Annotated in this window: 62 protein-coding genes and 1 other RNA gene (1 of these 63 cut by a window edge); 38 read left to right on the top strand and 25 right to left on the bottom strand. The window is 69.9% G+C overall.

Going from position 1 to position 53,869, the window contains the following annotated elements:
* The 6 genes from PKA16_RS04465 to PKA16_RS04440 all read left to right on the top strand — a co-directional run.
* Positions 1 to 456: the 3' end of a TonB-dependent receptor gene (locus PKA16_RS04465; RefSeq protein WP_324400815.1), read on the top strand. Its footprint begins 1,653 nt before the window's first position; 456 of the gene's 2,109 nt are visible here — the last part of the coding sequence; its start codon lies beyond the left edge, outside the window; the stop codon is at positions 454 to 456.
* Positions 457 to 458: 2 nt separating this feature from the next.
* Positions 459 to 1,490 carry an ABC transporter substrate-binding protein gene (locus PKA16_RS04460; protein ID WP_324400813.1) on the top strand — a complete coding sequence of 344 codons (1,032 nt, stop codon included), beginning with the start codon at positions 459 to 461 and terminating at the stop codon, positions 1,488 to 1,490.
* Between the two features lie 15 nt (positions 1,491 to 1,505).
* Positions 1,506 to 2,318, top strand: coding sequence for an ABC transporter permease subunit (locus tag PKA16_RS04455; protein ID WP_324400811.1), 813 nt, complete (start codon positions 1,506 to 1,508; stop codon positions 2,316 to 2,318).
* Positions 2,315 to 3,172, top strand: a complete 858-nt coding sequence (locus tag PKA16_RS04450) for an ATP-binding cassette domain-containing protein (protein ID WP_324400809.1) — start codon at positions 2,315 to 2,317, stop codon at positions 3,170 to 3,172. The genes PKA16_RS04455 and PKA16_RS04450 overlap by 4 nt, the downstream gene beginning before the upstream one ends.
* Positions 3,169 to 4,431 carry an NnrS family protein gene (locus PKA16_RS04445; RefSeq protein ID WP_324400807.1) on the top strand — a complete coding sequence of 421 codons (1,263 nt, stop codon included), beginning with the start codon at positions 3,169 to 3,171 and terminating at the stop codon, positions 4,429 to 4,431. The genes PKA16_RS04450 and PKA16_RS04445 overlap by 4 nt, the downstream gene beginning before the upstream one ends.
* A 77-nt stretch (positions 4,432 to 4,508) precedes the next feature.
* A complete protein-coding gene (locus PKA16_RS04440; RefSeq protein WP_324400805.1) occupies positions 4,509 to 5,144 on the top strand; it encodes a hypothetical protein in 636 nt (211 codons plus the stop codon).
* An 88-nt stretch (positions 5,145 to 5,232) separates the two neighbouring features.
* Here the strand turns inward: PKA16_RS04440 and bktB are convergent, their stop codons facing one another.
* From bktB to PKA16_RS04395, 9 genes are all read right to left on the bottom strand, one after another.
* The gene (gene bktB, locus PKA16_RS04435; protein ID WP_324400803.1) at positions 5,233 to 6,417 is read right to left on the bottom strand and encodes a beta-ketothiolase BktB; all 1,185 of its coding nucleotides are present in this window, start codon (positions 6,415 to 6,417) and stop codon (positions 5,233 to 5,235) included.
* 95 nt (positions 6,418 to 6,512) lie between these two features.
* Positions 6,513 to 7,289 carry an SDR family NAD(P)-dependent oxidoreductase gene (locus tag PKA16_RS04430; RefSeq protein WP_324400801.1) on the bottom strand — a complete coding sequence of 259 codons (777 nt, stop codon included), beginning with the start codon at positions 7,287 to 7,289 and terminating at the stop codon, positions 6,513 to 6,515.
* A 48-nt stretch (positions 7,290 to 7,337) separates the two neighbouring features.
* A complete protein-coding gene (locus PKA16_RS04425) occupies positions 7,338 to 7,946 on the bottom strand; it encodes a YSC84-related protein (protein WP_324400799.1) in 609 nt (202 codons plus the stop codon).
* Between the two features lie 170 nt (positions 7,947 to 8,116).
* The gene (locus PKA16_RS04420) at positions 8,117 to 8,773 is read right to left on the bottom strand and encodes an RluA family pseudouridine synthase (protein WP_324400797.1); all 657 of its coding nucleotides are present in this window, start codon (positions 8,771 to 8,773) and stop codon (positions 8,117 to 8,119) included.
* Positions 8,774 to 8,783: 10 nt separating this feature from the next.
* Positions 8,784 to 9,929, bottom strand: coding sequence for a hypothetical protein (locus PKA16_RS04415; protein WP_324400795.1), 1,146 nt, complete (start codon positions 9,927 to 9,929; stop codon positions 8,784 to 8,786).
* A gap of 397 nt (positions 9,930 to 10,326) precedes the next feature.
* Positions 10,327 to 11,634: a cytochrome c gene (locus PKA16_RS04410; protein ID WP_324400793.1), complete on the bottom strand. Its 1,308-nt coding sequence runs from the start codon at positions 11,632 to 11,634 to the stop codon at positions 10,327 to 10,329.
* Complete coding sequence (locus tag PKA16_RS04405; protein ID WP_324400791.1) at positions 11,631 to 12,383, bottom strand: c-type cytochrome; 753 nt, start codon at positions 12,381 to 12,383, stop codon at positions 11,631 to 11,633. The genes PKA16_RS04410 and PKA16_RS04405 overlap by 4 nt, the downstream gene beginning before the upstream one ends.
* 9 nt (positions 12,384 to 12,392) lie before the next feature.
* Positions 12,393 to 12,977, bottom strand: a complete 585-nt coding sequence (locus PKA16_RS04400; protein WP_324400790.1) for an OmpA family protein — start codon at positions 12,975 to 12,977, stop codon at positions 12,393 to 12,395.
* Positions 12,974 to 13,477, bottom strand: a complete 504-nt coding sequence (locus PKA16_RS04395; RefSeq protein ID WP_324400789.1) for a FecR domain-containing protein — start codon at positions 13,475 to 13,477, stop codon at positions 12,974 to 12,976. Before PKA16_RS04395 ends, PKA16_RS04400 begins: the two co-directional genes overlap by 4 nt.
* A gap of 201 nt (positions 13,478 to 13,678) precedes the next feature.
* On the opposite strand from PKA16_RS04395, the gene PKA16_RS04390 reads away from it, so the two are divergent.
* A complete protein-coding gene (locus tag PKA16_RS04390) occupies positions 13,679 to 14,650 on the top strand; it encodes a DUF808 domain-containing protein (protein WP_324400787.1) in 972 nt (323 codons plus the stop codon).
* A gap of 138 nt (positions 14,651 to 14,788) precedes the next feature.
* On the opposite strand, the gene PKA16_RS04385 is transcribed toward PKA16_RS04390, so the two are convergent.
* On the bottom strand, positions 14,789 to 16,345 hold the full coding sequence (locus PKA16_RS04385; protein ID WP_324400785.1) for an acyl-CoA synthetase: 1,557 nt from the start codon (positions 16,343 to 16,345) through the stop codon (positions 14,789 to 14,791).
* Positions 16,346 to 16,569: 224 nt separating this feature from the next.
* On the bottom strand, positions 16,570 to 17,424 hold the full coding sequence (locus tag PKA16_RS04380) for an NUDIX hydrolase (RefSeq protein ID WP_324400784.1): 855 nt from the start codon (positions 17,422 to 17,424) through the stop codon (positions 16,570 to 16,572).
* A gap of 250 nt (positions 17,425 to 17,674) precedes the next feature.
* On the opposite strand from PKA16_RS04380, the gene PKA16_RS04375 reads away from it, so the two are divergent.
* Positions 17,675 to 18,586, top strand: coding sequence for an SDR family NAD(P)-dependent oxidoreductase (locus tag PKA16_RS04375; RefSeq protein ID WP_324400782.1), 912 nt, complete (start codon positions 17,675 to 17,677; stop codon positions 18,584 to 18,586).
* Between the two features lie 305 nt (positions 18,587 to 18,891).
* Complete coding sequence (gene gshA / locus PKA16_RS04370; RefSeq protein WP_324400780.1) at positions 18,892 to 20,460, top strand: glutamate--cysteine ligase; 1,569 nt, start codon at positions 18,892 to 18,894, stop codon at positions 20,458 to 20,460.
* A gap of 169 nt (positions 20,461 to 20,629) precedes the next feature.
* On the opposite strand, the gene lapB is transcribed toward gshA, so the two are convergent.
* The 9 genes from lapB to gyrA all read right to left on the bottom strand — a co-directional run bounded on the left by lapB (position 20,630) and on the right by gyrA (position 31,658).
* On the bottom strand, positions 20,630 to 21,790 hold the full coding sequence (gene lapB / locus PKA16_RS04365; RefSeq protein ID WP_324400778.1) for a lipopolysaccharide assembly protein LapB: 1,161 nt from the start codon (positions 21,788 to 21,790) through the stop codon (positions 20,630 to 20,632).
* Positions 21,780 to 22,055 carry a LapA family protein gene (locus tag PKA16_RS04360; protein WP_324400776.1) on the bottom strand — a complete coding sequence of 92 codons (276 nt, stop codon included), beginning with the start codon at positions 22,053 to 22,055 and terminating at the stop codon, positions 21,780 to 21,782. The genes lapB and PKA16_RS04360 overlap by 11 nt, the downstream gene beginning before the upstream one ends.
* A 32-nt stretch (positions 22,056 to 22,087) precedes the next feature.
* Positions 22,088 to 22,399, bottom strand: a complete 312-nt coding sequence (locus tag PKA16_RS04355) for an integration host factor subunit beta (RefSeq protein ID WP_324400774.1) — start codon at positions 22,397 to 22,399, stop codon at positions 22,088 to 22,090.
* Positions 22,400 to 22,445: 46 nt separating this feature from the next.
* A complete protein-coding gene (gene rpsA, locus PKA16_RS04350) occupies positions 22,446 to 24,128 on the bottom strand; it encodes a 30S ribosomal protein S1 (protein ID WP_324400772.1) in 1,683 nt (560 codons plus the stop codon).
* A 224-nt stretch (positions 24,129 to 24,352) separates the two neighbouring features.
* A complete protein-coding gene (locus PKA16_RS04345; protein WP_324400770.1) occupies positions 24,353 to 26,356 on the bottom strand; it encodes a bifunctional 3-phosphoshikimate 1-carboxyvinyltransferase/cytidylate kinase in 2,004 nt (667 codons plus the stop codon).
* 33 nt (positions 26,357 to 26,389) lie between these two features.
* On the bottom strand, positions 26,390 to 27,262 hold the full coding sequence (locus PKA16_RS04340) for a prephenate dehydrogenase/arogenate dehydrogenase family protein (RefSeq protein ID WP_324400768.1): 873 nt from the start codon (positions 27,260 to 27,262) through the stop codon (positions 26,390 to 26,392).
* Positions 27,255 to 28,361: a prephenate dehydratase gene (gene pheA, locus PKA16_RS04335; protein ID WP_324400766.1), complete on the bottom strand. Its 1,107-nt coding sequence runs from the start codon at positions 28,359 to 28,361 to the stop codon at positions 27,255 to 27,257. The genes PKA16_RS04340 and pheA overlap by 8 nt, the downstream gene beginning before the upstream one ends.
* A gap of 54 nt (positions 28,362 to 28,415) precedes the next feature.
* Positions 28,416 to 28,979 carry a DUF2059 domain-containing protein gene (locus PKA16_RS04330; RefSeq protein ID WP_324400764.1) on the bottom strand — a complete coding sequence of 188 codons (564 nt, stop codon included), beginning with the start codon at positions 28,977 to 28,979 and terminating at the stop codon, positions 28,416 to 28,418.
* Between the two features lie 21 nt (positions 28,980 to 29,000).
* Complete coding sequence (gyrA, locus tag PKA16_RS04325; RefSeq protein ID WP_324400762.1) at positions 29,001 to 31,658, bottom strand: DNA gyrase subunit A; 2,658 nt, start codon at positions 31,656 to 31,658, stop codon at positions 29,001 to 29,003.
* A gap of 234 nt (positions 31,659 to 31,892) precedes the next feature.
* On the opposite strand from gyrA, the gene ompA reads away from it, so the two are divergent.
* The 7 genes from ompA to PKA16_RS04290 all read left to right on the top strand — a co-directional run bounded on the left by ompA (position 31,893) and on the right by PKA16_RS04290 (position 37,657).
* Positions 31,893 to 32,540 carry an outer membrane protein OmpA gene (gene ompA, locus PKA16_RS04320; protein ID WP_324400760.1) on the top strand — a complete coding sequence of 216 codons (648 nt, stop codon included), beginning with the start codon at positions 31,893 to 31,895 and terminating at the stop codon, positions 32,538 to 32,540.
* A 62-nt stretch (positions 32,541 to 32,602) separates the two neighbouring features.
* On the top strand, positions 32,603 to 33,052 hold the full coding sequence (locus tag PKA16_RS04315) for a hypothetical protein (RefSeq protein WP_324400758.1): 450 nt from the start codon (positions 32,603 to 32,605) through the stop codon (positions 33,050 to 33,052).
* 30 nt (positions 33,053 to 33,082) lie between these two features.
* A complete protein-coding gene (locus PKA16_RS04310; protein ID WP_324400755.1) occupies positions 33,083 to 34,417 on the top strand; it encodes a hypothetical protein in 1,335 nt (444 codons plus the stop codon).
* Entirely contained in the window at positions 34,414 to 35,151 is a 738-nt protein-coding gene (ubiG, locus tag PKA16_RS04305) for a bifunctional 2-polyprenyl-6-hydroxyphenol methylase/3-demethylubiquinol 3-O-methyltransferase UbiG (RefSeq protein WP_324400753.1), read from the top strand. Before PKA16_RS04310 ends, ubiG begins: the two co-directional genes overlap by 4 nt.
* The gene (locus PKA16_RS04300; RefSeq protein ID WP_324400880.1) at positions 35,141 to 35,806 is read left to right on the top strand and encodes an HAD-IA family hydrolase; all 666 of its coding nucleotides are present in this window, start codon (positions 35,141 to 35,143) and stop codon (positions 35,804 to 35,806) included. The genes ubiG and PKA16_RS04300 overlap by 11 nt, the downstream gene beginning before the upstream one ends.
* A gap of 13 nt (positions 35,807 to 35,819) precedes the next feature.
* Positions 35,820 to 36,195, top strand: a transfer-messenger RNA (tmRNA) gene (gene ssrA / locus PKA16_RS04295).
* A gap of 205 nt (positions 36,196 to 36,400) precedes the next feature.
* A complete protein-coding gene (locus PKA16_RS04290) occupies positions 36,401 to 37,657 on the top strand; it encodes an integrase arm-type DNA-binding domain-containing protein (RefSeq protein ID WP_324400751.1) in 1,257 nt (418 codons plus the stop codon).
* A 378-nt stretch (positions 37,658 to 38,035) separates the two neighbouring features.
* Here the strand turns inward: PKA16_RS04290 and PKA16_RS04285 are convergent, their stop codons facing one another.
* Positions 38,036 to 38,644 carry a hypothetical protein gene (locus PKA16_RS04285; RefSeq protein WP_324400749.1) on the bottom strand — a complete coding sequence of 203 codons (609 nt, stop codon included), beginning with the start codon at positions 38,642 to 38,644 and terminating at the stop codon, positions 38,036 to 38,038.
* Positions 38,641 to 38,880: a hypothetical protein gene (locus PKA16_RS04280; RefSeq protein ID WP_324400747.1), complete on the bottom strand. Its 240-nt coding sequence runs from the start codon at positions 38,878 to 38,880 to the stop codon at positions 38,641 to 38,643. Before PKA16_RS04280 ends, PKA16_RS04285 begins: the two co-directional genes overlap by 4 nt.
* 641 nt (positions 38,881 to 39,521) lie before the next feature.
* Here PKA16_RS04280 and PKA16_RS04275 point away from each other — a divergent pair.
* From PKA16_RS04275 to PKA16_RS04180, 20 genes are all read left to right on the top strand, one after another.
* Positions 39,522 to 39,740 carry a hypothetical protein gene (locus PKA16_RS04275; RefSeq protein WP_324400745.1) on the top strand — a complete coding sequence of 73 codons (219 nt, stop codon included), beginning with the start codon at positions 39,522 to 39,524 and terminating at the stop codon, positions 39,738 to 39,740.
* On the top strand, positions 39,737 to 39,994 hold the full coding sequence (locus PKA16_RS04270; RefSeq protein ID WP_324400743.1) for a hypothetical protein: 258 nt from the start codon (positions 39,737 to 39,739) through the stop codon (positions 39,992 to 39,994). Before PKA16_RS04275 ends, PKA16_RS04270 begins: the two co-directional genes overlap by 4 nt.
* Positions 39,991 to 40,287, top strand: a complete 297-nt coding sequence (locus PKA16_RS04265) for a hypothetical protein (RefSeq protein ID WP_324400742.1) — start codon at positions 39,991 to 39,993, stop codon at positions 40,285 to 40,287. Before PKA16_RS04270 ends, PKA16_RS04265 begins: the two co-directional genes overlap by 4 nt.
* Positions 40,284 to 40,598, top strand: a complete 315-nt coding sequence (locus PKA16_RS04260; RefSeq protein ID WP_324400740.1) for a hypothetical protein — start codon at positions 40,284 to 40,286, stop codon at positions 40,596 to 40,598. The genes PKA16_RS04265 and PKA16_RS04260 overlap by 4 nt, the downstream gene beginning before the upstream one ends.
* 14 nt (positions 40,599 to 40,612) lie before the next feature.
* On the top strand, positions 40,613 to 40,936 hold the full coding sequence (locus tag PKA16_RS04255; protein WP_324400738.1) for an AlpA family phage regulatory protein: 324 nt from the start codon (positions 40,613 to 40,615) through the stop codon (positions 40,934 to 40,936).
* A gap of 3 nt (positions 40,937 to 40,939) precedes the next feature.
* A complete protein-coding gene (locus PKA16_RS04250; RefSeq protein ID WP_324400737.1) occupies positions 40,940 to 41,212 on the top strand; it encodes a hypothetical protein in 273 nt (90 codons plus the stop codon).
* Positions 41,199 to 41,468 (top strand): hypothetical protein, encoded by a 270-nt coding sequence (locus tag PKA16_RS04245; protein ID WP_324400734.1) that lies wholly within the window; start codon positions 41,199 to 41,201, stop codon positions 41,466 to 41,468. Before PKA16_RS04250 ends, PKA16_RS04245 begins: the two co-directional genes overlap by 14 nt.
* Positions 41,465 to 41,689 carry a hypothetical protein gene (locus tag PKA16_RS04240; protein WP_324400732.1) on the top strand — a complete coding sequence of 75 codons (225 nt, stop codon included), beginning with the start codon at positions 41,465 to 41,467 and terminating at the stop codon, positions 41,687 to 41,689. Before PKA16_RS04245 ends, PKA16_RS04240 begins: the two co-directional genes overlap by 4 nt.
* On the top strand, positions 41,686 to 42,210 hold the full coding sequence (locus PKA16_RS04235) for a JAB domain-containing protein (RefSeq protein WP_324400731.1): 525 nt from the start codon (positions 41,686 to 41,688) through the stop codon (positions 42,208 to 42,210). The genes PKA16_RS04240 and PKA16_RS04235 overlap by 4 nt, the downstream gene beginning before the upstream one ends.
* A gap of 12 nt (positions 42,211 to 42,222) precedes the next feature.
* Positions 42,223 to 42,933, top strand: coding sequence for a hypothetical protein (locus PKA16_RS04230; RefSeq protein ID WP_324400729.1), 711 nt, complete (start codon positions 42,223 to 42,225; stop codon positions 42,931 to 42,933).
* A 138-nt stretch (positions 42,934 to 43,071) separates the two neighbouring features.
* Positions 43,072 to 43,359, top strand: coding sequence for an AlpA family phage regulatory protein (locus PKA16_RS04225; RefSeq protein ID WP_324400727.1), 288 nt, complete (start codon positions 43,072 to 43,074; stop codon positions 43,357 to 43,359).
* Between the two features lie 26 nt (positions 43,360 to 43,385).
* Positions 43,386 to 43,730: a hypothetical protein gene (locus tag PKA16_RS04220; RefSeq protein WP_324400725.1), complete on the top strand. Its 345-nt coding sequence runs from the start codon at positions 43,386 to 43,388 to the stop codon at positions 43,728 to 43,730.
* Between the two features lie 23 nt (positions 43,731 to 43,753).
* Positions 43,754 to 44,881 (top strand): hypothetical protein, encoded by a 1,128-nt coding sequence (locus PKA16_RS04215; protein ID WP_324400723.1) that lies wholly within the window; start codon positions 43,754 to 43,756, stop codon positions 44,879 to 44,881.
* 424 nt (positions 44,882 to 45,305) lie between these two features.
* Positions 45,306 to 45,551: a hypothetical protein gene (locus tag PKA16_RS04210; RefSeq protein WP_324400721.1), complete on the top strand. Its 246-nt coding sequence runs from the start codon at positions 45,306 to 45,308 to the stop codon at positions 45,549 to 45,551.
* Complete coding sequence (locus PKA16_RS04205; protein WP_324400719.1) at positions 45,541 to 45,999, top strand: hypothetical protein; 459 nt, start codon at positions 45,541 to 45,543, stop codon at positions 45,997 to 45,999. The genes PKA16_RS04210 and PKA16_RS04205 overlap by 11 nt, the downstream gene beginning before the upstream one ends.
* Complete coding sequence (locus PKA16_RS04200; protein ID WP_324400717.1) at positions 45,996 to 47,576, top strand: YfjI family protein; 1,581 nt, start codon at positions 45,996 to 45,998, stop codon at positions 47,574 to 47,576. Before PKA16_RS04205 ends, PKA16_RS04200 begins: the two co-directional genes overlap by 4 nt.
* Positions 47,577 to 47,914: 338 nt before the next feature.
* Complete coding sequence (locus tag PKA16_RS04195; protein ID WP_324400715.1) at positions 47,915 to 48,433, top strand: hypothetical protein; 519 nt, start codon at positions 47,915 to 47,917, stop codon at positions 48,431 to 48,433.
* 418 nt (positions 48,434 to 48,851) lie between these two features.
* Positions 48,852 to 49,487, top strand: a complete 636-nt coding sequence (locus PKA16_RS04190; protein WP_324400713.1) for a hypothetical protein — start codon at positions 48,852 to 48,854, stop codon at positions 49,485 to 49,487.
* Positions 49,488 to 49,558: 71 nt separating this feature from the next.
* A complete protein-coding gene (locus PKA16_RS04185; RefSeq protein WP_324400711.1) occupies positions 49,559 to 50,155 on the top strand; it encodes a DUF4124 domain-containing protein in 597 nt (198 codons plus the stop codon).
* Positions 50,152 to 50,724: a hypothetical protein gene (locus PKA16_RS04180; protein WP_324400709.1), complete on the top strand. Its 573-nt coding sequence runs from the start codon at positions 50,152 to 50,154 to the stop codon at positions 50,722 to 50,724. The genes PKA16_RS04185 and PKA16_RS04180 overlap by 4 nt, the downstream gene beginning before the upstream one ends.
* Positions 50,725 to 50,884: 160 nt before the next feature.
* On the opposite strand, the gene PKA16_RS04175 is transcribed toward PKA16_RS04180, so the two are convergent.
* Entirely contained in the window at positions 50,885 to 51,388 is a 504-nt protein-coding gene (locus PKA16_RS04175) for a hypothetical protein (RefSeq protein ID WP_324400707.1), read from the bottom strand.
* Positions 51,389 to 51,999: 611 nt separating this feature from the next.
* Between PKA16_RS04175 and PKA16_RS04170 the strand changes: the two genes are divergently transcribed.
* Both PKA16_RS04170 and PKA16_RS04165 read left to right on the top strand, forming a co-directional pair.
* Positions 52,000 to 52,278, top strand: coding sequence for a DUF1778 domain-containing protein (locus PKA16_RS04170; protein ID WP_324400705.1), 279 nt, complete (start codon positions 52,000 to 52,002; stop codon positions 52,276 to 52,278).
* Positions 52,275 to 52,778, top strand: coding sequence for a GNAT family N-acetyltransferase (locus PKA16_RS04165; protein ID WP_324400703.1), 504 nt, complete (start codon positions 52,275 to 52,277; stop codon positions 52,776 to 52,778). Before PKA16_RS04170 ends, PKA16_RS04165 begins: the two co-directional genes overlap by 4 nt.
* A gap of 14 nt (positions 52,779 to 52,792) precedes the next feature.
* Here the strand turns inward: PKA16_RS04165 and PKA16_RS04160 are convergent, their stop codons facing one another.
* Both PKA16_RS04160 and PKA16_RS04155 read right to left on the bottom strand, forming a co-directional pair.
* Positions 52,793 to 53,224, bottom strand: coding sequence for a LacI family transcriptional regulator (locus PKA16_RS04160; protein ID WP_324400701.1), 432 nt, complete (start codon positions 53,222 to 53,224; stop codon positions 52,793 to 52,795).
* Positions 53,221 to 53,472 carry a hypothetical protein gene (locus PKA16_RS04155; RefSeq protein WP_324400699.1) on the bottom strand — a complete coding sequence of 84 codons (252 nt, stop codon included), beginning with the start codon at positions 53,470 to 53,472 and terminating at the stop codon, positions 53,221 to 53,223. The genes PKA16_RS04160 and PKA16_RS04155 overlap by 4 nt, the downstream gene beginning before the upstream one ends.
* Between the last annotated feature and the right edge of the window lie 397 nt (positions 53,473 to 53,869).

Here is a 53,869-nt window from a genome sequence, read left to right as displayed (position 1 = left end):
ACCGTCAACCTGGGCCACGCCTCGCTCACCGGCGCCGACGCCTGGCTGCGCTGGCGTGTGCATCCGGGCCACTGGCTGAGTGCCTCGTATTCGCGCGTGCGCGGCACCAACGGCGACCTGCGCGAGCCGCTGTTCCAGATGCCGGCCGACACCCTGGCGCTGGGCTGGGAAGGCCGTGTCGCGCCGCGCTGGACGCTGGATGCGCGGGCCCTGCTGGTGCGGCGGCAAGATCGGGTCGCGACGCGATTCACGCGCGGCAGCGAAGACCCTACCGCTGGCTATGGCGTGGTCGATGTCGGCGCCACGTGGCACTATCGGCGCGAGCAGTCGCTGCGCATCGCGATCATGAACCTGGGTGACAAGCGCTACCACGAACACCTGGCCGAAGGCCTGCCCGGCATGGAGCCGCGCGCGCCCGGGCGCAGCCTGCGCGTGAGCTGGGAAGGGGAGTTCTGAACATGGCTGATTTCAAAACCGGAAGCCCGATGCGCCGCCGCCTGCTGGCGGCCGGAGCCGGCGCGCTCGGCCTGGCGCTGGCGCCGGCGCTGCGCGCGCAAGCCGCGCCCGAGCGGCCCCGGAAGCTCGTGCTTTCCGGCCCCTTCGCCCTGGTGTCGTATCCCCTCATGCGCATCGCCGACAGCCAGGCACTGGCGGGCGTGGCGGGCGAGGTGGTGTTCACGAGCTGGAAGAACCCGGACCAGCTGCGCGCGCTCGCGATCGAGCAGTCGGCCGACTTCGTCGCCATGCCGAGCAACGTGGCCGCCAACCTCTACAACCGCGGCGTGCCGCTGAAGCTGCTCGACATCAGCACCTGGGGCCTGCTGTGGATGGTCTCGCGCGACCCGGATCTCAAGACCCTGGCCGACTACCGCGGCAAGGAAGTGGTGATGCCGTTTCGCGGCGACATGCCCGAGATCATCTTCCGCCTGCTGTGCGAGCGCGAGAAGCTGGCGATCGGCCAGGACATCAAATTGCGCTACGTGGCCTCGCCGATCGACGCCATGCAGCTGCTGATCACGCGCCGAGCCGACCATGCGCTGCTGGCTGAGCCGGCGGTGTCGATGGGACTGCGCAAGAGCCATGCCTTTCCGGTCAAGGTGATCGCGCCCGAGCTGTACCGCAGCGTGGACCTACAGGTGGAGTGGGGCCGCGTCCTGAAGCGTCCGCCGCGCATTCCGCAGGCCGGCATCACCGCGCTCAAGAGCGTGGCCGGCGACGCCGCGCTGCTGGCGCGCTTCGAGCGCGCGCACGCCGAGGCCCTGGCCTGGTGCCAGGCCGAGCCCGAGGCCTGCGGCCAGATGGCGGCGCGCTACGTCGACATGCTGACGCCCGAGGGCGTGGCCGACGCGGTGCGCGCCACGCACGCCACCATGAAGGCGGTGCCGGCGGCCGAGGCGCGGCCCGAGCTGGAGTTCTTCTACCAGCAGCTGCTCGACGGCCAGCCCGGCCTGGTGGGCGGCAAGCTGCCCGACGCCGCGTTCTACGGCTGAGCTCGTCCGGGGTTCATGGCGCTGCTCAGGAGCTGGCTGCTCGGCATCCCGCGCTACCTCTGGGGCGGCTGGGGCGCGATCGCCAGCCTGCTGCTGATGGTCGCGCTGTGGGAGGCGCTGGCGGCGGTCTACGGCCCGCTGGTGTTGCCGACGCCGCTGGAGACGGCGCACACCCTGGCGCAATGGATGGGGCAGGGCGGCACGCTGTGGCCGACGCTGGCGGTGACGGCGCGGCGCGCCTTCATCGGCCTGGCGCTGGCTGTGGCCGCGGGCAGCGCGCTCGGCGTTGCCGCGGGCGTGTCGATGACGGCGTCGATGATGGCGCGGCCGTGGGTCACGGTGCTGCTGGGCACGCCGCCGATCGCCTGGCTGGTGCTGGCCATGCTGTGGTTTGGCACCGGCGACGGCACGCCTGTGTTCACCGTCTTTATCGCCTGCTTCCCGATCGTCTTCGTCGGCGGCATGCAGGGTGCGCGCACGCTGGACCGGCACTGGCGCGACCTGGCGCGCGTGTTCGAGCTGCCCTGGCACATGCGCGTGCTCGACGTCTACCTGCCGCACGTCGTCTCCTACCTGTTCCCGGCCTGGATCGTGGCGCTGGGCAGCAGCTGGAAGGTGGTCGTGATGGCCGAGCTGCTGTCGTCCGACACCGGTGTCGGCGCGGCGCTTGCGACCAGCCGCGCCCAGCTCGACATGCCGGCCACGCTGGCCTGGATCGGCGCCGTGGTGCTGGTGCTGCTGGCGCTGGAATACCTGCTGCTGGAGCCGATCAAGCGCGAGGTCGAGCGCTGGCGCGACGACGGCACGGCGCAGGAGGTGGCCCCATGAAGCCGGCCGCCACGCCCGTGCTGCGCGTCGCCGGCCTGGCGCATGCCTTCGGCCCGCGCGAGGTGCTGGAGCACATCGACCTCGAGCTGCCGGCCGGGCGCACGCTGGCGCTGGTCGGGCCGTCGGGCAGCGGCAAGAGCACCCTGCTGCACCTGTGCGCCGGCCTGCTGACGCTGCGCGAGGGCCGCATCGAGAACGGCTTCGCGCGCACCGCCATGCTGTTCCAGCAGCCCCAGCTGCTGCCCTGGAAGACCGCGCTCGACAACATCGCGCTGGGCCTGAAGGCGCGCCGCGTGGGCCGCGCCGAGCGCCTGGCGGCGGCGCGTGCCATGGGCCACGCCATGGGCCTGGACGACCTCGCGCTGGCGCAGTTTCCGCCCCAGCTGTCGGGCGGCATGCAGGGGCGCGCCGCGCTGGCGCGCGCGCTGGTGCTGCAGCCCGACCTGCTGCTGCTGGACGAGCCGTTTTCGGCGCTCGACATCGGCCTGCGCCAGCAGATGCACCGCCTGCTGCTGGCCGAGCAGGCGCGCCGCGGCCTGGCGGTGCTGATGATCACGCACGACCTGATGGAGGCGGTGCAGCTGGCCGACCAGGTGCTGCTGCTGGCCGGCAGCCCGGCACGCATGCGCTGGCGCCTCGACCTGGCGCTGCCGCCGGCGCAGCGCGACGACGCCTGGGTGCACCGCCAGACCGCCCTGCTGCTGGTGCAGCCGGCCGTGCGCGCGGCCTTCGAACTGCCCGAACTGCCGGCGGCGGTGCCGGTGCGCACCAACCTGCCGGCCGACCTGAGCGCCGGCGTAGCCGTTGCCGACATCGAGCGCGCACCCGGCCACGGCTGCGAGGTGCCGCTGTGAGCGCTGGCGCTGCGCACCCGCGCGCCCTGTGGTCGCTGGCGCACCAGCTCTGGCTGTGCCCGTTTCGCCCCTTCTTCGGCCTGGCGGCATTGTCGGCCTGGCTGCTGATGGCGCTGTGGGCCGGCTTCCTGCTGCTCGGCTGGCCGCTGCCGGCCGTCCCCGGCGGGCCCTTCGTCTGGCACGCGCACGAACTGTTGCTGGGCTTCGCGCTGGCGGCGGCGGCCGGCTTCGTGCTGACCTCGGTGCCCGAGTTCACCCGCACGCCGGCGTTCGCCGCGGCGCCGGTGCGCGTGCTGGTCGCCCTGTGGCTGCTGGCGCGGCTGGGGTTCTGGAGCAGCGGCTGGTGGCCGCGCGCCGGGCTGGTGGTGGCCGGGCTGGCTCAGCTCGCCTTGCTGCTGGGCCTGATGGCGCTGCTGGCGCCGCGCCTGTGGCAGGACCCGGACCGGCGCCACGTTTCCTTCCTGTGGGCGCTGGCGGTGCTGGCGCTGCTCGGCACGGGCTTCTACGTCGACGCCCTGCGCGGCGTGGCGCCGATGCGCTGGCTGCACGCGCTGCTGGGTGCCTGGATGGCGCTGATCGTGATCGCCATGAGCCGCATCTCGATGAGCATCGTCAACGCCAGCATCGACGAGGTGGTGGCGCGCGAGGGCGGCGAGCGCGACCCCTACCTCGCGCGCCCGCCGCGGCGCAACCTGGCGCTGCTGGCGATCGGCCTCTACGCCGCGGCCGAATTCCGGCAACCGGGCGGGCGCGTCAGCGCCTGGCTGGCACTGGCGGCTGCCGCAGCCGTGCTCGGCCTGCTGAACGACTGGCACGTGGGCCGGCCGCTCATGCGACGCTGGCCGCTGATGCTGTATGCCGTCTACGCGCTGATGGCGGCGGGCTACGCGCTGATCGGTGTCGGCCTGCTGGGCGGCGGCTTCAGCCCCAATGCCGGCCTGCACGTGCTGACGGTGGGCGCGCTTGGCCTGGCGATCTTCGTCGTCATCTGCATCGCCGGCTACACCCACAGCGGCCTGGAGAAGGACGGGCGCCCCTGGGTGCCCTGGGGCGCGGCGCTGCTGGTCGCCGCCGCGTTGTTGCGTGCCGCCGCCTATGCAGGGTCGACCGAGCTGTTGATGGGCCTGGCGGCGCTGCTGTGGTGCGCCGCCTTCGCCGTGCAGAGCACGTTCATGCTGCCGGTGTTCCTGCGCCCGCGCGCCGACGGCGCCAGCGACTGCGCCGGCCTGGACGAGGCGCCGCTGCCGGGCCTGCCGTGATGCATCCCGACCTTGCCGGCATCCGGGGCAAGCGTTCTTTCGAATAATGCCGGCATCGAGACAATGAGGCAGGCTGCATGACCATGGAATCACCGCGGGAGGACTTCCCCAGCTTCTACGCCGACGCGCCCAGCATCACGCTGCGCGACCCGCTGGCCCAGTTCCTGGGCGCGGCACGCGAGGGCCTGATGCACTACCACTACGTCGATGCCGTGCGCCTGGCCGGCCATTCCTGCCCCACGGTGGCGGGCACCTGGCTGATGACGCTGCATGCGCTGCGTGCGCTGTATGACGACGAACTGCCGGTGCGCGGCGAGATCGAGGTCTACATGGCGGACGCGCGCGACGCCGGCGCCACCGGCGTCATGGCCAGCGTGGCCCAGCTTGTCACCGGGGCCGCGCCCGAGACCGGCTTTCACGGCATCGGCGGGCGCTTCGGCCGCAACGAGCTGCTGCGCTACGAGCAGCCGGTGCCCGGCGCCATGGGCTTCCGGCGCCGCGACACCGGCATGGCGGTGCAGGTCGAGCTCAACGCCTCGGTCGTGCCCTGGCCGAGCGAGATGCGCGGCCTGATCCCGCTCGCGGTCGGCGGCCAGGCCAGCCCCGAGCAGCTGCAACGCTTCGGCGCGCTGTGGCAGGACCGCGTGCGCAAGATGCTGGTCGAGCATGCCGAGGACCTGGCGATGGTGCAGGTCGCGCCGTGGACCACGTAACGACGGCGCTCCCGTCATGAAAACGGGGCGCCATGGCGCCCCGTTCTCGTGGTGGGACATGGCACCGCGCCAGCGGTGCCGTCATGCCTCACATGCGCTCGAAGATCGCCGCGATGCCCTGGCCGCCGCCGATACACATCGTGACCAGCGCGTACTTGCCCTGGATGCGCTGCAGCTCGTAGAGCGCCTTCACGGTGATGAGCGCGCCGGTGGCGCCGATCGGGTGACCGAGCGAGATGCCGGAGCCGTTCGGGTTCACCTTGGCCGGGTCGGCGCCCAGCCCCTTGGTGACGGCGCAGGCCTGGGCCGCGAAGGCCTCGTTGGCCTCGATCACGTCCATCTGGCCGATCGTCATGCCGAGCTTCTTGAGCAGCAGCTGCGTGGCCGGCACCGGGCCAATGCCCATGGTCTTGGGTTCGACCCCGGCGTGTGCATAGCCGACCAGGCGACCCAGCGGCTTGGCGCCGCGCGCCTTGGCGACGCCTGCTTCCATCAGCAGCACGGCGGCCGCCGCGTCGTTGATGCCCGAGGCATTGCCGGCGGTGACGGTGCCGTTCTCCTTCACGAACACCGGCTTCATCTTCTGGAAGTCTTCCAGCTTGGCGCCGGCACGGAAGTGCTCGTCCTTCTCGAACGCGACCTCGCCCTTGCGCGACTTCAGCATGATGGGCAGGATCTGGCCGGAAAAACGGCCCTCGGCCCAGGCGCGTTCGGCGCGGTGGTGGCTTTCCAGCGCCAGTGCGTCCTGCTCCTCGCGCGTGATGTGGTGTTCCTGGGCCACGTTTTCGGCCGTCACGCCCATGTGGATGGTGTGGAACGGGTCGTGCAGCGCGCCGACCATCATGTCGATCATCTTGGTGTCGCCCATGCGCGCGCCGAAGCGCGTGGCCAGGCTGGCATAGGGCGCGCGGCTCATGTTCTCGGCGCCGCCGCCGATCGCGATGTCGCAGTCGCCCAGCAGGATCGACTGGCTGGCGCTGACGATGGCCTGCAGGCCCGAGCCGCACAGGCGATTCACGTTCATGGCCGGCGTCTCCTTCGGGCAGCCGCCGTTGAGCGCGGCCACGCGCGACAGGTACATGTCGCGCGGCTCCGTGTTGACGACGTGGCCGAACACCACGTGGCCCACCTCCTTGCCTTCGGTCTGGCCGCGCGCCAGCACCTCCTTCACCACGGCGGCTGCCAGGTCCACGGTGGGCGTGTCCTTCAGGCTGCCCCCGAAACTGCCCACGGCGGTGCGCACGCCAGCGACGACGACGACTTCACGGCTCATGATCGAATGCTCCTTGGTTCAAGGCGGGTTGGAAAACGATGGGTGGGAATGCCGGCACAGTACGCTGCGATGGTTGACACGCGTCGGTGCCGGCTTCAGGGCGCCGCATCACGGATGTCGGCCACCGGATGGGCACCAAAATCGGACCGTTCCAGGTAGGCCAGGATGCGCCGCGCGGCGTCCTGAGGGCTGCTCAGCACGCCCCCCTGCTTGAGTTGTTCGAAGCTGGCGCGATCGGGGAACGCGGTCGCGTCCGCGCCGCGCAACTGCACCTGCATGTCGGTGTCGATCACGCCGGGTGCCAGCGAGCAGACGCGCGCGCCGTTGGCTTCGCGCGCCTCGTCCAGCGCCAGGCAGCGCGTGAACAGGTCCATGCCGGCCTTGGCGGCGCAATAGGCCGACTGCGAGGCCATCGGCCGCCGTCCCAGGCCGGAGGAGATGTTGAGCACGCGCCGGCGCCCCGTCCAGTCGCGCGTCGCGTCCAGGAAGGCGGCCGTCAGCAGCAGCGGCGCCTCCAGCCCGACGCGCAGCGCCTGCTGCAGGTCGGGCGCCTGGCTGTCGCGCAGCGGCACGATTGGCGGGATCACGCCGGCGTTGTTGATCAGGGTGGCGCTGGCGAAGTGGTCGGCGGGGAACGCGTCCAGCCATTCGCGCAGGCGCCCGTCGATGCTGGCGCCATCGGCCAGGTCGACCGTCCACTGCGTCAGCGGCGTGCCGTGGCCTGCGGCCTGTTCGGCCAGGGCCGGGGACTCGTGCCGCGCCAGGGTCAGCACGACGTGGCCGGCCGCCAGCAGCTGCTCGGCCATGGCGCGGCCCATGCCGCGGGAGGCACCGGTGAGGACGGTGAGGTGTCTGGGGACGGGGTTCGACATGCGGGGAATCTAACCCATGCGCCGGGGCGGCCCCGGCGCATGCCTGGTTCAGGGCACGATGCGGGTGATCTTGGCGCCGGTGAGCGAGACGCCGGCTTCGAGTCCGACGTTGTTCAGCACGAAGCTCACCACCGGCTGCTGTGCCGTCTGCGAGTCGATCGAACCGGTGGCGCCGAGCTTGCCGGCCGCCACGGTGGCGTCGACCCCTGCGGTCCAGCCCTGGCTGGTCTGGAAGCGCCGCAGCGCGTCCTGGGTGTTGAAGACGTAGATGACGGACTTGGACTGGCCGCCGGCCTGCCAGCCGATCGACGCGCCCGTCGTGCTGTAGTAGCCGGCGGTGCGCCCACCCACGCGCAAGGCGCCCCGGCCATGCTGGGCGCCGATGATGAAGGCGCCGCCAATCACTTCGGGGAACACCAGCACGCCAGCCGACTGCGCCACCATCGTCTGGGAGCCGGGCACCACCCGGTAGAGGCGGGCGATCGTGGCGTCGGTGGCGGCGTCGATGCGGGGGCCATCGGCGAAGGCACCGGAGCCGGTCGGCTCGGGCGCGCCCAGCGGCGTGAGCGTGCAGCCCGCGAGCGCCAGGGCGCCCAGCGCCAGGGCCATGCGGCGGGTCGGAGGGGTGAACGGGTCTCGGGATCGACTGGCTTTCATGAGGACTCCTGGATGGGCCGTGGGCCACGCACTGCGTGGTGGCCCGGCGACCGGACGAAACTCGGACGAAACACACTCTCAGCCTGAGTATGACCGCAAGAGCGCGTGGCGGGCACTGTCGGCCGTGGTGTTGCGCCCTGTTACCGCGCCCGCTGCCGGCGCCGGCCGGTTCAAAATGGTACCGTGCTGTGCAGGTCGAGCGCGTCGCCGGTGAGCGGATGGGCCAGCCCCAGCGCGCAGGCGTGCAGCATGAGGCGTGGCGCCGGGTCGCCAGCCGGTCCATACAGCGCATCCCCGACGATCGGGTGTCCCAGGGCCGACAGGTGCAGCCGCAACTGGTGTGAGCGCCCGGTGATCGGCTGCAGCGCCACGCGCGTGGTGTCGCTGGCGGCGTCCCAGCCGAGCGCGCGCCAGCGCGTGCGGCTCGGCTTGCCGTGCGCGTGATCGACGCGGCTGCGCGGGCGATGGGGCCAGTCCAGGCGCAGCGGCAGGTCGATCAGCTGCCAGTCGTCGAGGCCGTCGCCCAGCAGCCGGCCGTGCACCAGCGCTTCGTAGTCGCGCTGCACGCGGCGTTCGGCAAACGCCATGCTCAGCGCGCGTTGCATGCGAGCGCCGCGTGCCAGCAGCATCAGGCCACTGGTCGCCTGGTCGAGCCGGTGCACGACGAGCGCGTCGGCCCAGCGGGCCTGGGCACGGGCGCTCAGGCAGTCGGCCTTGTCGGGGCCGCGTCCGGGCACGGCCAGCAGGCCGGCCGGCTTGTCCAGCACGAGCAGGGCCTCGTCCGCGTGGACGACGCGCAGGCCGGGGTCGGCACCAGGCGCGTACACCGGCTCGGGCTCACAACACCTTGCACAATTCGAACACCAGCGCCGGGCCGAGGGAGTGCCCGAGCGCGCTCGCACGCACGTGGCCGGTGGATTCGGCGCCCTGGGTCGAGGTGTGGAAATCCGCGCCTTCGTCTTCGTCCAGGATCTCGATGAAGGCGGCGGGCGTGCCCGAATGCTCGGCCAGCTGCCGACGCAGGCGCGCGACCTCGCTGACCGACAGGCTCTGGTCGTACACCACCGCGTCGGGCAGGCGCTGCAGCGCCAGTTGCTGCGCCTGGTGCATGCCGGCCACCGCGTCCAGCACGAGTCCGTAGCCGGCCAGGGTCTGCAGGCACTGGGCGCGACGCTGGGCGCTGGCCGCGACGATCAGCACGCGACAGCCCTGGATCACCGCGGATACCGTGCTGGGCTCGAAGGATTCGTCCACCGAGCGTGCCAGCTGGGCCTCGGTCACGGCCGGCAGGTGCACGCTGACGCGCACGTGCTGGTCCTGCAGGTCGAGCTCGGAGCGCGCGCCGAGGGCGCGTGCGAGCTGGTGCCACAGCACCCAGCGCACGCCGCGCCAGGCCGCGGACGGCGCGCTCGAGGGCCGGCGCTGCGAGATCACCTGCAGGCGCGGGCCGTGCGTGCCGCGCGCCGGCTCGACGCTGACGCTGATGTCGGCGCCGAGCTGGCCGACCCACAGCAGCAGTTCGTCCACCAGCTGGTAGAGCAGGCTGGAGTCGGCGTAGACCATGGCCTGGGCGAATGCCTGGCGCACGCCCACGCGCCGCTGGCGCAGCCACTCGGCGCGCGCCGTGAGCGCGGCGTACGCCACGTCGGCCAGGTTCAGCACCTCGCGCCGTTGCGCCGGCGGGTCCTCGCACAGGCGCAGCACGTGGCGGGCCGCCATGCTGGCCTGGCGCGCGCGCTCCACCGCGTCGTGGATCGGGGCCAGGCTGCGCACCAGGCCCGGTTCGAGCTGGTCCAGCCGGCCGAGCTGCTCGCTGGCCGCCTGCAGCAGCGTCGTGACCTCGTCGCTGAGCTGGCGCACCATGTCCTGCCAGGACGGCGCCTGCGCCTCCGGCGGCATGGCGGCGTCGGGCCCGGAGGGCTCATCTTCCGTGGCCACCACGCCCGGCCGGCGCAGGCGGTCGAATAGCCAGCTCGAAACCATGCCCCTGTCCCTGTCCTGTCTTGTTGTGGGTCGTGTCTGATGTCGCGCGCGTGTCGACGTTGCCATCCAATTCGATTCCAGCCGAATCCCGCCGCAAGCCTCCCGCCCGCCGCGTCGACATGGTCCTGGGCCACGTTGATCGCGTGCACTGGCCGGGGCCTGCCGCGCCCCCCTCGTCGCGCCACGCGGCGTTGCCCCGGGCCTCGCGCGCGGCTGCGCGGCCGCGCCACCTCGTGCCAGGTCCGGGGATAACCCGCTGCCGGATTCAGATTGAAAGTATATGTAAAAAAATCCGACTCGGGTGGATTTTCGGGGTGTCCGGGGTCCGGCGGTGCGGGAGGCGAGCCGGCCCGGGGTGGGGCCGCGGCGCGGTCCCATGGTCGCTGCCCGCGACGCTTCAGCGTGCGGCCGGGCGCGCTGCCGCCGCGCGCACGCGGTTCACCTCGAGCGGCGAGACGGCGCGTGCCGCATTGCCCCAGGAGGTCCGGATGTGCGTCAGCACGGCCGCGATCTCGGTGTCGCTCAGGGTCAGCAGGAACGGTGGCATGCCAAAGGGGCGCGGGTAGTCCGTGGTGGCGGCATTGAAGCCGCCGTACAGCACGGCCTGCAGCAGGTTGTCGATTGGCGCCAGGGTTACCGCGCGGTTGCCGGCCAGCGGCGGATAGGCGTCGCCCACCCCCTCGCCACGCTCGCCGTGGCAGCTCGCGCAATGCTGTTCGTAGCGCCGGGCACCAATTTCCGCCAGGCGGGCCTGGCCGGAGATGGTGGACCGGTCGGCTGTCCTGGAAGCTGTCGGCGCCAGCGTCCGCAGGTAGTGGGTCATCGCGTCAAGGTCGCCTGCCTCGAGATGCTGGGTGCCGCGCAGGACCACCTCGGCCATCGGGCCGCTGGCGCGGCCTGCCGGCGCCACCCCGGTGTGCAGCAGGCGTGCCACGTCGGCGCTGGACCAGCTGGCCAGGCCGGCCTCGTCCGGATCGTGCAGGGATGGCGCATACCAGCCCAGGGCGTGCAGCGTGTTGCCGCTCAGGTCGCGCCAGTCCGCGCCGCCCAGCGCGTCGCGCCGCGCGTGGCAGGCCGAACAGTGCGCCACCGCGCGCACCAGGTAACGACCCCGGTTCCAGCGGGCGTCCTGCGTCGGCTCGGGCACCAGCGCGCCGGGGCGGAAGTAGAGCGCGCGCCACGCCGCGAGCGCGGCCTGGGTGCCGAAGGGCCAGCGCAGCTCGTGCGCGGGCACCGTGGCGTGCGTGGCGGGCAGGCTGCGGAAGTAGGCGTACAGCGCGTCCACGTCGTCGCGCGCCAGCAGCGTGGTGTGGGTGTACGGGAACACCGGCACCAGCAGGCGCCCGTCGGCCGAACGGCCGTGGTGCAGCGCGCGCCAGAAGGCGTTGGCGCTCCAGCGCCCGATGCCGGTTGCATCGTCGGGGGTCAGGTTGCCGGCGAACACGGTGCCGAACTCGGTGGGCACGGCCCGGCCACCGGCGCCCGGGACGCCGCCTGGCGCCGTGTGGCAGGCCAGGCAGTTGCCGATGCGGGCCAGGTAGGCGCCGCGCGCGATCACGTCCGCATCGGCCGGACCCGCCGGCACGGCCTGGTCGATGTCGATGCCGTCGTTGAAATTCAGCTGCCACAGCACGCCGGCGCCCAGCAGGGCCAGCAGCGCCAGCAGCAGGACAGCGCGCGGCAGCCAGCGGCGTTGGCGCTTCATGGCCGGACTCCCGCCAGTGGCGTGCCGCCGCAGTCCAGGTCGGGCGCCAGCGACGAGGCATCCGGGCGTTGCGTCGCCGGCGCGTGGTCGTCCGGCACCGGCTGGCCGGCCAGCCAGGTGACCACGGCATGGGCATCGGCGTCGCTCAGGCGGCGCACGACCTCGCGCATGCAGTCGGGGGCGTGGGCCTGGCGCTGGCCGGTGCGCCAGCCGCCGAGCTGGGCCGTCAGGTAATCCGCGGGCAGGCCGAGCAGGGCCGGGAATCGGGGTTGTACCCCCATCAGGTGCCGGCCATGGCATTGCGCGCAGGCGGGCAGGCGGGCCGCCGGGTCGCCGTGCAGGGCCAGCTGGCGCCCGCGCTCCAGGGCGGCGCGGTCCGCGCGCACGGCCGCCGTCGGTGGCGGGTAGGGCACGTCCATGGCGGCGAAGTGGCGCGCGATCTCGGCCAGGTAGTCGTCGCTGAGCAGCTCCACCATGCGCGTCATCAGGCCGTAGTGGCGCCGGCCGTCGCGAAAGTTGAGCAGCTGGTTGTAGAGATAGCCGGCCGGCTTGCCCGCCAGGCGCGGGTAGTAGCCGTCCGGCCCGGCGCGACCCTGCTCGCCGTGGCAGGCGGTGCAGGCCAGGGTGCGCTGCGCGATCGTGTCCTCGAACGCCGGCGGCGCGGCGTCGGCCCGGCCGGCGAGCAGGCCCAGCGCCAGGCTGGCGCCGGCCAGCAGCAGGTGCCATGCGCGCGCGCTCGGGTCCGGCATGCCGATGTGTCAGCGCACGATGATCTCGGTGCGCCGGTTGCGCGGCTCGGCGACCTCGTCCTCGGTCGCCACGGCCGGATCGCGCTCGCCCCGGCCCACCGCCTGGATGCGGCGCGCATCGAAGCCGCGCTGGATCAGCATTTCGCGCGTGGCCTGGGCGCGCCGCAGCGACAGCGCGTCGTTGGCCTCGGTCGTGCCGACCCGGTCGGTGTGTCCGATGACCACGATTTCCCCGCCGGGACGCTGGCGCGCCTGTTCCAGCGCGGTGTCGAGCGCGGCCTGCGATTCGGGGGTGAACTGGGTGCCGCCGGATTCGAAATACAGCGTGAACGGGCGCGCCGCGGGGGGCTGCGCGGCGAGCAACTCGCGATAGCGCGCCTGCACGCGCTCGGCGCTGGTCTGGGTGGCATCGATCGCGCCGTCGGTGCGCACCTCGGCCTGCTCGTAGGGTTGGTCCAGCACCAGGCGGGACGTGGCGGAGCGCACCTCGAGCGCGCTGCGCGCCTGCTCCTGCGGCAGCAGGGTGACGCGCGTGGCCGGCGCGCAGCCGGCCAGCAGGGTACCGGCCAGCGCAAGCAAGAGAACCGGCCTCATGGCGCCTGCTCCACGATGAAGTCGGTGCCGCGCACCCCGATCACGGTCGTGGGCGTGCGCACCTGCACCTGCTCGGGCTGTTGCCGGGCAATCAGCCCCGTGACCACGCGCAGGCTGCCCTGCACCAGGGTCAGCAGCATGTTGCCCTCGCGCGTGGTGGCCTCGAACTCGAACTGGCTGAGGACGAACTGGCTGCCCGGCCCGATCGACAGCACGCTGCCGTCGCGCAGCGTGAGCGCGGCGGTGCTGCGCTCGCCGGTCAGGATGCGATCGCCGGCGAACACCGGGTCGCCCGGCACGACCGCGTGGCGTGACGCCTCGCGCGCCAGGGTGACGTCACCCTGGACCGTCTTGAACGTGCCCTGGCGAGCGTCCCCCGCGGTCACCGTGACCGTGGACGGGTCGGGTTCGGGCTGCGCTGGTTGCGCATGCGCCGACGCGCTGGCGAGCCACAGCGCGCACAGTGAAACCGGGAACCAGGCAAGGATTCGTGGAAGCATTGCGGAGTACGGATCGGCGGCGGCGCGACGGGTGCCGCCACCGCGGCGTGCCATGCATCATTGGCACCGGGACCGTTGGACCTTTGATCGTACCCCAGGCCGGGATCGCCTGCGACAATGCGCCGGCCCTCGCCCGGTCGCTGGCGTGCAATACGGCACGCGTGTCCGACCCCGCGCCGGATCCTGTTGCGAAAGCCTTCCATGGCCACCAGCCTGCTTGCCCTGCTCGACGACATCGCCACCGTGCTCGACGACGTCGCCGTCCTGTCCAAGGTCGCGGCGCGCAAGAGCGCGGCCATGGCCGACGATGTCGCGCTGCTGACCCGGGTGTCGGCGCAGAAGACGGCCGGCGTGCTGGGCGACGACCTGGCACTGAACGCGCAGCAGGTCACCGGCCTGGCGGCCGAGCGCGAGCTGCCGGTGGTCTGGGCGGTGGCGCTGGGCTCGCTCGTCAACAAGGCGATCCTGGTGCCGGCCGCCTTGCTGGTCAGTGCTTTCGCGCCCTGGGCGGTGACGCCGCTGCTGATGGTGGGCGGGGCCTTCCTGTGCTTCGAGGGCTTCGAGAAGCTGGCGCACAGGCTGCTGCACCCGCGCGCCGCCGACGACGCGCGTGCCGCCGAGCTCGAGGCCGCGCTGGCCGACCCGGGCGTCGACCTGGTGGCCCTCGAGAAGGCCAGGATCCGGGGCGCGGTGCGCACCGACTTCATCCTGTCGGCCGAGATCATCGCCATCACCCTGGGCGCGGTGGCGAGCGCTGCCTTCCTGACCCAGCTCGCGGTGCTGGTGGGCATCGCGCTGCTGATGACCGCGGGGGTCTATGGTCTGGTCGGCGGCATCGTCAAGCTCGACGACCTCGGTCTCTACCTGGTCGGCCGCGCCAGCGGCGCCGCGCAGGCGCTGGGCCGGGGCATCCTGGCGCTGGCGCCGTGGCTGATGAAGTTTCTCTCGGTCGCCGGCACGGCGGCGATGTTCCTCGTCGGTGGCGGCATCGTGGTGCACGGCGTGCCGGCGTTGCACCACCTGATGGAAGGCTGGGCGGCGGGGCTCGGCGGGGTGCTGCGCCTGGTGGCCGGCCTGGTCTTCAACGCCGCGGTGGGGGTCGGCGTTGGCGGCCTGGTGGTGGCGGCGGTGACCCTGTTTCAGCGCCTGCGCGGCGCTGCAACGGCGGCTTGAACCACCATCAACAAGAGATGCTGCTGGTGCTGATCGGATGGGCGCCGCGGGCCCAGCCAGCGGACGCCGTGGCCGGGCTTGCGCCGGCCACTGGCGTTGTCTCCCTTCTGGGCGAAGGCGCGCAGCGATGCTGGAGCGTCAGGCGTGCATCTGGCGCAGCTGGCGCTTGAGCAGCTTGCCGCTGGGGTTCTTGGGCAGCGCGTCGGTGAAGATCACGCGCTTGGGTGCCTTGAATGCCGCCATGTGGGTGTTGCAGTGGGCCATCACCTGCTGCTCGCTGAGCTGCTGGCCGGCCTTGACCACGATCACCGCCGTCACGGCCTCGACCCACTTCGCGTCGGGCAGGCCGATCACCGCCACTTCGCTCACCTCGGGCAGGCGGTAGATCATCTCCTCGACCTCGCGGCTGGAGACGTTCTCGCCGCCGCTCTTGATCATGTCCTTCTTGCGATCCACCACCGTGATGTAGCCTTCCTCGTCGATCGTGCCGAGGTCGCCCGAGTGGAACCAGTCGCCCTCGAATGCCGCCTGCGTGCGCGCGTCGTCGTGGTAGTAGCCCAGCATCAGGTGCGGCGAGCGGTGCACGATCTCGCCGACCTCGCCGGGGGCGACGTCCCGCATCTGGTCGTCCACCACGCGCGTCTCCACGTTCAGCACGGCGCGGCCGGCCGAGCCGGGCTTGCGCAACTGGTCGTCAGGGCCGAGCATGGTCGCCAGCGGCGCGATCTCGGTCTGGCCGTAGAGGTTCCACAGCCGCACCGCGGGCAGGCGGCGCGCGATTTCCTTGAGCACCTCGACAGGCATGATGGAGGCGCCGTAGTAGCCCTTGGCCAGCCGACCCAGGTCGGTCTGGTCGAGCAGCGGCGAGCGCAGCAACGCGATCCACACCGTGGGCGGCGCGAAGAAGCTGGTGATGCCGTGCCGCGCCATCAGCGGCAGCAGGTTGTCGGGCGTGGGCTTGGCGGTGATGTGGTTGGTCGCGCCGATGTAGATCGCCGGGCCGAAGAACACGTCGAGCTGGGCGCAGTGGTAGAGCGGCAGCGCGTGCAGCACGACGTCGTGCTCGGCCACCTCGGCGTTGATGCAGCAGCTCACGTACTGCCACAGCACGGCGTCGTGCGTCAGCATGGCGCCCTTGGGCGAGGACTCGGTGCCGCTGGTGTAGATGATCTGCGCCAGGTCGGTGCTGGCCAGCGGCGTCTCGGGCAGCGGTGCCTGGCAGGCGGCCAGCTCGTCGAAGCGGGTCATGCCGGCCACGGGCTCGCTCGGGTCTTCGGCGGGCAGCCAGATGAGGCCCCGCACCTGCGTGTCCAGCGCCGCGGCGGCGCGCGCCAGCTCGGCCAGCCCGCTGTCGGTGGCCAGCAGGATGGCGCCGCTGTGGCGCAGGATGTAGGCCACCTCGGATTCCTTCAGCATGAAGTTGATCGGCACCAGCACCGCGCCCAGGCGCGCCAGCGCAAAGCGCAGCGCGGCGAAGGCATGCGAGTTGCGGGCCAGGATCGCCACCCGGTCGCCATGGCCGACGCCGCGCTCGGCCAGGCCGGCGGCCACGCGCGTGACGATGGCATCGAACTCGGCGTAGCTCCAGCGCGTGGCGCCGCACTGCAGCGCCAGCTTGTCCGGCAGGCGTCGCGCCGTGCGCTGCAGGATGGTGCCGATGCCCTGGCGGCGGATGACGGGATTGAGGAGGGTCATGACGTGTGTTCCGATCAGGCGATGAGATGGGTGGCGGTCAGCGCGCGTGCGCATGGCGCGTGCGGTCCGGGCCGACCGGCCACGGCCAGGCCGGCGGCCGGTCGCATGGCACGGCGTCGCGGGCCTTGAGACCGGATGTCCGGTTGTGCAGCATATCGGTCCCGGGCCCTGGCGTCTGCTGGGTTTCCGGGTCCGACATCATGGCGGCGGTGCGCGCCCGCCGATCAGGCAAAGAAACCCTCGAAACCATGCTCCGGCACGAAGCGCTGGTCGCGCCAGTACAGGCGCGTGGGCGCCGGCAGCGCGCGCTGGCGCACGCTGTGGCGCACGTCGCCGGGGTAGGTCAGCAGCGTCGCGTCGCCTTCCTGGTAGTGCTCGGGTTCGATCAGCGCCGGCGCGCGGCTGCGCGCGTCGGCCAGCGCCGCCGCGACGCCGTCGAAGCGCGCGAGATGCGCCAGGCTGATGAGCTGGGGCGGGATCAGGTCGATCGCGCGATCGCGGTACTGCTCCAGCGCGGCGCGCGGCGTGGCCCAGAACAGCCGGCTTACCTCGTGCTGGTCCGCGCGCGCCACCTGGTCGGCGCGCGCCGCCGCCAGGAAGAAGCGCGTGTCGAAGCGCCGGTTCATGCGCAGCGACTGGCGCGGCGTGATCCAGCGCGACCACGGCGTCAGCGCCTCGGTGTCCAGCGTCAGGCCGAGGCGCGCCAGCAGCGCTCCGAAGGCCTCGCCCGGCCGGCCTGTCCCGGTCGGGCGGCCATGCGCATACAGCACCCCGGCCTCCTCGAAGGTTTCGCGCGCCGCCGCCGCGAAGCAGGCCGCGGCCTGCTGTGGCGACAGCGCCGCCTCTCCCAGCCGCGCGTGCAGTTCGGCCGGCGTGTGGTCGAGCTGCGCCAGCACGGTGGCGCTCGCGTCGGCGGCGTCGACCTTGCCGCCCGGAAACACGCAGGCGCCTCCCAGCACCGCGCTCGCCGCGTGGCGCCGCACCAGCAGCACTTCCAGCCCCGCGTTGCCATCGCGGATCATGACGATGCTTGCGGCATCGTGGGGCGCTGCTTCCACTGCCTCGGTGTGCCTGTCCATGGTCTGGATTGTGGCAAATTCCGGCTTGACCCGGCGGCTGCCTTACAGTTGCAGGCTGCGCCGACCCTCGGGCCGGCCGGCGTCCCTTGTGGGCTTGCTGCGCGTCGTCGATGGCGGCCTGCCTGCGCAGCCGTCCCGGCGCCGGTTCCGGCCGGCGTCGAGGCCTGCTCGGCCCCGTGTTCCAGGGCGGGTCGGTCGCATTGGGGACACCGGCCCCGCCTTACCCTTGTTCGAAATGGAGAACCCTCTGATGAAGAAGATCGACTTTTCCGGCCGCGTGGCCATCGTGACCGGCGCTGGCGGCGGGGTCGGGCGCCTGCACGCCCTGGGCCTGGCCGAGCGCGGCGCCAGGGTGGTGGTGAACGACCTGGGTGGCGCCGTCGACGGCACCGGCGGGTCGGCCAGCGCGGCGCAGAAGGTGGTCGATGAAATCCGCGCGCGCGGTGGCCAGGCCATCGCCAATCACGCGTCCGTGACCGACCTCGCGGCGGTGCAGGCGATGGTGCAGGAGGCCATGGACACCTGGGGCCGGGTCGACGTGCTGGTCAACAACGCCGGCATCCTGCGCGACAAGACCTTTGCCAAGATGGACCTGGCGGACTTCCGCCTGGTGCTGGAGGTGCACCTGATGGGTGCCGTGCACACCACCAAGGCGGTCTGGCCCATCATGCAGGCGCAGAACTACGGGCGCATCGTGATGACCACCTCGTCCACCGGCCTGTACGGCAACTTCGGCCAGAGCAACTACGGCGCGGCCAAGCTGGCCCTGGTCGGCTTCATGCAGACGCTGGCGCTGGAAGGCGCCCGCCACGACATCCGCGTCAACTGCCTGGCGCCCACCGCCGCCACGCGCATGACCCAGGGCCTGATGCCGCAGGAGACGCTGGACGCCCTGCAGCCCGAGGCCGTGGTGCCGGCGATGCTGGTGATGGCCTGCGAGCATGCCCCCACGCGCGCCATCCTGTGCGCCGGCGGCGGCACCTACGAGGCGGCGCACATCACGCTGACCCAGGGCTTGCACCTGGGCCTGACGCCCGACACGCCCGAGCGCCTGCTGGCGCGCCTGGCCGAAGTCACCGACCCGGCCGGCCAGATGATTCCGGCCAGCGGTTCCGAGCAGGGCGCCAACGAATTGCGCCAGGCCCAGCTCACGCCGGCTTGAGGGATGACGCGCTCCCCGTGTTGCTGCGCTCCCTGTGCGCGCCGCCAGAGGCGGGGGCGCTTCGGCCCGTCCCGACCTGCGCAGGCAGGTCGGGCGCCGCGGGCCTCAACCTCCAGGGGGCACGCAGCCCGTGGCCAGGGGACCTCGGCCACGGGTGCCGCGACGGGCCTGCCGCGCCGCCATCGGGGCACCGGTGTTTCGTGCGCCGCGGGTGGCGGGCAGGCGCAATGGCGCACTGATGTGTCACGCCAGCACGGCATAACGGGTCTGTGTTACCGTGCGCCTCCCGGGCAGAAAATCACGTCATGACGCACACTCTGAAAGCTCGGCTGGCAGCCCTGTCGGATCAACGGCTGCGGGGCATCCGCCGCGGCATCGAGAAGGAGAGCCTGCGTGCCCACCCGGAAGGCACGCTGGCCCTCACGCCGCACCCGGCAGCGCTGGGCTCTCCGCTCACGCACCCGCACATCACCACCGACTACAGCGAGTCGCTGATCGAGCTGGTGACCGGCGTGCACGCCAGCGTGTCCTCCTGCCTCGATGAGCTCACGCGCATCCACCAGGTCGTCTACCATGAACTGGCGCGCCTGGGCAGCGAGATGCTGTGGGTCTCCAGCATGCCGTGCCGCCTGCCGTCGGACGAGAACATCCCCCTCGGCGTCTACGGCACCTCCAACGTCGGCCGCGCCAAGACCGTCTACCGGATGGGCCTGGGACACCGCTACGGCCGGCGCATGCAGACCATCGCCGGCATCCACTACAACTGGTCGATGCCCGGCATCGACAACGACGGCTATTTCGGGCTGATCCGCAATTTCCGCCGCCACGCCTTCCTGCCGCTGCTGCTGTACGGCGCCTCGCCCGCGGTCACGGCCTGCTTCGTAGCCGGCCGCGACCACCCGCTGCAGCCGCTCGGCAAGGACAGCATGTACCTGCCGCACGCCACCTCGCTGCGCATGGGGCGCCTGGGTTACCAGAGCGAGGCCCAGGCCAGCCTGGCGGTCAGCTACAACTGCCTGGAGAGCTACGCCAACTCGCTGGAAGAGGCGCTGACGCGACCGTATCCGCCCTACGAGGCGATCGGCATCCGCAACCTGGGCGGTGACTACAACCAGCTCGCCACCACCCTGCTGCAGATCGAGAACGAGTTCTACGGCACGATCCGGCCCAAGCGCGTGATCCGCGCCGGCGAGCGGCCGCTGCATGCGCTGCGCGAACGCGGCGTCGAATACGTCGAGGTGCGGCTGATGGACCTCGATCCGTTCGAGCCGGTCGGCATCCACGCCGACACGGCACGCGTGCTGGATCTGTTCCTGCTGCACTGCCTGCTCTCCGACAGCCCGCCCGACACGCCGGACGAGATCGCCGCCCTCGGGCGCAACCAGAACCTGGTGGCCGCGCGCGGACGCGAGCCGGGGCTGCGACTGGAGCGCAGGGGCGAGTCCGTGCTGCTGCTCGACTGGGCGGCGGCCCTGCTGGACGCCTACGGGCCGCTGGCCGAGCGCATGGACCGCGTCGATGGCGCCGACCGCTACGCGCGCGCCCTGGCGGGGGCGCGCGCGGCGCTGGACGCCCCCGACGAACTGCCCTCGGCGCGCGTGCTGGCCGCGGTGCGCGCGCAGCACGCCGACAGCTTCCTGGACTTTGGGCGTGCCCGCGCCCGGCAGACGAGCCAGGCCCTGCTGGAACTGCCGTATCCGCCCGAGCTGGCGAGCCGCTTCGAGCAACTGGCGCGCGCCTCGGTGGCCGAGCAGCGGCACATCGAGGCCACCGACCACGTGTCGTTCGAGCAGTTCCGCCAGGACTATCTGTCGCCCGCGCGCCTCGGGCTGGGGCAGGGCGCCCTGATCGAGGGCGAGGAAGCCGGCATCTGACGTCGCTCCGTCGCGCCCATGACCCATGACCCATGACGCCGGTGCGCGCCGGCGTGGCGCATGACCGATCCGGTCGTCGAGGCGCAGCGAAGTCGCCCGTGATCCGCCGTTCGTCATTCGAACGCGTCTTCGGATGCGGCGATCGGCGCGCCAGCGCCTGGCCGGAGCGTCACAGCTCCTCGATGCGGTGCGGCGGAAAGCTGTCCCAGGCCAGGCAGCCGGGACACTGCCAGAAATAGCCCTGGGTCTCGAAGCCGCAGGCCGCGCAGCGGTAGCGTGCCAGCGGTGCCGTGGCGCGTTCCACCGACTGCTGCACGACGGCGTGCACGCCGTCGTGCGCGAAGGGCTCGTGGCCGAGCCAGCGCGCGGCGGCAATCAGCGAGGGTTCCTGCTCCATGTGGCGCACATAGCCCTCGCGTGCCTGTGCCATCGGCATGCCGAGCGCCACCTGGGTCTGCACCAGGGCATCGGCGATGTCGATCGAGGGCGACTGGGCATAGGCCTGCGCCAGGCGCTCCTGGACCTCGCGCAGGCGCCCGCAGGCGCGCGCCAGGCGCACCCATTCGCTGGCGATCAGCGGCACCGCATGCGCGGCGCGCTCCTGCAGCCCGACCAGCTGGTCGTAGGCGCCCGGGTCGTCGCCCGCGCGCGCCAGCATGCCGGCCAGCTGGATGCGCGGCCGCGCGGCGCCCGGGGTCTCGGCGATCACCTGCTCGAGCAGCGCGCGCGCGGCCGCGGCGTCGCCGCGCTTGCGCAGTGCGTGATCGGCCAGCTCGCAGCGGTAGTGCGCCAGGCGCGCGCTGAAGTCGGCATGCCCGGACTGCTGCAGGCGCTGCGCGATGTCGCTGGCGCGTTCCCAGTCGCGCGCGCGCTCGTGCAGCGCCAGCAGGGTGAGCCAGGCCTGTTCCTGGTGGCTGCCGTGCTCGAGCCTGTGCAGCGCCTCCTCGGCGCGGTCCAGCAGGCCGGCCTTGATGAAGTCCTGGGCCAGCGCATACTGGGCGCGTTCGCGGTCCTTGCGGCTCAGGTCGGCACGCGAGAGCAGGTGCTCGTGCACGCGCACGGCGCGCTCGTACTCGCCGCGGCGGCGAAACAGGTTGCCCAGCGCGAAGTGCAGTTCCGAGGTCTCGGGGTCCTTCTGCACCGCCTCGATGAAGGCGTCGATGGCCTGGTCCTGCTGCTCGTTGAGCAGGTGGCTGAGGCCACGGAAGTAGGCCTTGGGCGCCTGCCGGTTCTCGATGCGCAGTTGGCGCAGGTCCAGGCGCGAGGCCAGCCAGCCGAGCGCGAAGGCGATCGGCAGCCCCAGCAGGATCCAGCTCAGCTCAAGTTCCATCGGGCGGCGGCGCCATGGTTTGCGGGTCTGTCCCGGGCGGCATCGCGCGACGTCGCGTCCACCAGCCGGGCAGCATGCCCAGCACGCCGACCACCATGCCCAGCGCAAACGCGGCCAGCACGATCAGGGTCATGGGCGCGCTCCACGCGCGGCCAAACAGCAGGTGCACGGTGGCTTCCTGCTGGTTGTTGAGTGCGAAGGCGAACAGCGCGAAGAACACGGCCGCCTTCAGGACCCATCTCAGCAGCCAATAGACGGGCGACATGGGGGTGGCTGGCGTGCGCGTCGCGCGGCGGTTCAGGCCTGGGCCGACGGCGGCCCGTCCACCGGCTGCGCGGCAATGGTCTCGCGCAGCGCCTTGCCCGGCTTGAAATGCGGCACGCGGCGCTCGGGGATCGGCACGCTTTCACCGGTGCGCGGGTTGCGCCCGAGCCGCGGCGGCCGGTGGTTCACCGAGAAGCTGCCAAAGCCGCGGATCTCGATGCGGTGGCCGCGCTCGAGCGCGTCGCCCATGGCGTCGAGGATCGCCTTCACGGCGGCTTCGGCATCGCGCGCCGGCAGGTCGGCAAAGCGCTCGGCCAGCCGTTGCACCAGGTCGGAACGGGTCATGCTTGCAGCAGGCGCGCGCGTCCGGGGTCCCGGACGCGCTGCCCGTTCAGCTCTTGTCGTTGCTGTCCAGCTTGGCGCGCAGCAGGGCGCCCAGGCTGGTGGTGCCGGCACTGCCCGAGCTCTGGCTCAGGCTGGCCATGGCCTCGTGCTGGTCGGCCGCGTCCTTGGCACGCACCGAAAGCTGGATGTTGCGGCTCTTGCGGTCGACGTTCATCACGACCGCGGTCACCTCGTCGCCCACCTTCAGCACCTGGCTGGCGTCCTCGACGCGATCCCGGCTGATCTCCGAGGCGCGCAGGTAGCCGACCACGTCGTGGCCCAGGTCGATCTCGGCGCCCCGCGCATCCACGCTCTTGACGGTGCCGGTCACGGTCTGGCCCTTGTCGTTGACCGAGACGAAGGTCGTGAACGGGTCCTGGTCGAGCTGCTTGATGCCCAGGCTGATGCGCTCGCGTTCCACATCGACGGCCAGCACGATGGCCTCGACTTCCTGGCCCTTCTTGTAGTTGCGCACCGCCGATTCGCCCGGCTCGTTCCAGGACAGGTCGGACAGGTGCACCAGGCCGTCGATGCCGGCGGCCAGGCCGACGAACACGCCGAAGTCGGTGATCGACTTGATCGGGCCCTTGACGCGGTCGCCGCGCTTGGTGTTCTGCGCGAATTCCTGCCAGGGGTTGGCGCGGCACTGCTTCATGCCCAGGCTGATGCGGCGCTTGTCCTCGTCGATGTCGAGGATCATGACCTCGACTTCCTCGCCCATGGTCACGACCTTGCTGGGCGCCACGTTCTTGTTGGTCCAGTCCATCTCGGAGACGTGCACCAGGCCCTCGATGCCGGGCTCGAGCTCGACGAAGGCGCCGTAGTCGGCGATGTTGGTGACCTTGCCGAACATGCGCGTGCCCTGCGGGTAGCGGCGCGAGACGCCGAGCCAGGGGTCGTCGCCCATCTGCTTGAGGCCGAGCGAGACGCGCTGCTTCTCCGGGTCGAACTTGAGGATCTTGGCGTCGATCTCCTGGCCGGTCTGCACCACCTCGCTCGGGTGGCGCACGCGGCGCCAGGCCATGTCGGTGATGTGCAGCAGGCCGTCGATGCCGCCCAGGTCGACGAAGGCGCCGTACTCGGTGATGTTCTTCACCACGCCGTGCACCACCGCGCCTTCCTTCAGCGTGGCCAGCAGCTTCTCGCGCTCCTCGCCCATGCTGGCCTCGATCACGGCGCGGCGCGACAGCACCACGTTGTTGCGCTTGCGATCGAGCTTGATGACCTTGAACTCCATGGTCTTGCCCTCGTAGGGCGTGAGATCCTTGGTCGGGCGCGTGTCCACCAGCGAGCCGGGCAGGAAGGCGCGGATGCCGTTCACCAGCACCGTCAGGCCGCCCTTGACCTTGCCGGAGGTGGTGCCGGTGACGAAGTCGCCGGACTCCAGCGCCTGCTCCAGCGCCAGCCAGGAGGCCAGGCGCTTGGCGGTGTCGCGCGACAGGATGGTGTCGCCGTAGCCGTTCTCGATCGAGCCGATGGCCACCGGCACGAAGGCGCCGGGCTCGACCTCGATCTCGCCCTGGTCGTTCTTGAATTCGTCGATCGGGATGTAGGCTTCGGACTTGAGGCCGGCATTCACCACCACGAAGTTGTGCTCGACGCGCACCACCTCGGCGGGAATGACTTCTCCCGGGCGCATCACGGTGCGCTGCAGGGATTCTTCGAACAGTTCGGCAAAGGATTCAGACATGAAGGGATTCCTTGTCCGCTCGGGCAGGTTCACGGCCGCACGATTGCGATCGTTTCCAGAGGCTGCTGGCGGAAGGGTTTGAAATGGCGGGATGCCATGGGTTCAGGGTTGCACGACCAGCAGGCCCGCCGCGCGGGAGGCGCGAAGGCAAGCCTGCTGGAACCAGGTGGAAGCCGGCCGGACCGGCGTTCCGTGTGAGGCCGCGCCCGCGCGCGCCGGGCGCGTCAGAAGGGCTGCCTCGCTTGCCACCAGGCCAGCACCTGCGCGAGCGATTGCTCGATCGTGAGCTGCGAGTTGTCCAGCGGCAAGGCATCCTGCGCGGGCTTCAGGGGCGCCGATGCGCGCGATCGGTCGCGCGCATCGCGCGCCTCGAGGTCCGCGCGAAGGGTCGCCATTGTAGCGTCAATTCCCTTTGAAATCAATTGCTTGTGGCGACGCTCGGCGCGCTGCTCGGCGCTGGCGGTGAGGAACACCTTGAGCGGCGCATCGGGGAAGACCACCGTGCCCATGTCGCGGCCGTCCGCGACCAGCCCGGGCAGGCGCGCGCAGGCGCGCTGCCACCCGAGCAGGGCGGCGCGCACCGGCGCAAAGGCCGACACGCTGGACGCGTCCATGCCGGCGGCTTCGGTGCGAATGGCGTCGCTCACGTCCTCGCCATCCAGCCAGACGCGATCGCCCTCGAAGCGCACCGGCAGGGCGCGCGCGAGGGCGGCGATCGCCTCGGCCTGGCCGTCCTCCAGCGCCAGCCCGTGGCGCCGCGCCGCCAGGCCGACCAGCCGGTAGAGCGCGCCCGAATCCAGGTAGTGGTAGCCGAGCTGGCGCGCCATGCGGCTGGCGAGCGTCCCCTTGCCCGATGCCGTGGGACCGTCGATGCAGATCACCGGCACCCCGGCCGCCGGCTCGGCGAGGTCGAACAGGGTCTCGAAATAGTCCGGGAAGGTCTTGGCCACGCACTTCGGGTCCTCGATGCGCACCGGCAGCCGGTCCGGGTTGAAGGCCGCGAGCGAGCCGCACATCGCCATGCGGTGGTCGTCGTAGGTGTGCAGGCGGGCGGCGCGCCACTGGCCGCGCGCCAATGGCTCGACGCGCAGGAAGTCCGGGCCTTCCTGCACCGTGGCGCCGAGCTTGCGCAACTCGGTGGCCATGGCGGCCAGGCGGTCGGTCTCCTTCACGCGCCAGCTCGCGATGTTGCGCAGCGTGCTCGGGCCGTCGGCGTACAGCGCCAGCACCGCCAGCGTCATGGCGGCGTCCGGGATCGCGTTGCAGTCCAGGTCGATGGCCCGGAGCGGCCAGGCGCCGCGGCGCACGACGAGGTGGTTGGCGCCGCCCTCGACCTCGGCGCCCATCTGGCGCGCCGCCTCCACGAAGCGGATGTCGCCCTGGATCGAATCCAGGCCGAGGCCGTCGATGAACAGGCCTGCCGTGTCCGCGCCCGGCTCGGACAGGGCGCCGGCGGCGATGAAGTAGCTGGCCGAGGAGGCGTCGGCCTCGACGTGGATCTCGCCCGGCGAGCGGTAGCGGCTACCGCGCGGGATGACGAAGCGCTGCCAGCCCTCGCGCCGCACCGCCACGCCGAAGCGCGCCAGCAGGTTCAGCGTGATCTCGACATAGGGGCGCGAGATCAGCTCGCCCACCACCTCGATCGCGATGTCGGGCGCCTCCGGCCGGCTCGCCGCCAGCGGCAGCGCCAGCAGCAGGGCGGTGAGGAACTGGCTCGAGACGTCGCCGCGCACCGGGATCGGCTGGCCCAGCCGCAGGCTGGGCGTGCCGATCGCCAGGGGCGGATAGCCCTCGGCGCCGGCGTAGTCGATGGTGCAGCCGAGGGCGCGCAGGGCGTCCACCAGGTCGCCGATCGGGCGCTCGTGCATGCGCGGGATGCCCGACAGCCGGTAGTCGCCGCCGAGCACGGCGAGCGCCGCCGTGAGCGGGCGCATGGCGGTGCCGGCGTTGCCGAGGAACAGCTCGGCCTGGCGCTGCGGCGGGCGTCCCCCCAGCCCCTCGACGGTGGTCTGCGCGCCATCGGTGGTGACGCCGCAGCCGAGCGTGCGCAGGGCCTGCAGCATGACGCGCGTGTCGTCCGAATCGAGCAGGTCGTGGATCGTGGTGCGGCCCTCGCACAGCGCGGCCAGCAGCAGCACGCGGTTGGAGATGCTCTTCGAGCCGGGCAGCCGCACGCGGCCGCGCAGCGCGCGCAGCGGCGGCAGGTCAAGAAAGGGAATGTCGTACACGGCAGGTCGTGGTGGCCGCGCGTGCGGCCGCCCTCACTTCTGGCCCGGCGTCATGCGCCACGTGGCACGTGCGTGGCTGGCCTCGGTGATGGCCTGCTCCAGCGCGTCGATCTGGCCCGTGGCGATGAGCTGTTCCAGCCCGTCCAGCGCGCCGCGAAACAGGGCGGTCTGGCGCGCCAGCTCCTCGCGGTTGGCCAGCAGCACGTCGCGCCACATCTGGGGGTCGGCCGCGGCGATGCGGCTGAAGTCGCGAAACCCCGGGCCGGCCAGCGCCAGGTAGTCGGCGCCCCGGGGCTGGCGCGTGATGCCCTGCATCAGCGCAAAGGCGATCAGGTGGGGCAGGTGGCTGACGGCGGCAAAGGCGGCGTCGTGCGCATCCGGCGACATCTGCGTGACGCGGCAGCCGAGCGCCCGCCACAGCGCCGTCGCCTGCTCGATCTTCTGCGTCAGCGTGCGCTCGATCGGCGTGATGATCACCTGCCGGCCGGCGTACAGGTCGGGGTCGGCGTTCTCGACCCCGGCCACCTCGCGGCCCGTGATCGGGTGGCACGGCACGAACACGCCGACCTCGGTCTTGAGCGCGCGCCGCGCCGCGTCCACCACGTCGCGCTTGGTCGAGCCGACGTCGATCACCAGCATGCCGGGCGTCAGCAGGTGGCGGATCGCCTTGAATGTCGACTCGGTGGCCGCCACCGGCACCGCCAGCAGCACCAGGTCGGCGCCCGAGGCGGCCAGCAGGGCCGACGGCGCCTCGACGTCGATCACGCCGAGCTGGCGCGCGCGCTCGGTGGTGGAGGGCGACTTGCTGTAGCCCACCACGCGCCGCACCAGGCCGGCGCGCTTGGCGGCCAGGGCGAACGAGCCGCCCATCAGGCCGCAGCCGATCAGGCCGAGCTGCTCAAACATCCTGCACCAGCGGGTAGGCGCCCAGCATCTTGTAGAAGGCGCAGCAGGCCTGCAGCTCGGCCAGCGCCGCCGCCACGTTGGGCTCGCTCGGGTGGCCCTGCAGGTCGATGTAGAAGTAGTACTCCCACTTGCCCGACTTGGCCGGCCGCGACTCGAAGCGCGTCATCGAGACGCCGTGCTTCTTCAGCGGCGTCAGCATGTCGTGCACCGAGCCCGGCTTGTTCGGCACCGACACCACCAGGCTGGTGCAGTCGTGGCCGCTCGGGCCCGGCATGGCCATGGTCTGCGGCAGGCAGATGACGGCGAAGCGCGTGCGGTTCCAGGCCTCGTCCTGGATCGCATGGGCGACGATGTGCAGGCCGAAGCGCGCCGCCGCGCGTTCGCTCGCCAGCGCCGCCCAGTTCGGGTGGTCGGCCGCCAGACGCGCGCCCTCGGCGTTGCTGGAGACGGCGCGGCGCTCGGCCTGCGGCAGGTGTTCGCTCAGCCAGCGCTGGCACTGCATCAGCGCCTGCGGGTGCGCCAGCACCACCTCGATGCCGTCCAGCCCGGCGCTGCTGCGCAGCAGGTTGTGACGCACCAGCAGGCTGACCTCGCCGATCACGTGCACCGGCGAATGCAGGAACAGGTCGAACGAGCGCGCCACCACGCCCTCGGTGGTGTTTTCCATGCCGACCACGCCGAACTGCGCGGTGCCGGCGGTGGTGGCGTGAAACACCTCGTCGAAGTTGTTGCAATAGATCAGGTTGGCGGCGCTGCCGAAGTACTCGATCGCCGCCTGCTCGGTGAACGTGCCCTCCGGGCCCAGCACCGCCACGCGCTGCGGCACCTCCAGCGCCAGGCAGGCCGACATGATCTCGCGCCAGATCGCCGCCACGTGCTGGTTCAGCAGCGGGCCGGTGTTGGCCTGCTGCACCTTGGCGATGACCTGGGCCACGCGGTCGGGACGGAAGAACGGCGTGCCTTCGCGGCGCTTGAGCTCGCCCACCTCCTCGGCCACGCGCGCGCGTTCGTTGAGCAGGGCCAGCAGGCGGGAATCGAGCTCGTCGATGCGCGTGCGCAGGTGCGCCAGCGCTTCAGTCTGGATCGGGGAATCGCTCATCTCGGGGTGTATCCGGGGCGGCCGGCCGGGGAGCCGGCCGCCGCGTCGCGGTGCCTACTTGCTGCCACCGCCCGCGCCCCCGGAGGCGGCGGGCGCGCCCACGATGCGCGTGGCCGTGGCATCGAAGGCCTTGAGGTTGCTCTCGACCGAGGCGCGGGTGGCGTCGATCACCTTCTGCGCCCAGGCGTTGCCGGCCTCGCCGGCGATGGTCTGGAATTTCTGGCTCACCGGCGACTCGAGGTAGGCGATGATGGTCTTCATCTCGTCCTCGCTGAGCTTTTCCATGAAGATCGGCACCAGCGCCGCCTCGGCCGCCGGGGCGACCTGCGCTTCCACCGTCTTGTGCGTGGTGTCGGCGAACTTCTTCAGCTCGACGTCGAGCTTCTCGCGCACCTCCTTCTGGCGCGCCGGCGGCACGCTTTCATCGAGGCGCTGCGACCAGACGTTCAGCGGGAACGACACCGCGTCGGCGGTGAGCTGCTCGGCCAGCGCGGCGCCATCGCTGCGCGCCTGCAACTGCGCCAGCTTGGTGGCCAGCGCCTGCTTGCCGTTCTGGGCGTAGGCGCCCATCGACAGGCCGCAGGCCGCCACGAGACAAAGTGCGGCGGGCAGCCGCATGAATGGGATTTTCAAGATGGATTACTCCGTTGGGTCCTGGGGTTGGGGGTCGCCCTCTCCGTCCTGGGCGTCATTTTCCACGATGCGCTGCAGGCCGCTCAGCTGGGTGCCCTCGTCCAGCGCGATCAGGGTCACGCCCTGTGTCGCCCGGCCCATCTCGCGGATCTCGGCCACGCGCGTGCGCACCAGCACGCCCTTGTCGGTGATCAGCATGATCTCGTCGTCCTCGCCCACCAGGGTGGCGGCGACGACCTTGCCGTTGCGCTCGCTCTGCTGGATCGCGATCATGCCCTTGGTGCCGCGGCCGTGGCGCGTGTATTCGCTGATGTGGGTGCGCTTGCCGTAGCCGTTCTCGGTCGCCGTCAGCACGCTGGTGCGCGCCCGCGGATCGGCGCTCTCGGCGTCGGCGTCGCCCTCGGCCACCAGCATCGCGATCACGCTCTGGTCCTCGTCCAGCGACATGCCGCGCACGCCGCGCGCGTTGCGTCCCATCGGGCGCACGTCGTTCTCGTCGAAGCGCACCGCCTTGCCGCCGTCGGAGAACAGCATCACGTCGTGCGCGCCGTCGGTCAGCGCGGCACCGATCAGGAAGTCGCCCTCGTCCAGGCCGACCGCGATGATGCCGGCCTTGCGCGGGTTGCTGAAGTCCGACAGCGGCGTCTTCTTGACCGTGCCCATGGAGGTCGCCATGAAGACGTAGCGGTCCTCGGGGAAGCTGTGCATCTCGCCCGTCAGCGGCAGCACCACGTTGATCTTCTCGCCCTCGGCCAGCGGGAACATGTTGACGATGGGCCGGCCGCGCGAGCCGCGCGAGCCCGAGGGCACCTCCCACACCTTGAGCCAGTAGACGCGCCCGCGATTCGAGAAGCACAGGATGTAGTCGTGCGTGTTGGCGATGAAGAGCTGGTCGATCCAGTCGTCTTCCTTGGTCGTGGTGGCCTGCTTGCCGCGCCCGCCGCGGCGCTGCGCGCGGTATTCGGACAGCGGCTGGGCCTTGATGTAGCCGCTGTGGCTGAGCGTCACCACCATGTCGGTGGGCGTGATCAGGTCCTCGGTCTCCAGCTCCTGGGCGTCGCGCTCGATGGTCGAGCGCCGCGCTCCCGCCTTGGTCTGGCCGAACTCGTTCTTCAGCGCCGTGAGCTCCTCGCCGATGATGGTCGAGACGCGCTCGGGCCGCGCCAGGATGTCCAGCAGGTCGTCGATCTGCGCCATCACGTCGCGGTACTCGGCGATGATCTTGTCCTGCTCCAGGCCCGTCAGGCGCTGCAGCCGCATCTGCAGGATTTCCTGCGCCTGCGTGTCCGAGAGGCGGTACAGGCCGTCCGCCTGCAGGCCGTAGGCGCGCTCCAGGCCCTCGGGGCGGTAGTCGTCGGCGCTGATGGTGCTGCCGTCGGCGCGCGCGCGCGTCAGCATCTCGCGCACCAGCGCGCTGTCCCAGCTGCGTGCCATCAGCTCGGCCTTGGCCACCGGCGGCGTCGGCGATTCGCGGATGATGCGGATGAACTCGTCGATGTTGGCCAGCGCCACCGCCAGGCCTTCCAGCACGTGGCCGCGCTCGCGCGCCTTGCGCAGGTTGAACACCGTGCGCCGCGTCACCACCTCGCGCCGGTGCTGCAGGAACACCTCGACCAGCTCGCGCAGGTTGCACAGCTTCGGCTGGCCGTTGATCAGCGCCACCATGTTGACGCCGAAGGTGTCCTGCAGCTGGGTCTGCTTGTACAGGTTGTTCAGCACCACCTCGGGCAGCTCGCCGCGCTTGAGCTCGATCACCAGGCGCATGCCGGACTTGTCCGACTCGTCCTGGATGTGGCTGATGCCCTCGAGCTTCTTCTCGTGCACCAGCTCGGCCATGCGCTCCTGCAGCGTCTTCTTGTTGACCTGGTAGGGCAGTTCGTCGACGATGATGGCCTGGCGCTGGCCGCGGTCGATGTCCTCGAAGTGCACCTTGGCGCGCATCACCACGCGCCCGCGCCCGGTGCGGTAGCCGTCGCGCACCCCCTGCATGCCGTAGATGATGCCGCCCGTCGGGAAGTCCGGCGCCGGCATGATCTCCATCAATTCCTCGATGGTGGCCTCGGGCTGGTGCAGCAGGTGCAGGCAGGCGTCGACGACCTCGTTCAGGTTGTGCGGCGGGATGTTGGTGGCCATGCCGACGGCGATGCCGCCCGAGCCGTTGACCAGCAGGTTGGGCAGGCGCGTGGGCAGCACCAGGGGTTCCTGCTCGCTGCCGTCGTAGTTGGGCCCGAAATCGACCGTCTCCTTGTCGATGTCGGCCAGCATCTCGTGCGCGATCTTGGCCAGGCGGATCTCGGTGTAGCGCATGGCCGCGGCGTTGTCGCCGTCCACGCTGCCGAAGTTGCCCTGGCCGTCGACCAGCATGTGGCGCATGGAAAAGTCCTGCGCCATGCGCACGATGGTGTCATAGACGGCGCTGTCCCCATGCGGGTGATACTTGCCGATGACGTCGCCGACGATGCGCGCCGACTTCTTGTAGGGCCGGTTCCAGTCGTTGTTCAGCTCGTGCATCGCGAAGAGCACGCGCCGGTGCACCGGCTTGAGGCCATCGCGCGCATCGGGCAGGGCCCGGCCCACGATCACGCTCATGGCGTAATCGAGGTAGCTGCGTCGCATCTCCTCTTCCAGGCTGACCGGAAGCATCTCCTTGGCGAATGAGGTCATATATATGCAAGCAGCGCGACGTGGCAAAAAGGGTTGATTCTAGGGGCATTCGACTGTTGCAAACTGGCAACATAATCGGAGTTTTCCACGTCCCCATGGCGTTTGCGGGCCCTGTTCGGCTGCGTTTGCGAAAGAGCGTGTGGCACAATCGATTGCAGCGTTTTTGGTGGTGCTCACTTGAAGCGTCCGATTTTTCGCAGCGCGGCTGCGGCTTTTTTCCCTGTGAGGAGAATCATGAAGAAACTGAACAAAGTAGCGATCTTGTTCGCCGTCGCATCCGTGGCTGGTTCGGCATTCGCCGCGGGTTCGACGATCAACACCGACAACTGGCGCAACGGCCACGGCAACCTGATCTGGAAGAACGGCACCAGCGAACTGTGCTGGCGCGATGCCGCCTGGACCCCGGCCACCGCTGCCCCGGGCTGCGACGGCGCGCTCGAGGCGCCCAAGGCCGCTCCGGCCGCTGCCCCGGCGGCTGCTGCGCCCGCTCCGGCGCCGGCTCCGGCACCCGCCCCGGTCGCCGCCCAGAAGGTGACCTACGCCGCCGATGCCTTCTTCGACTTCGACAAGTCGGTGCTCAAGCCCGAAGGCCGCGCCAAGCTGGACGACCTGGTGAGCAAGATCCAGGGCATCAACCTGGAAGTCATCATCGCCGTCGGCCACACCGACTCGGTCGGCACGGTCGCCTACAACCAGAAGCTGTCGGTGCGCCGCGCCGAGGCCGTGAAGGCCTACCTGGTGTCCAAGGGCATCGAGCGCAACCGCGTCTACACCGAAGGCAAGGGCAAGTCGCAGCCGATCGCGGACAACCGCACCGCTGCTGGCCGCGCCAAGAACCGCCGCGTCGAGATCGAGGTGGTGGGCACGCAAGCCGCCAAGTGATCGAGACCCCGACGGGGTATCCTTCCAGGGCCTTGGGAGCGCAAGCTCCCAGGGCTTTTTTCATGGGCGCGCGCGCGCTGCGCCGCGGCGGCCTGCCTGCGCTGGGCCTGCTGGCCGCGCTGGCGGCCCCGGCTCCGGCGGGCGCGCGCGCGGCCTGCGCCGAGCCGGCGGCCGTGCGCATGGTGCTGTCGCCGCGCATGCCCTACGCGCTGCTCGAATGGCGGCGCATGCGGCGCGCCGCCGAGGACGCCGGCTTCCGGGTGTCGGCGCTGCGCGACCCGCGCGTGCCGGACGAAGAATGGCAGGCCGCGGTGCGGGCCGTGGACCTGCCCGAACTGGCCGACGCCCCGCTGCTGGACGAGCCGACCGGGCGCGCGCTGGGCCTGCTGCACCACGCGCCCAGCAGCATGGTCGAGCGCTGCGGCACGCGCCATCCCTGGCCGATCCTGGGCGTGATGCCCGATGCGGCCTGGCTCGGCCTGCTGCGCCAGCGTGCGGGGACATTGAAATGAAACACCCCCGTAGCTCCACGAAGAACTGAGATGAAGCACTCCCCGCTGTCCTGGGCCTGCATCTGGACCAGCCCCAGCCACGGGTGGCCGCGGCGAACCGGTCCCGCGGCGAGCGGGGCTGCGCTGGTCCAGACGCCGGGCCGGGCGCGCGGCGCGCACTGGCTGGCCGCGCTGCTGCTGGCCGGGGCGAGCGCCGCCGGGGCGACCGAGGCGGCGGCCGACTGCATCGCGCCGCTCGCCTACCACGCGCTGGACGTGCGCGAATTCGGCGCCGATGCCGATGGCACGGCGGCGCTCGGCACCTACGAACGCATCAGCCCCGACGGGCGCTTCGTGCTGCGCTCCTATTCCGGCGCGCAGCTCGGCCAAGTCAGCCTGGTCGAATTGCCCGCCGAGCCGGGCGGGCCGGTCCGGGCCCACCCCACGCCCTTGTCCAACGAGGCCTTCCCGGTCCAGGGCAGCTGGCGCTACCTGGTCGACGTGAACGGCGAGCACTACCGCTTCGCCGAGGTGTTGCGCGACGGTCGCCGGGCGCGGCCGCTGTTTCGCGGCGGCATGACGGGCTTCTACGCGGCTGCTTCGGAACTGCCGCCGACCGCCGCCGCCGACGCGTCGACCGGCGGCGGCGCGCTCGTCCGCATCCGTTCGCTGAGCTGGCCGCAGGACGCCGACCCCGACCGCCAGGGCGTGGGCCCGCTGCAGGTGGCGACCATCGGGGTGCGCGACGACGGGCGGCAGGCGCGCCTGGTGCGCACGCTCGGGCCGCGCTTCATTTGCGACGGCCGCGTCGCCATCGACGGCAATGCCTACGCCTTGCCCATGCTCTCGGTCGACGGCAGCGAGTTCTCCGCCATTCCGCAGGCGCCGCGCGTCGGCGCGCCGTCGATGCGCGTGTACCGGCTGGCGCCGCGGCCCGGCGCCGGCGCGCCGTCCTGCGACCTCGACGCCGACCTGGGGCGGACCGTGAGCAAGGCGGTGTTCGGCTTCGCGCGTCCCGACGCCGCGGCCTGGCTGGTCTACAGCGACCTGGGCAGCGTCTACCTGCACGACCGCGCGCTCGGCCAGGGGTTCCGCCTCGACCGCGCGCGCGATCGCGTGCAGGCCAGCGCGTTTCCCGGCCTGACGCGCGACGGACGCGTCATCTATGGCGCGAGCTGGCAGGACTGCGACGACCGCGCGCGCTGCCCGCGCCAGGCCGGCTACGTGGTGGTCGATCCCTACCAGAGCCAGGCCTGGCGCGCCCACTGGCAGGCGCGTGGCCAGGCGCCGCCCAAGGCCTGCATCACCCGCGCCGAGGTGGCGCGCGAGCGCCGCCGCTTTGCCGAGCAGCATGGCCTGGACGGCGTGGGACAATCGCGGCCATGACTGCCGCCGAAGCCAACGTCGACCCGGCCGAGCTGGCCCGCTTCTCCGCGCTGGCCCACCGCTGGTGGGACCTGGACGGCGAATTCGCCGCGCTGCACCAGATCAACCCGCTGCGCCTGGGCTGGATCGAGGGCATCGCGCCGCTGGCGGGCGCGCGCGTGGTCGACGTCGGCTGCGGCGGCGGCATCCTGGCCGACGCCATGGCGCGCCGCGGCGCCGAGGTGCTGGGCATCGACCTGGCCGAGAAATCGCTGCGCGTGGCCCGATTGCACGCGCTGGAGGCCGAGACGCCGCGCGTCGACTACCGCCAGGTCTCGGCCGAGGCGCTGGCGGCCGAGCAGCCCGGCGCCTGGGACGTCGTCACCTGCATGGAGATGCTCGAGCACGTGCCCGACCCGGCCGCCGTGGTGGCCGCCTGCGCCGCGCTGGCGCGCCCCGGCGGCTGGCTGTTCTTCTCGACCCTCAACCGCAACCCGAAATCGTTCGCGCTCGCCATCCTGGGCGCCGAGTACCTGCTGGGCATGGTGCCGCGCGGCACGCACGAATACGCGCGCTTCATCCGTCCGAGCGAGCTGGCGCGCCACTGCCGTGCCGCCGGGCTCGAGGTCGCGCACGCCACCGGCCTGGTCTACAACCCGCTGGCGCGGCGCTTCCGGCTGGCGCCGGACCTGGACGTGAACTACCTGCTGGCCGCGCGCAAGCCGGCCGAAGCGGCCGATGGCGCTGCTGCCTGACGTGCGCTGCGTGCTGTTCGATCTGGACGGCACCCTGATCGACAGCGCCGGCGACCTGGGCCGGGCCGCCGACCAGATGCGGGTGGCGCGCGGGCTGGCGTCGCTGCCCGAAACCGCCTACCGGGCCTGGGCCGGCGCCGGCGCACGCGGCATGCTGCAGGTGGCCTTCGGCATGGCGCCGGACGACCCGCGCTTCGAGGACTATCGGGCCGAATTCCTGTTGCGCTACGAGACGGTGATGCTCGACTCCACGGCGCCGTTCGAGGGCGTGGCGCCGCTGCTGGCGCGACTGGAGGCGCTGGACCTGTGCTGGGGCGTGGTCACCAACAAGTTCGAGCGCTTCACCGGGCCGCTGGTCGCTGCCATGCCGCTGTTCGACAGCGCCGCGGTCATCGTCAGTGGCGACACCACCCCCCACATGAAGCCGCACCCGGCGTCCCTGCACGAGGCCATGCGGCGCGCCGGCGTGGCCGCCGCGCACTGCATCTACGTCGGCGACGACGAGCGCGACATGCAGGCCGGCCGCGCCGCCGGCGTGCGCACGGTGGCGGCGCGCTACGGCTACCTGGGCGTCGGCGCCCGCGTCGAGCAGTGGGAACCCGATGCCGTGATCGACCGGCCGCTGGAGCTCTTGAAATTGCTCCAAATGGCTTAAGATACGCGGTCCAGGGGCTGCATTGGTTTCGACGTGGGTTGGAATCGCCTCAGGGCATGCCGAGGTTCAGTCACCTCGTAAAACCGCTGAAAAAAACTAACTGCAAACGACGAACGTTTCGCACTCGCCGCCTAAACACCGGTGAGCCTCGCAACAGCAGGCCGATGGGCTGGGCAAGGGTGGCGCAAGCCGTCCAGGCTGCGAGGGCATTCACATCGGCTGGCTCGTCCCCGGGTGCCTTGGGGGCGGGCGAGACGCAAGGGCACTGGCGGCCCGCGTAGCGTGCGACTGCGCGACGCGGGTGGCGAGATCCAAATCAGATCGCTAAGCATGTAGAACTGGGCGGGGAAGGTTCGCGGACGGGGGTTCGAGTCCCCCCAGCTCCACCACCACATCATCCAAGGGCGTCCGCCGAAGTCCGGCAGGCGCCCTTTTTCATAGGCAGATCATCAGCTTATTGTCCAGTGACGTCCGACATCGTTCGTCTACAGCCGAACCAAAACCGGGGAACAAACCGGGGAGCGAACCGGGGTAAAGTCCGCAAATCGGGGGTTTGTTCCCCGGTCTCACGTCTGACCTCACCCGGGGGCGCCCATGCTGACCGATCTGCAGTGCAAGAACTTCACCTGCCCACCTGGCAGAAAGCGCGCGCGCATCACCGATGCGCAGGGCCTGTATCTGGAGGCGAGCCCCGCCGGGTCGAAACGCTGGTTCTGGAAAACCTATGCCGACGGCAAGGAGGGGCGCCTGGCTCTGGGCAGCTATCCGGCCGTGAGCCTGACGGCGGCCCGCAAGGCCAGGGACGCCGCCAAGCTGCAAAAGGCCGCAGGCGTTGATCCGGTCGAGGGCCGCCGGCGTGACAGGCTCAAGGGCCAACGCGAGGGCGGCGAAACCTTCAGAGCCGTGGCCCTGGAGTGGCACGCCAGGCAGCTCGAAAACTGGAGCCCCGAGCATGCCAACCGGACGCTACGCCAGCTCGAGCGCGACCTGTTCCCCTGGTTGGGCGATCGGGACATGGCCTCCATCGAGCCCATGGAATTGCTGGCCGTGCTGCAGAAGGTGGAAGAGCGCGGCGCGCTGGAGACTGCCGACCGCGGCCTGATGCTGGCGCGCCAGGTGTATGAATACTGGCTGCCAACCGCCGACCGGGAGCAGCGCAACATCACCGAGGGGCTGAAGAAGCGCCTGACGCCGTATCGCGGCAAGCACTTTGCGGCCATCCTCGAGCCCGATCGATTCGGCGAGCTGCTCCGCGCCATGTATGCCTACAAGGGCGGGCCGATTGTGCGCACCGCGCTGCTGTTGGCCCCGATCCTGTTCCAGCGTCCTGGCAACCTGCGCATGATGGAATGGGCCGAGGTCGACCTGGACCGCGCCCTCTGGACGATCCCGAGTGCCAAGATGAAGCGCGGCGTCCAGGAGAAGGCCAACGGCGAGCCCCACATCGTTCCCATGCCCAGCCAGGCGGTGGCCTTGCTGCGTGAGCTGCACGCGCTCACCGGCGCCGGCCGCTACGTGTTCCCAGGCCAGCGCGACCACGACCGGCCGCTATCCGACAACTCGGTGCGCAGCGCCCTGTATGGCCTGAACTTCGGCAAGGAACAGAGCTGGCACGGCTTTCGCGCCAGCGCCCGGACGATGCTGGTGGACCAGCTCGACCTCGACCCGCTGGCGATCGAGGCCAACCTGGCTCACGCGGTGCGGGACGCCAACGGGCGCAGCTACAACCGGACCCAGTATCTGGCCAAGCGGTTCGAGCAGATCCAGCAGTGGGCCGACTACCTGGACAAGCTACGCCAGGGCGCCGACGTGATCCAGTTTCCCGAGCGCGCCCGGTCAGGTGCCGGCTGATCAGGGCCGGAGCCGCCACCCGAGCCGGCCACCGGCGTGAGGCGGGGCATCGCGCGCGACTACTCGGGCCTGACTGCCGCGTGGCGATCTCCACCGCGCGCCGCTGCCGCTGGCGGTGGTGGCAGAGGTCTCTGCGCCGGTCGGAGCTGACGGCGGCGCAGCGAGCCAGCAAGATCAAGCGGCGGAAGTAGATTTGGGAGACGCTGCATCCGAAGTCGGATTCCGTCCAGGCTTTGGACGAAGTGCGGCAGCGCTCCAATGCCAACGTCGCCGGCCGCCTTGATCGATCGCCGGGTATGGACTACCGCCTTGGGGCTGTGCGGAGTAGTGCCTGCCTGGCCGAAGCGTCATGCCGTCCGCATCCCGGCACCAGGCTGCCTAGACCAAGGGGCGGAAATAGCCCTTGATGCAGGCGGTGTTGCGCACACTGATCTGAATGTGCGTCTGCTGGCGAAATCCGGCATCGGGGTAGATCGGATCGCCTTCCAGGAACGGGCCGCGCACCGAGTCGAACGTTTCAAGGCCCTTGACCTGCTTGGCTTGCGCGTCGCGCAGCGACAGCAGGAGGTTCATGACCGCGCAATCCAGCTCGCGGCCCGCTTTGTCCGGCGTCTTGCCCACGTTGCGTGGCATCTTGAGGTCGGCAGAGTCCAGTATTTTGCTGAGCAGCGCATGGGCGCGCTTGACCTCGGCCATTGAGCCGGAGTCGAATAGATCCAGGCAGTGGCGCAAGTCGATCACGGCGCCGATGACGGCCGGCGTGGCAATCACCCCATCGCGGTGCTTGGCACGCGCCCATTCCATGGCGCGGGCATAACTGCCTTCCCAGAAGTAGATGCCTTTCCCGAGCCAGTCGTATTTCTTCTCGGACGGGAGCAGGTGCGGCTCGGCGCCACTCAAAATATCCTCGGCCACCAATTTTTCACAGCCGTGAAAGCCGAGGATGAAGCTAGGCTGAAACTCGTAGGTGCGTGCTGCGTCGCTCACGCTGCGCTGCAATAGGGCTCAGCAAGCTGTCCCTCCGCGTCAAGAATGCCGGCGCGCTGCAGGATCTTTGTGGCGGCCTTCTTGTCGCTTGATTCCAGGCTCTTCAAATGCCTGACCATCAGCTTGGTCTGCTCCTGTCGCGATAGCACGAAACGCCCAGCCGGCTGTTTCGTGCCGACCTTCTTGGTGGCCGACCTCGGCGCGACGCCGCTAGGTTTTGACTTGGTTGTCACCATGGTTCCCCCACCGCGCGCAGGACTCCTTGTGCATTGAAGCCGGTAGCACCGTTGCTGCCGGGTTGCCTCGCTTGCTGGCGCTGCGTGCGCCGCCAGCCCATCCACCCAAGGAACCCAAGAAATTGTTCGGCAACCGCGTCCGCATTCGAAGCCGTGCCGCCATGGTTCGCCGCTGTGTTGGGTGTGGTTTACGACTGTATCACGGCCGATTCGTTCCTGACCAGTCAGGTTTCGGCTGGTTCCAGACGGTTACGCCTGTGTGCGGTGTGGAGTAGTGCTCACTTGGAAGCAGCGCCACACCGAGAGGTGAGCGCTGGGCATGAGAAGGCCCGCCCCGAGCGGGCTTTTTTCACCTCCACCGGCGGTACCCCTTCCCATCCGGGCCCAGCCACGCTACACTGCCGCCAGCGCCTGATTGGCGCCGGTGCTTGAAAACACCTCACAGTAAGCGGTTGAAGCCCCCCGACAGCGGGCTTTCGTCGCGTCTGAACACTGGCTGCAAGGCCGAACGCTTTGGACGGGATGGGGCGAACCGCAAGGCCGCCCGCACGTCTTACTGCGTGTTTTCAACATCCCGTCCATCCGCTGCTGCGTGAAAACGGTTGCGGATGGGTTTTGAATCTCGGTAAGGAGATCGACCCATGGCACTGCAGCCATCCCCCCGCGTCCGCACCGGGCGCACCATGACGCGCGAGCAGCGCATCATCGCCACCGAAACCGCCCTCGGCCTGGCGCTGTCCTTCACCCGTCGCCTGACTGAAAACCCGCACGCCGGCGGTGCCGACTGCTGGGCCGCGCTATCGCGCTGCCGGCGCGCCCTGCAGCTGCTGCAGCAGCTGAGCCAGGAGGGCGTGCAATGACTTCCGATGCTCCGATCTTCGAGGCGCCGGCCCTGGCGCCGAATTCGGATTGGTCGCACTACCGAACGGGGCGCCTATTTGGCGACTCGGTAACGGTGGGCGCGCTGACCGAAGGCGAACGCTTCGCCACCATCGGGATTTACAGCGGCGCCGTCACGCTGCAGCTGTCCCTGACGCGCCAGCAGGCGCTTGCACTGGCCGAGGAGCTGCGCATCGCAGCCCAATCACGTGACGAAAAGGAGGTCGCGCAATGAAACACTCTGATCTGGCGAACACCCAAGCACCCGGCGGCAACACCGGCCCCGTTACTACCGCCGTGCCCGTTCAGGTCTTCGGCGTGGATCTGCTGACCGTCAACGCTGGCGTGCCCAGGGCCGATGCCATGAATGTGCTCTCGGCACTGCTTGCCGAAGCGTCGGACGCGGCCACCGAGCGGGCGATGTGTATGGAAGGGGTCACCCCGAAAGGGGGGTCGCCATGGCTGGATGCCCTGGCCCTGGATTTGGCGCGTGCGATCGTTCAAGCGGTAGAAGGAGGTGCGGCATGACTGACAACAAATCTGCCACCGTCCGCGAACTGCGCGACGCAGTGGAAGCCATAGACTGCTTTTCGCAGGATGGCTTTCAGGAAATTGCCGCTATTGCGAAGTTGGCGGTCGCCAGCATGGGCACCGCTGAGGGCCTCATGCACACCGAAAACATCCTTTTTGCTCTGCGCGCCATATGGGGCACGGCCGAAACTACGGTCGATCTGATTGCAGACCAGGCCGAGCGAGTCGGCTGCGCCCACAAATCTCCACCCGATCGCGACTACTGGAAGGCCCGAGCGGCCATCGCGGACGCGCGTCAAGGAGAGTGAACATGGATGTCACCTTGAACATCTGCACCGCCTCGCATCTCGCGTCGGCGGCACTCGACAAGGCCAGCGCAGCCGAGTTCCTGGCGTTGAGCGTCAGCACGTTCGAACGCCTGGTGCGCGAGGGCCGCGCGCCGCGGCCGCGGCAGCTTTCGGGCCGGCGTGTGGCATGGATCCGCACCGAGCTGGAGGCGTGGCTGCATGAGCGCCCGGTGTCCGAACTGCTACCGCCTGCCAACACGGGCGCGCCCAAGCGGCGCGCCAGGCCTGCGCCACTGTCTTGGCGCAGCGGTCACAAGAGCGCAGCCACCTCCTCGGACGTGCGCACCAGGAGGGCTTGAACCATGCGAAGCAAAGCGAATACCTGGACGCCGAAGCAATACCGCATCGCGCTGGGTGAAATTGCCGAACGTACGGCATCACTACGCAAGTTGCTTATGCTGGCAGCCACTCAAGATGACGACTGGGAGCGGTCGGTATGTGTTGATGCTGCGGAAGGTCTGGCCGCGCTCATCGGCGCAATGGCTGACGGCGCGGTGGGCGGGCAAAGGGTCGGCGACGCGGAATGCTGGTTCTATGGCCCTAGCTTCGAGGCTACGCGTGATGCAGCACCGTGAACGGGTGGCCAGGCGCACCACGGCATTGGCCGCCTGCGTCGCATGGTGGGCCGCGCTGCCCATCGTGCAGGGCGACCATCCCGACGCGCGCAAGGCGCAGCGGCTGCGCTGGGAGGCAGACCGACTCGACGTTATCGCCGGTGCGCAGAACGGGCACCGGGCGTGGCAGAAGGCCAACCGCCTGGCCGCGCATCTGTTGCGCCAGGGCGCGCTCGCGCTGGTGATGGTCAAGGATCGGGAGGGGGTGCAGCCATGAACGACGCGCAAGCCTTGATGCTCTCCACTGCCGCGATCGAGCGGCATTGCCAGCAGCGCCAGGCCGAAGCCCTGGCGACGATGACAGCCGCAACCGCGCCGGACGCATTCCACGACGCGACCGGCCGATTCTCTGACACGGTGACGGCGGGCCACGCGGTGCGTGAGTTCCGGGCCGTGGTCGACGCGGCCGGCGACAAGGGCGGGGAGGTGTTGTCATGACGAAGCCGCACACCCGGCCGCCTGTCCTGTCCACCTACGGCGTTGCCGATGGCGCCTGCTCCCTGCGCTACTCACTATCGAAAACAGAGCGTGCCACGCTCGATCGCTCGCTGCGGATCGTCGGGCGCGTCCTGGTTGACGGGCGCTCTGCACTCGATTCTCCGGGCGTGGTGCGGCAATACCTAGCGCTCCAGCTCCGTGGCGAGCCGGTCGAGCACTTCAGCATGTTGCTGCTGGATTCACAACACCGCTGCATCGTATTCGAGTGCCTGGTCACGGGGACGATAAATCAGGCCAGCATCTACCCGCGCCAGGTCGTCCGCGCCGCGCCCAGGCATGGCGCGGCGGCCGTCGTCCTGGTACAGAACCACCCGAGCGGCGACACCACGCCAAGCCGGGCCGATGAGGCGCTTACGCAGTCGCTCAAGGCGGCGCTGCGCACCATCGATGTCCGCGTCCTGGATCACATGATCGTCGCTGGCGGCAGGGCGCTGTCCATGGCCGGGCGCGGGATGCTTTAAGGAGGATGGAATATGCCAAGCCGATACGAAGGAGCAATCAGGGTCTGCCTACTGCACTCCATTCCGCTCGTGCATACGATCGGACGTCCTGTGCCCGATCGCCTATCCACGCACGCGCTGGCGATGCTGGCGACCTGGCAGGAAGGCGAGCCCGCCGGGTCGGAAATCCACCGCGCTCGCGCGCGTGATTACCTGTGGTCGATTGGTGACGCGATCGAGCGCCACGGAACGGCATTAGAGGCAATCGAGTTCAGCGGTGCACTGACGCCGGATGGCGAATTGAGCATGCTCCGTGTGCCCGCAATCACTGCCGAGAATTTCGCGCTGCTGCTTCACCAGGATCGTTCGGACGTCCCGCCGCTGATCGCGGCATGGTTCGAGATGTGTGCCGTTCCGTGGCCCCCTGTCGTTGCCGACGATCAGCCGCTGACGTGGGATGAGGCGCGGCAGGAGCGGCGCGCCGCGATCGGGAAGCGAGAGCGTTGGACCGACCGGCAGGTCGAGGCCGCGCGCCATGAATTCGAGCGGCTGGGCGGCTACGAGCAAGGGCGCAAATCTGCGGTGGCCACCAATCTGGCCAATGAGATCGGGATCAGTCGGCAAGCGTTCCTGCGCTCGATTGGCATCGATTCCAGGACGCCGGGCGTGACGTCAGACACCCGCAGGCCAAGTAACCAAGCGCACCGGATGGGTGCAAGCATCCGCCCACGCCGCATCCGCTGAGAGTGAAACCGCGCGCATGCGCGATGCGCCCTGTTTGCACCTTTGACGCCGGAGTGTTGCACGCGGCAAAACCCGGTCCTAGCCGAGCGGTGCGCAGTGCATGCCGGCGGTCTTTCAGCAATCCACCCGGAGAACGCAATGAGCACCTTTGTAACGCCTGATCCCGGCAGCGTGCCGGATCGGTTTTTATCGATTGCCGACGTGCGAGAGATGACCAATCTGTCGGCATCGACGATCTATGAGCTGATTGGGGCCGGTAAATTTCCGCCGCAGATCAAGCTCACGGGGCGGCGCTCCGTTTGGTCGGAGGGCGCCATTCAGGCATGGATGCGCGCGCGCGCGGCCGCATCGATTGCCGGCAGCAAGGCGCACGCCGCACCGACCCGACGGCAGGCCCATGGGCGCACCGTGGGGGCTGCCCAGTGACGCGCCAGCCGCGCCCGCCGCTGGGCGTGCCCGTTGACGTTCTGGCCGGCGCGCTGGCGCTGCCGCGCACGACGCTGGTTGCCGCGTTGCTGGATGCCCTGCCGGTGCTGCAGCGGCATGCGCCCGTGCGGCTGCATCGTGACCCGACGGTCTCCAGCGGCGCGCGAGTGCGGGCGCTGCTGACGCCACCACAGGCCGATGCACTGCTTGTGCATCTGCGCGATCGCGCAAACCCAGGCGACCCACTGCGTGATCGCGTGTTGCGCGTGCGTGTGGCCCTGTTCAACGCCTGGCGCTCGCGCCGGCAACTCGATTCCTTTTGCGAGGCACTGATGGCGCCGGCGCGCGATGAAGCGCCGGCGGCCGCCTGATTCACACGACAGAAAGGTAAGTCATGTTTGATTTTCTGAAGCGCGGCGCTGGCGCCGCAACCGAAACCGAGTATGAGCGCGTGCAGCGCGCCATGGCTACGCTGTCCGGCGCGGCTGGGCAGGTCGAGGCGTTCGAGCGCGAACTGGCTGCCATCGATGGCGAGATCGAGCGAGGCCGCGCGAAGTTCGAGCACGACAAGGAGGTGATCGCGCAGCCGCTGCTCAATCCCCTGCACAACGCCCTGCCGGATGTCGATCTCCACCAGGCGAGAAACATCCGGGAGCAGCAGTATCTGGACAAGGTGGAGGCGCTCGCGCAGGCATCCGGCCTGCGTGAGCTGGAGCGGCGCCGCGCGGCCGCCCAGGTTCGGCTTGCTGCCGCGCGCGAAGTGCATGGCGCGCTGGAGCTGATCGACGATTGCGAGCGCGGCGCACCGGCGCGCATCGCGGCCAGCGCGAAGGCGGCAGCCCAGTCGCTGAAGGCTGCGAAAGGTGCTGTTCAGGCTGCAGAGACCGCAGAGGCGCAGGCGCGCGAATCCCTGGCCGAGGCCGAGGCGAAGCTGGCCGAGCGTGCGGCGGAGATTGACCGCATCGCAGCGCCGCGCCGGCAACGCGTTGCCGAGGCCGAAGCGGCTCTGGCTACTGCGAAGGCGCAGGCGGATTTCGAACTGATGGCAAAGCGGGCAACGATGCTGGAGTTCGCGCAAGCCGAACTTGCCCATGTGTCAACCAGGGAGACTGACAAGCTCTTTCAGGCGTTGTCCGAGATCGTGAACGAGCGTCGCGAGCAGCTGGCCGCCGCGGACCGCGCACTGCCGGAGGCAGTCAAGTCCGAGCGCGGCGCCGCTGCGGACGTCGCGCGCGTCGAGTTCGATCGCGCTGCCCTTGCGGCGCTGCTGGCCTACGCCGCAGCGTGCGAAGCCGGGGCATCGGACCCGGGCGGCATGGACGGCTTGCATATCGCGTTCTATACGCCAGCCCACGCGCCGTTGCGCCGCGCCGATGCCCTCGGGCGCATCTCTGGCTTCACACTCCAATCGCTGCGCCGCATGCGATCGCAGACAGTGCTGCCGCGCGGGATTTTTCGCGAGGGGGACGACGCCACGACGACCTCCGAGGAGCCGACCGCCAGCGCAGAGGTGCAAGCATGATCGGCAGCGCTGTCATGAGCTTCCACGATCAGCCAGCGGCCTCGGCCGGCGAAAGCGTGACCCGGCGCAGTCTGCACGCGGAGCCGCTGCGCGCTTTCGGCGCTGAGGATTGGATGCTCCGTCCCGGCGACTGAAGGCCGGGCGCGGGTTAGTCGGCAAGTGCCGCGAAACCAACAACCCCGACAGCCGGCGGTGCCTGTGGGAACCTTTCACGCACGCGGTCGGCCCCAGGCGCAAAACCCCCCCGGTGCACCGGCCGGGGGGCCTGGGTCAACACCTGCCGACGAGGACCACCTGGCGATGCGACGCTGGGCGCGGATTCGATCGGCATATCCAGGGGCCGCTCGCTGCGTCGCGCGCTCAGTGAGACCCGAAAAAAAACGCCGCACCGGCTGGCACCGGGCGGCTTCATGGGGATATTGCGATGACTATTATTTCACGAAAAACCGCCAGTTCAAGCCTAGCCGAGGCCGCGCATGATGCGCTGCGGCGGATGTTCCCACACGGGGTTCCGGTCAAGCGGTGGAGCTTCCGGTCCCACACGGATGGCGCGAAGATCGAGGCCACCTTGTTGGCAGAGGCCGGCGCGCTGGTGGTTTTGCTAAAGGACGCGCGCACCGGCGCGTCGCTGGGCGAGCGGCGCTACGTGGTGCGGCCGCATGTCGTTTGACCGCACCCGATTGCCCGACTCCCTCACTTACTTCGAGGGCAGCGGGCTGAAGCTGACCGGACGAGGCAAATGGCGCACGGCGCCTTGCATCTTCCATGGCGGTAGCGACAGCATGCGCGTCAACCTGGAGACGGGCGGATGGGTTTGCATGGCCGGCTGCGGCGCCCGGGGCGGCGACGTCCTGGCCTATGAGATGGCCAGCGCTGGCCGCGACTTCGCTACGGCGGCCAAGGCGCTGGGCGCCTGGATCGAGGACGGCAAGCCGGCGCCGATTCGCCCGACGCCGATCAGTGCGCGTGACGCGCTGGGCCTGCTGGCCGATGAGGCAGATCTGATCGCCCTGGCCGGCGCGCGCGTCGGTCGTGGCGCGGCACTCAACGACGAAGACCGCGCGCGCGTCCTGACGGCGGCCGGCCGTGTCCGTCGCATCCGGGAGCTGTTCGCATGAGCGCGCCGGTGGTCCCTTTCAACCAGGTGCAGAAGCGGCGCGCCGCTGCTGCACTTGATGACGACATTGCCGAGCGCCAGGCGCAGGATCTGGACGGCTGGCCGATCCCGCTGCAGGACGGCGGCAACGCGCCGGACCTGCCGGCCGACCTGGTGCCCGGCTGGCTGGGTCGCTACGTCGCTGCCGTGGCGCGATCGACGCAAACGCCGCCGGCGCTGGCCATCGGTATGGCGCTGGCGACCGTGGCCACCACCGTGCAGCGTCGTTACCGCGTGGCGCCCTATGGCCTGGACTCCGAGTATCGAGAGTCGGCCTCGGTCTTCACGCAGGGCGTCGCCGCATCGGGCTCGCGCAAGTCGGCCATCGTGGACGCATTCACCTGGCCGCTGCAGCGCTGGGAGAAGAACGCAGGCGACCGGATGCGGCGCGAGATCAACGCCGTGTTGTCGCGCATCCTCGTCGCCGACAGCCGCATCAAGAGCCTGCAGGCGCAGGCCGGTAAGGCCGATGACCCGGGCGAACGCGAGCGGCTGCGCGAGCAGATCGAGCTGGAGGAAACCGCCAAGCCGGAGCGGCTCTACCCGCCGCGCCTGTTCCTGGGCGATGCCACGGTGGAGCGCCTGCAGGGCGTCCTGACCGAGCAGGGAGGCCGCGCGGCCGTCCTGTCTGACGAGGGCGGTCTGTTCAGCACGATCTCGGGCAGCTACGGCGGCGGCGCCGGGCCGGCGCTCGATGTGCTGCTGCAGGGCTATTCGGGCGGCGCGCTGCGCGTGGAGCGCAGCACGCGCTCGGCTTACGTGGACCGGGCGGCCATCACGCTGGGCCTGATGCTGCAGCCCGGCCTGGTGGCCGAAGCAGCCGGCAGCAACCGCTTCCGGGCGTCCGGGCTGATGGCGCGCTTCCTGTTTTTCGTGCCGGCGCCGTTCGTCGGTGGGCGCGACGTGCGCCAGTTCGCACCGGTGCCGCGGGCGCTGCGCGAGGAATACGGGCGCGAGATCGACGCGCTACTGCCGGATCCGACCGAGGGGCCGCACCTGCCGCCGATCGACATCCCGCTGAACGAGGAGGCGCGCGAGGTGTTCCTGGACTTTGCGCAAGAGGTCGAGGACCGCCTGGGCGCTGGCGGCGACCTGGAAGCGGTGGGCGACTGGGCGGCCAAGCTGGCGGGCCAGGCCGCGCGCGTGGCGCTGCTGTTCGAGCTGGTGACCAGTGGGCCGGGCCTCGAGGTGATCCCGGCCGACAGCATGCGCGCTGCGGTGAAGCTGTGCCACGCGCTGATCCCGCACGCCCGCGCCGCCTTCCGCCTGCTGGCTGCCGACCAGGTGGACCACGATGCCGACCACGTGCTGCAGTGGGTGCTTGGGCGCGACGACCCGCGCGAGTTCACCCAGCATGAGCTGCACCACGCGATGCGCAGCCGGTTCACGCGCAAGGAGCGCCTGGTCGCCGCGCTGCAGCGTCTGCAGGCCAATGGCTGCCTGCGGCACTCCAAGCGGGCGAACAAGGGCGCCAGGGCGACCGACATCTGGCAGGTGAATCCGCGCCTGTTTCTCACGGATGTCTCGTTTGTCCAATAGAGGAATAGAGAGAAGTTCTTTTTTTCTATATACATACGCACGCACGCAGCCGGACCCCATGATAAACGCGATAAACGTGACAAACCCATCTGCAGGCCAGCACCTCGTTTATCGCGTTTATCACGTTTATCAGGCGTCATCCGTGCGTGCGTGTGCGTGGCCGGCCGGGAGGGGAGCCGCTGCCGGCGCCGTGGCTGGTGGACCGCTACCGCCCCCCAGTAGGTTCTTCCAGCCACCCCCCCAGCGAGGGCAATTCGACCCCCGATCTGGCGCTAGTGCCTCGGGTTTTTGGTATGTCAACCAGCCACGATGGTGGTCAATGGTGATAGATTTCAGCTATGAAACTGACTCAATCTAGGATCGCAGAGGCGTTGGGCGTTCATCCGGCGATGATCGTTCGATGGAAGCGACGCGGCATGCCCGTTTGCTCGGTCGAGGAAGCGGCCGCCTGGCGCAGTGCCAACGTGAGGCCGCGCATGCCGAGCGCGCCTATCGGGATCGAATCGACCGACGAGCAAGCGGCGCCACCTAGCCAGGCCGGCCACGCCGCACCAGTCACCGACTACCACAAGGCCAAAACGCAGCGCGAGGCCGCCGAGGCGCACTTGGCACAGCTGCGGCTTCATCGTTTGGGGGCATCGCTGATGGACGCGACGACAGCGCGCCGCGCAGTGTGCGAAGCGTTCGATCAGGTTCGCGCGGCCGTTTGCCGCGTTCCCGTGATGCTCGCCCCCATCGTCGCGGGCCTGACCGACCCGCGCGAGATTGAGCTGGCCTACCAGCGGACGCTTGCGGCTACGCTCAGTGATATTTCCGGGCGCCTGCAGGTCATGGCCCAGCGAGGCGGCCAGCCGTAGCACCATGCTGCCATCCTGGCACCGCTCGACGTCCTGGGCGAGGCCTGCGGGCCATCGTGCAGCGACGCCACCGCGATCGCGGGCCAGCTCGATCTCGGCATCGTGCAGCTGCGTCGTGGCCACCGGGCGCCAGATCAGCAACCTGGCCACCGGGCGCTCGACCGCCGCATGGCCCGGCGAGGCGGCCGGTCGTAGCGCCGCGCTGCCATCCTGGCACCGCTCGACGTCCTGGGCGAGGCCTGCGGGGGCGGGTTCGTCCTCAATTTGAGGTTGGACCTGCCGCCGCTCGACGTCCTGAGCTTCACCTGCGGGCCATCGTGCAGCGGCGCCATGGCCACCAGGCGCTCGATCGGTAGCATGCCGCCAGGCGCTCGATCGGCAGCATGGCCACTAGGCGCTCGAGCCGCACGACGCCATCGTGATCGACGAGGGGATCGAATACATCCGCGCCGAGCTGATCGAGATCGACGAGAACCTGTGCCGTTCGGAGCTGACGGCGGCGCAGCGGGCCAGCAAGATCAAGCGGCGGAAGCAGATTTGGGAGACGCTGCATCCGCGCGAAATTCAGGTGGGACAACTTGTCCCACCTGAAATTGGTTACGGCAAGCCGCCGTCGCAAGAACGCGGTTTCGCGGCCAACACCGCCGCCGTCACCGGCCAATCGAAGAAAGACATCAACCGTCACATCGCCCGCGCCGACGCTCTCGGCGACGACATCAACCGCGTGGTCGGCACCAGCCTGGACAAGGGCGTCGAGCTGGACGCGCTCAAGGCCATGCCGGAGCACGAGCGCAAGGAACTGATCGACCGCGCCGCTGCGGGCGAGCAGGTCAGCGCGCGCAAGCCCGCGCCGCAGCACCTGCAAAACGCCGCCGAGCAGGAAGCGCAGATCCAGACGCTCAAATCGCAGATCCGCGCCGCCCTGATGCCGTATGCGCCGATGACGAACAAGGTCTATGCGCTGCTGGAGGTGGCGCGCGACCTCTGTCGCAATGACGCCGACGTGCGATTCCTGCGCGAGGCGCCCCACGAAGTCCTGGATGAGAGAACGTGACGCAGTGCCTTGCCGCTGCTTGTAAACAAATGCATCATCGCAACATCTGAAGACGGCATCGGGAAGATGGAATGCACACGATCGCAGGCGGGGCCTGTTTGGCTTTGGCCCTGTGCGCAGCGAGTCCGGCAGCAGCGCAGATCTACAAATGCCCGGACACTCAAGGCGGCACCGTGATCCAGCAAACACCGTGCGCAGGCAGCGCCGGTCAGACGCTGGACATACGCCCGGCGAGCGGCGCGTCAACTCCATCCACAGCCAACGACGCTCAGGCGCGGCTGGCCAAACTGAAAGCCCGCAACGCCATGGCTGAAGCGATCCGCAAGGGCATTCCGCGCATCGGCATGGATGCCAAGCAGCTGCAGCAGGCCATGGGCACGCCCAGCACCGTCAACGCCAGCAACATCAGCGGCACCCGAAAAGACCAGCTTGTCTACTACCGCCAGGACGCGACCTGGTATGTCTACACGATCAACGACGTCGTCGATTCGATCCAACGCAGTGACCCGGAGCCCCGCATGGCGCGCCAGCCCGTTGCGCGCGACTGCCCAAGCTCGCTCACGATCCGGAACGCCGAAGTGTCCGCAAGCAGTGGCACGTTGAGCGCCGAGGAACGACGCGCACGCTGGCGCGAGATCGAAACCATGCGCAACTGTGCCCGCCAATGACTCCAACGATCGGGCGCACCGCCGCAGGGCACATCGTCGTGATGATCGGCGCGGCGCTGCTGGCCGCGCCCGCCAGCGCTGCCATCGACTGCCTGATGCCGAACGGCAAAACCATCACTTTCCAGACGCGCGACGCCTGCCCGGCCGACGCGAGCCAGGTTGATGCGCAAGGCAACGTGGTGCGGCCGCCAATCCCGCGACCAGCGCCGCCCAAGCCCACCCCGTCGAGCCCTTCATCTGCCCAGCCAAGCGCCACCGCGCCGAGATCAAGGCCAGCGCCATCAGCGCCGATGGTCGTCACCGTCTACGAAGCCGCTGATGCCATGTGCTCCCTGCTCAAGCGCGGCGGCGCGGCAACCCAATGCGAGGTTGACCCCAACATCCTCAGCAACAGCTACATCAACATCACGTCCAATGCGACCCCACGCCAAGCGATGATGGACTGCTCCATCATCGCCAGCAGCCTACGCCAGTCCACGTCGCTTGAGGACCGTCGCTTGCGCACCTGGGAGATCCGCATCTTCTCGCCATTCAGCGGATCGCGTCCGATCGCCGCTTGCTACCTGTAATCGCTCGGTTTCACCTGCTCGGCGTGATTATCGACGCGGGGACAGCGCGACGCGCAGTGTGCGAGGCGTTCGATCAGGTTCGTGCAGCCGTTTGCCGCGTCCCTCCGATGCTCGCCCCCATCGTCGCGGGCCTGGCCGACGCGCGCGAGATTGAGCTGGCCTACCAGCGGATGCTTGCGGCTACGCTCAGTGGCCGCTTGACGTCCTGGGCGAGGCCTGCAGGCCACCGTGCAGCGACGCCACCGCGATCTCTGGCCAGCTCGATCTCGGCATCGTGCAGCTGCGTCGTGGCCACCAGGCGCCAGATCAGCAACCTGGCCACCAGGCGCTCGACCGCCGCATGGCCCGGCGAGGCGGCCGGCCGTAGCACCGCGCTGCCATCCTGGCGCCGCTCGACGTCCTGGGCGAGGCCTGCGGGCCACCGCGCAGCGGCACCATGGCCGCCAGGCGGCCCGATCACCAACGGTGGTTGGACGATCGGCAGCGACTTCATCATGGCCACCGACCCGCATGATCGGGCCGCGCGGCCCAGCGAGGCTGCCCGCCGTAGCGGCGCGCTGCCATCCTGGCGCCGATCGGCGTCCTGGGCGAGGCCTGCGGGCAATCGTGCAGCGACGCCACCGCGATCTCTGGCCAGCTCGATCTCGGCATCGTGCAGCTGCACTGTGGCCACCAGCCCGCGCGATCGGCAGATGGCTGGGACGCATGACGTTGCCCGAAAAGCACCCAGCGAAGTCATGACCGGGGAACAAACCGGGGAACGAATCGGCATCTGATTTTTGGTAATCAAGTATCCATGCGGCTTTCAGGCCATCATTCAATAGACCCCAGCCCACCAATACTGAAGCCCCAACTGTTATCAGTTGGGGCTTTTTCTTGTCTTATCGCGCCAGTTCCCGCGTGTTCTTGGGGGTTCCTGCGGAAGCCTGCGGACTACGCCGGTCGGCGTCTCGGCCCGTTCCGGGCCATATTCCACTCTCTCCTGGCCATTCCTCGCTCCGACCTCGCTCCCTGGAACGGACCCGAAGTCCGCAAAGGCCGCAACGCAGGCCCATGCAGATCAACGGGTTACGCGCGGACGAATCAAGCGGTTGGATTGCGGCATTGGGTGGCGAGGGAAACGCGGCGGTTGCGTTTTGTCGGTAGTTGTCGAGATGTACCGGCAAATTGCAACATCGAGAGAATGCGCCAGGATGGCTGACGGCAGAGATTACTTGTCAGGACACCGTCCGGACAACTACAATAAGGCATTCAAGATCAGTCCGGAGGGGCACCATGAGCACCCTGAATCTTTCCAAGACCGAGCGCATTGACGTTCGTGCAAGCACACCGGTCAAGCAGCTGCTGCAGGGGGCCGCGCGTGCCTGCCATAAGAACGTGAGCGAGTTCCTGCTCGACGCGGGCGTGACCGCGGCCGCGCAGACGCTGGCAGATCGTCGCCAGTTCGTACTCGACGAGACGCAGTGGCAGGCATTCCAGGAAGCGCTGGATCGGCCTGTGCAGAGCAAGCCGCGCCTGAAGAAGTTGCTGCGTGAACCTGGGGTGCTGGGTTGAGCAATGGCTACTCACCCGTTCGCAAGCTCGCTGCAACGGATCAGGTCGATGCGTTCGACTGCGGCCAGGCCGCGCTGAACCAGTTCCTGCAGCGCTACGCGCTCGTCAACCAGAAGGCCAACAGCGCGCAGACCTACGTCTGCTGCCAGAGTGACGTGGTGGTCGGCTTCTACAGCCTCGCCGTCGGCAGTGTCGATCCGGAGGCCGCGCCGTCAAGAGTGATGAAGGGGCTGGCGCGTCACCCGGTACCGGTCATGATCCTGGCCCGGCTGGCCGTGGACAAGGAGCATCAGCGCAAGGGACTGGGGCAGGCCTTGCTCAAGGACGCGCTGCTGCGCACCGCGCAGGCCGCCGACATCGCCGGCATTCGCTGCCTGCTGGTCCATGCCAAGGACGAGGCGGCGCGGCAGTGGTACGAGTCATGGGAATTCGAGCCCAGCCCGACCGATCCGTACCATCTGTTCCTGATGCTCAAGGATCTCAAGGGCATGTTGAGCTAAGGGGCGTCTTCGCCTCAGAGACCGACTCTCTCGCGCTGCTCATCCCATAGAGCAGGCGGGTCCACCGCCAAATCAAACAGCGTAATGTGGTTCGGCAAGGCGTCGTCCAGGATGGCGGCCACGATATCGGGCGCCAGCGTAGTCAGGTTGACCATCCGGCTCACGTAGCTGTTGTCGATCGCCTCCCGCGTGGCGATCTCCTTCAAGGACTTCGCTTCCCCCGATTCCAGTATGTTCAGCCAGCGGTGGCCCCTGGCCAGCGCCAGTTGGATGGATGTCGGTGCCACATCCCACAGTCTGACCGGCACGGTTTCGCCGTTCGGCAAGGTGACCAGCTTGCGGCCGCCGCGGCGCTTGACCCGGATCGGCACGGACAGGGTCAACTTGCCATCACTGGTCTGCAGGATGTCCGGCTCGCCGGTCTTCCGGATGCGGATGTCGCTCATGCCAGTGCGTCTGCTCCCTGCTGCACTGGCTCGGGGCGCAGCTCCGGCGGCAGGCGTTCGATGCCGTTGGCGCGCAGGCGGACCTTGATGTCGTTGGGCGACACGATGGCTTTTTCCACCAGCAACGCCGCGATACGGGTCTGCTCGGCCGGGAACGGCTGATCCCGGATCGCGTCGAGCCGGGTCATGGCCACGGTGATCTTCGCGGCGTCCAGAGCTGGAACGAACGCCATCACTTCGGGCAACATGCCACTGAACCGATTCGGGGCACGCAGGATTGCCCGCAGTTGACCAGGCACCGCCGATTTCAGTTCTGCGGCTGGCCGTCGCGGCAGACCCGATGCACCTGCGTGCGCCCTGGCATCTCGCTGGGACACGTCCGCTTGCGGTCTTCAGGGCAACGCTGACCAAGTCCCTCGCGCGCTGCGCATCCCTGCCTGCGGCGGTCTGCGGCGTTGCAAATGCTCGCAATAGCTTCGGCTATTGCTGCGCTTCGCGCCTTGCATCCCATCCCCATGCGGGGTGCGCCGCATCACGGAGACTTGTTCAGCGTCGCCTTGGGTTGAATGCCCTTGAGCAGGCAGGGAACCCTGAACCGGTCCCCCTTTGATGGACGCCAAGAAGCCACGATGAGCGTTATCCACG

The organism is Ottowia sp. (assembly GCF_035325765.1).
Classification (GTDB): Bacteria; Pseudomonadota; Gammaproteobacteria; order Burkholderiales; family Burkholderiaceae_C; genus Ottowia.
The sequence above is the reverse complement of the archived record's forward strand: the minus strand, read 5'-3'. Positions and strand labels throughout refer to the sequence as shown.

Coding starts and splice junctions, on each gene's coding strand:
- PKA16_RS04460 (WP_324400813.1), top strand. CDS start 459: ATGGCTGATTTCAAAACCGGAAGCCCGATGCGCCGCCGCCTGCTGGCG.
- PKA16_RS04455 (WP_324400811.1), top strand. CDS start 1,506: ATGGCGCTGCTCAGGAGCTGGCTGCTCGGCATCCCGCGCTACCTCTGG.
- PKA16_RS04450 (WP_324400809.1), top strand. CDS start 2,315: ATGAAGCCGGCCGCCACGCCCGTGCTGCGCGTCGCCGGCCTGGCGCAT.
- PKA16_RS04440 (WP_324400805.1), top strand. CDS start 4,509: ATGACCATGGAATCACCGCGGGAGGACTTCCCCAGCTTCTACGCCGAC.
- bktB (WP_324400803.1), bottom strand. CDS start 6,417: ATGAGCCGTGAAGTCGTCGTCGTCGCTGGCGTGCGCACCGCCGTGGGC.
- PKA16_RS04430 (WP_324400801.1), bottom strand. CDS start 7,289: ATGTCGAACCCCGTCCCCAGACACCTCACCGTCCTCACCGGTGCCTCC.
- PKA16_RS04425 (WP_324400799.1), bottom strand. CDS start 7,946: ATGAAAGCCAGTCGATCCCGAGACCCGTTCACCCCTCCGACCCGCCGC.
- PKA16_RS04415 (WP_324400795.1), bottom strand. CDS start 9,929: ATGGTTTCGAGCTGGCTATTCGACCGCCTGCGCCGGCCGGGCGTGGTG.
- PKA16_RS04410 (WP_324400793.1), bottom strand. CDS start 11,634: ATGAAGCGCCAACGCCGCTGGCTGCCGCGCGCTGTCCTGCTGCTGGCG.
- PKA16_RS04405 (WP_324400791.1), bottom strand. CDS start 12,383: ATGCCGGACCCGAGCGCGCGCGCATGGCACCTGCTGCTGGCCGGCGCC.
- PKA16_RS04400 (WP_324400790.1), bottom strand. CDS start 12,977: ATGAGGCCGGTTCTCTTGCTTGCGCTGGCCGGTACCCTGCTGGCCGGC.
- PKA16_RS04395 (WP_324400789.1), bottom strand. CDS start 13,477: ATGCTTCCACGAATCCTTGCCTGGTTCCCGGTTTCACTGTGCGCGCTG.
- PKA16_RS04390 (WP_324400787.1), top strand. CDS start 13,679: ATGGCCACCAGCCTGCTTGCCCTGCTCGACGACATCGCCACCGTGCTC.
- PKA16_RS04385 (WP_324400785.1), bottom strand. CDS start 16,345: ATGACCCTCCTCAATCCCGTCATCCGCCGCCAGGGCATCGGCACCATC.
- PKA16_RS04380 (WP_324400784.1), bottom strand. CDS start 17,424: ATGGACAGGCACACCGAGGCAGTGGAAGCAGCGCCCCACGATGCCGCA.
- PKA16_RS04375 (WP_324400782.1), top strand. CDS start 17,675: ATGAAGAAGATCGACTTTTCCGGCCGCGTGGCCATCGTGACCGGCGCT.
- gshA (WP_324400780.1), top strand. CDS start 18,892: ATGACGCACACTCTGAAAGCTCGGCTGGCAGCCCTGTCGGATCAACGG.
- lapB (WP_324400778.1), bottom strand. CDS start 21,790: ATGGAACTTGAGCTGAGCTGGATCCTGCTGGGGCTGCCGATCGCCTTC.
- PKA16_RS04360 (WP_324400776.1), bottom strand. CDS start 22,055: ATGTCGCCCGTCTATTGGCTGCTGAGATGGGTCCTGAAGGCGGCCGTG.
- PKA16_RS04355 (WP_324400774.1), bottom strand. CDS start 22,399: ATGACCCGTTCCGACCTGGTGCAACGGCTGGCCGAGCGCTTTGCCGAC.
- rpsA (WP_324400772.1), bottom strand. CDS start 24,128: ATGTCTGAATCCTTTGCCGAACTGTTCGAAGAATCCCTGCAGCGCACC.
- PKA16_RS04340 (WP_324400768.1), bottom strand. CDS start 27,262: ATGTTTGAGCAGCTCGGCCTGATCGGCTGCGGCCTGATGGGCGGCTCG.
- pheA (WP_324400766.1), bottom strand. CDS start 28,361: ATGAGCGATTCCCCGATCCAGACTGAAGCGCTGGCGCACCTGCGCACG.
- PKA16_RS04330 (WP_324400764.1), bottom strand. CDS start 28,979: ATGCGGCTGCCCGCCGCACTTTGTCTCGTGGCGGCCTGCGGCCTGTCG.
- gyrA (WP_324400762.1), bottom strand. CDS start 31,658: ATGACCTCATTCGCCAAGGAGATGCTTCCGGTCAGCCTGGAAGAGGAG.
- ompA (WP_324400760.1), top strand. CDS start 31,893: ATGAAGAAACTGAACAAAGTAGCGATCTTGTTCGCCGTCGCATCCGTG.
- PKA16_RS04315 (WP_324400758.1), top strand. CDS start 32,603: ATGGGCGCGCGCGCGCTGCGCCGCGGCGGCCTGCCTGCGCTGGGCCTG.
- PKA16_RS04310 (WP_324400755.1), top strand. CDS start 33,083: ATGAAGCACTCCCCGCTGTCCTGGGCCTGCATCTGGACCAGCCCCAGC.
- ubiG (WP_324400753.1), top strand. CDS start 34,414: ATGACTGCCGCCGAAGCCAACGTCGACCCGGCCGAGCTGGCCCGCTTC.
- PKA16_RS04290 (WP_324400751.1), top strand. CDS start 36,401: ATGCTGACCGATCTGCAGTGCAAGAACTTCACCTGCCCACCTGGCAGA.
- PKA16_RS04280 (WP_324400747.1), bottom strand. CDS start 38,880: ATGGTGACAACCAAGTCAAAACCTAGCGGCGTCGCGCCGAGGTCGGCC.
- PKA16_RS04275 (WP_324400745.1), top strand. CDS start 39,522: ATGGCACTGCAGCCATCCCCCCGCGTCCGCACCGGGCGCACCATGACG.
- PKA16_RS04270 (WP_324400743.1), top strand. CDS start 39,737: ATGACTTCCGATGCTCCGATCTTCGAGGCGCCGGCCCTGGCGCCGAAT.
- PKA16_RS04265 (WP_324400742.1), top strand. CDS start 39,991: ATGAAACACTCTGATCTGGCGAACACCCAAGCACCCGGCGGCAACACC.
- PKA16_RS04260 (WP_324400740.1), top strand. CDS start 40,284: ATGACTGACAACAAATCTGCCACCGTCCGCGAACTGCGCGACGCAGTG.
- PKA16_RS04250 (WP_324400737.1), top strand. CDS start 40,940: ATGCGAAGCAAAGCGAATACCTGGACGCCGAAGCAATACCGCATCGCG.
- PKA16_RS04245 (WP_324400734.1), top strand. CDS start 41,199: ATGCAGCACCGTGAACGGGTGGCCAGGCGCACCACGGCATTGGCCGCC.
- PKA16_RS04240 (WP_324400732.1), top strand. CDS start 41,465: ATGAACGACGCGCAAGCCTTGATGCTCTCCACTGCCGCGATCGAGCGG.
- PKA16_RS04235 (WP_324400731.1), top strand. CDS start 41,686: ATGACGAAGCCGCACACCCGGCCGCCTGTCCTGTCCACCTACGGCGTT.
- PKA16_RS04230 (WP_324400729.1), top strand. CDS start 42,223: ATGCCAAGCCGATACGAAGGAGCAATCAGGGTCTGCCTACTGCACTCC.
- PKA16_RS04225 (WP_324400727.1), top strand. CDS start 43,072: ATGAGCACCTTTGTAACGCCTGATCCCGGCAGCGTGCCGGATCGGTTT.
- PKA16_RS04215 (WP_324400723.1), top strand. CDS start 43,754: ATGTTTGATTTTCTGAAGCGCGGCGCTGGCGCCGCAACCGAAACCGAG.
- PKA16_RS04210 (WP_324400721.1), top strand. CDS start 45,306: ATGACTATTATTTCACGAAAAACCGCCAGTTCAAGCCTAGCCGAGGCC.
- PKA16_RS04205 (WP_324400719.1), top strand. CDS start 45,541: ATGTCGTTTGACCGCACCCGATTGCCCGACTCCCTCACTTACTTCGAG.
- PKA16_RS04200 (WP_324400717.1), top strand. CDS start 45,996: ATGAGCGCGCCGGTGGTCCCTTTCAACCAGGTGCAGAAGCGGCGCGCC.
- PKA16_RS04195 (WP_324400715.1), top strand. CDS start 47,915: ATGAAACTGACTCAATCTAGGATCGCAGAGGCGTTGGGCGTTCATCCG.
- PKA16_RS04185 (WP_324400711.1), top strand. CDS start 49,559: ATGCACACGATCGCAGGCGGGGCCTGTTTGGCTTTGGCCCTGTGCGCA.
- PKA16_RS04180 (WP_324400709.1), top strand. CDS start 50,152: ATGACTCCAACGATCGGGCGCACCGCCGCAGGGCACATCGTCGTGATG.
- PKA16_RS04170 (WP_324400705.1), top strand. CDS start 52,000: ATGAGCACCCTGAATCTTTCCAAGACCGAGCGCATTGACGTTCGTGCA.
- PKA16_RS04160 (WP_324400701.1), bottom strand. CDS start 53,224: ATGAGCGACATCCGCATCCGGAAGACCGGCGAGCCGGACATCCTGCAG.
- PKA16_RS04155 (WP_324400699.1), bottom strand. CDS start 53,472: ATGTTGCCCGAAGTGATGGCGTTCGTTCCAGCTCTGGACGCCGCGAAG.